The following is a 57,671-nucleotide window of genomic DNA, read 5'->3' as shown; positions in this document are numbered from 1 at the left end:
GACGCCTTATACACAAACGCAGCCACCAGCCACAAATCAAGCTAATTACCTTTACGACAAATTTTATTGTTCAGACTCTACAAGCACGACAAGTTGAGCTCTACAGGCGTTCCTAACCAATAAGCGAAGTCGGTGTGATCTTTGAGGTCATCATCCGTCAATGCGTGAACTAAAACAGAAAATGACTGACGATGTTTTTCTAGCCAAACAATGAACGACTCGAAATCTGATGAGATAAACGTAATAGAAAAGCTCCACATTAAGTGCGGGCCGACCAATTTCTCGTTAAAGTTACCGACAGGCAGAGAGAATTGCTCGATCACTTGCTGGCGTAACTGTTTCGCTACCCCACTTGTCGCTTGGTCGAAATAGATGTGAGCGTGATAGTTTTCATGAATATTTTTTGGAAACGTCATAATATCAGTTTGATTATTATCGATATTTCTATATTATCAATTTTGGCTCTTCTCTACCGCTTTACTTACAATCATTACACTTCGGCTACACGACGATACCTTGCTCAACCGCGTATTTAGCTAACTCGGCAGTACTATGCAGATCTAGCTTGTGCTTAATGTTCTGACGATGGGTTTCAACGGTGCGGTAGCTGATATCTAGCAGTGACGCAATCTTCTTACTGCTATTGCCCTCAGCAACCAGTTTTAACACGGCTTCTTCTCGACGGCTCAATGGATTGGGCTTTTGAATATTTGGAATCACTTCCTGAGAAAACAGTGTTTGTGTCGCGGACTCACAAAAGTAGGTCGAGCCAAGATAAACCGTTTTGATTGCCTGTACCATTCGTTGGGCACAGATCTCTTTCAGCATATAGCCTACCGCCCCTGCTTGCATGACCTTCATAATGTACTCACGATTATCGTGCATGGTAAGCATCAGCACTTTTGCATCAGGTATTGAGTCTCTGATGATACGCGTCGCATCGATACCATTCATCAGTGGCATACTGACGTCCATCAACACAACATCCGGAAGTAGTTCTTTGACGACCTCCACCGCTTCCACACCATTACTCGCAGAGCCAATGACTTCGATATCAGGTTCAGTTTGCAGGCGCGCGATAAATCCATCGAGTACAACTTGGTGATCATCAACGATCACCACTTTAATTGGCTTATCCATAAACTAATCCATCCAATTCCAGTAATACGGTTATCTCAGTGCCAAATCCGGGCTCGCTTTCAATTTCGAAATCGCCGCCGATAAACTCGACCCTTTCACGCATGTTCCTAAGACCAATGCCTTGTTTTCTCAATGTTGCGTTCACATCGAAACCGACGCCATCATCACGAATAATGAGCTGTAGCATGTTACCCATCTGCTGCAAGATCACACTAACCTTATTTGCGCTGGCGTGCTTTTCGATATTGGTTAGTGATTCTTGTGCCACTCGATAGAGCGTTGTCGCAACCTCTGATTTCAACTTACCGGGCTGAGTTGATAAGGACGCCTCAATCGCCATACCTGAGTGTGCTTTAAAGTCTAGCAACAAACTGTTCATTGCTGCTTCAAGACCAATGTCATCAAGCGCACTTGGTCTCAAGTTATGGGAAATGTGTCTAACTTCATTAATCGCGGTCATCAGTGAATTTTGCGATTGCACGATATGCTGCTGCAGCGGCGCATCATCAATCTTACTGGCCAGTAGCTCTAAATGACACTTACTCGAAACCAAGAGCTGATTAATACCATCATGAAGCTCTCGCGCTAGGTGTTTTTTCTCGTCCTCTTGGAACATTACTGTTTTGTGGGCCAACTCTTTTAAACTGCGATCGGCCAAGCGATGTTCATGTAAGTTCACCGCTAGGGTTATAACCACAATAACGCCGACGGTCACGAGCATAATCACGATTACCGAAAAGAAAGTCGTCTCGATGTTTTTATTCACTTCAGACTTAAGGTTAGCAACCTCGTAGGCGATATCTTCGATGTACAAACCCGTACCAATCATCCAGTCCCATTTGTCTAACCATGCCGCGTAGCTGAGCTTAGTGACGTTCTCTCCTGTCGAGGGTTTTTGCCATAAGTATTGATGAAAGCCCCCCCCATTCTGTGCTTGAGCGAGTAAGGCTTCAATAAGATGGTCGCCATTTTCATCTTGAATGTGCAGTAAGTTCTGCCCGATGAGATCTGGCATGATTGGGTGAACCAAGTTGGTCCCTTGTTCATCATAAGCAAAGAAGTAACCATCTTTGTCCTTGCCATAGCGAAGCTTAGATAAGATTTCTCTCACCTGCTGCTTGGCGATATTTTCCGGCATATCAGGATCATTATAGATATGAGAAATAGCGTCAAAAGCAAGGTCGACGTGATCTTTAAGCGCGGTTTCTTTCGAGCGGATTAAGCCATCTTCAAAAATTTGAATCTCTTTCTCACCAAGCGTTTTAGTCTGGTGAATCGAGATCCAACTAGTTAAAGCGGTAACGAGTAATAATGGCAATAAACTGAGTAGGATCAGTTTGGCTTGTAGAGGCATTCCTTTTCCTCAGATAACAACAAGGCTGCTTCCCTTTATGGCAAGCAGCCTCACTTTATCAGTTGTTACCTAATTAACGTAACTTTTCGATCACATTCCATAAAATTCTGGGAAGACCAACAAGCTGGCCAAGACAAGAATCTGGATTGCAATAAATGGCATTACCCCACGATAGATATCTCGAGTGGTTACGCCCTTTGGAGCGACGCCCTTTAAGTAGAACAAGCTAAAACCAAACGGTGGAGTGAGGAACGAAGTCTGCAGGTTCATCGCAATCAGGATAGCGAACCAGGTCATATTGATTCCCATCAGCTCAGCGACTGGCGCTAAGATAGGCACAATAATGAAACAGATTTCAACAAAGTCGATAAAGAAGCCAAGGATTAAGATGACCAGCATGGTGATGATGAGGAAGCCCCATTTCTCACCCGGAATTTGCAGCATCCACTCTTCAACAAGGTAGTCACCACCTGTATAGGTAAAGGCCATCGAAAAGGCGGTTGCACCTAATAGGATTGCAAATACCATTGCGGTCACTTTTACCGTCTCTTTAGACGCAGCATAAACCATTGACCAGCTAAACTGACGGTACAATACCGCAAGGACGATCGCGCCGGCACCACCAAGCGCCGCAGATTCTGTAGGTGTCGCAACACCTGCGAAAATAGAACCTAATACGACAACAATCAGTGCTAGTGGTGGAACAACCGCTTTCAGCGCCTTAATCACCTCATCTTTACGGCTAATATCACCTTCACTTGGGATAGGCTGAGCCGCTTCTGGGTTAAGCTTGGCATAAATCAGAATATAGATAACGTAAGCGCCAACAAGGACAAGGCCCGGCCAAACTGCAGCTTGGAATAAGTCACCAACTGGCACACCAAGTACATCACCCAGCAGGATAAGTACAATCGAAGGTGGGATGATTTGCCCTAGCGTGCCCGACGCACAGATAGTGCCGCAGGCGAGACCTTTATCGTAGTTGTACTTGAGCATTACCGGTAGCGAGATAAGACCCATAGCAACGACAGAAGCACCAACAACACCAGTCGACGCCGCCAGTAAGGCACCAACCAGTACGGTAGAAATCGCTATACCACCACGTACTCCACCAAACAGTTTACCCATAGATTCAAGTAACTGCTCCGCAAGGCGCGTTTTCTGCAGGACAAGTCCCATGAAGACAAATAACGGAACAGCCATTAAAACTGTATTTTCCATGATGGATTGGATTCGGTATGGCATGAAAGCAAACATTTCCATACCTTCTGCCCACACACCAAAGATGAGCGCAATACCACCAAAGGTAAACGCAACAGGGAAGCCGAGTAGCAAAGCAAACAAGGCAACAAAAAACATTACAATACCGACCATTGTTGTCTCCTTACTTTTGTTCTTGAGCGTGAATGAGATGCGGGTTAAAAATCTTGTTTAATGAATGCAGCAGCAAACCAACACCACTGATGGCCATAAACAAGAATGAAAGCGGGATCATCGCTTTAATGACCCAACGATAAGGTAAGCCACCTGGATCTCCTGATGTCTCTCCTAGTGCATAACTCTCTTTCGCAAAGTCGATACCGTAGTACGCCACCAGCAAACAGAATGGAAGCAAGAAGAATAGCGTGCCGAGTAGATCAATAATGGATTGCGCCTTATGAGATAAGCGCTCATAGAAAAGATCGACCCTTACATGTCCCCCCGCTTTAATCGCATAAGGAACACCGAGTAGGAATACCGCTGAGAATAAGTGCCATTCCATCTCTTGGAACGCAATTGAAACATCGTTAAAGACATATCTCATCACCACGTCATATACGACATTCGCGAGCAATAAGATAAACAGTATGCTTGAAAGCCATCCTAAGAAATCACCAAAGCGATTAAATAGGCGCTCTACATAAATTAGGCTTCTCATTCCCTACTCCATGGAATTTAGAAATAGCGTCACTTTCAATTGTGACGACAAGTTATATAAATAGGTTTCTTGGGCTTTGATAGGGTAAGTGACCATGTCACCTACCCTAGTAGATTGTTATATTTATTGAGCTTGGCTATTTAGGTACGCGCGGTGTGAGATATCAGTCCATGAGCGCACTTGCTTCAGGTAATCAGCTTGGGATTTTTGGATCTCTTTCGCTAAATCATCTTTTTCAGCGTGCTTAGCAAGTAGGCGGTCATTCGCTTCACGTAGAGCGCCCATAACTTCTGGTGGGAAATCTTTAACTTGTACATCTGGGTATTCAGACTTGATAGAAACCCAGTTTTTACCACTTTCGTGAGTCGCTTGAGTATACATATCGTAAGCAGCCGTGCGCATTGCTACACGTAAGATCTCACGTAGATCTTCAGGTAGACGCTCGTAAGTGCGCTTGTTCACAAGGAATTGAAGCTCTGAACCTGGCTCATGCCAACCTGTGTAGTAGTAAGGTGCGATTTTGTGGAAGCCCATACGCAGGTCAAGTGAAGGTCCAACCCACTCTAGCGCATCGATCGTACGACGCTCTAGTGACGTGTAAAGTTCACCCGGTGCAATGTTTGTTGGCTTAGCACCCAGTTCCGCTAGGATTTCACCCGCGAAGCCAGGAATACGCATTTTCAGGCCTTGTAGATCTTCTACTGAGTTGATCTCTTTTTGGAACCAACCACCCATCTGAATATCTGTATTACCACCTGGGAATGACAGTAGGTTATGTGGAGAGTAAACCTGCTCCATTAGCTCCATACCGCCGCCATGGTAGAACCATGCATACTGCTCAGCAGGTGTCATACCGAAAGGCATAGAAGTAAAGTAAAGTGTGTTTGGTACTTTGCCTTTCCAGTAGTATGAGCCAGAGTGACCAAGATCGTACTGACCAGATTTCACCATATCGAAAATACCTAGAGGTGCTTTATGTTTGTTCGCAGAGTCGATACGGATTTGTAGACGGCCATTCGACATTTTTTCAGCCATTGCCGCCATATTCTTAGTCGCGTCACCGAATACTGGGAAATTCGGTCCCCAAGTTTCAGCCAATTTCAAGCGATAAACTTTTTCAGCAGCACTTGCTGATGTGGCCATAACAGCAAGTGCTGCTGCCATAGCGGTGCCTTTTAATACTCGTTTTAGAGATTGTTTAATAAGACTCATGTTCACGTCCTTTGTTTAACGATCATACCTTTCTAGGTACCTTTTATTTCACTTATAGAGTGAGTTAACTATCAGCAACATAAAATCAGCGTGAACACGGACAATATTTAACAGCTTTCCTTTAAGTTAAACCAAAGCATTACGTATATATACGTACTATATTGACCAACTAGATGTTAATAATTTAATAAAACAGATAGTTACACCAAAGCCAATAATCATTGTTATGCGTTAAATACGTAGTGGAAGTTATTTGAAATTAATTGAGCAAATAATAAGATGTGTGACAGAGATAGAATTATTAAATATCAGAAATGAAAAAGCCCCGACAATGTCGAGGCTCTCAAGCATGTATTCTCTGCAATGATTACTAGAGATAGGCTATTGGCTATTAAACGGCTTTGTAAATAACTTTGTTGCCAGCTAGCTGCTCTTTCACTACTAGGTTTTCTTCTAGAAGTTTTTTAAGAGCGCCTGTTGCCCAAGATGCTGCTTTTGCATCTTCTTGACCAGCCGCTAGGCCGATACCTTTAGGGTTGATACCTTCAGCGTTGCCAACAACGATGTCTAGTACTTGTTGCTGCTTTGGAGTAAGCGCAACGTCAGTTGTTTTAGCCGCAGCTACCACTTTCTCCGTAACTGGTTTTACAGCTACTTTTTTCTCAACTTCTGGCTTAGCATTCTTTGTTGCTTCTACTGTTGCAACTGTCGCCTTAATGCGCTTTTGCAGTTTCAGCTGCACTTTACGCTTATGAGCAAGTCTCATCGAGTATTTCTCCATTTCACTGCATACGGAGCAGTGGTGAAAATTTGAAGCGCGATTTATACCAAAATTTTGTTCACATTTACAGGGTATGAGCGGCTTTATGGCACAAAAATACGCGATATGACGACTTAAGACTACAATTTAATCAATAGTATTGGCAATAATACGTAAACCACTGATTATATAAACAGATGTATTTTGTTGTTTAGAGTAGAACCAAAATGGAAACCGTACACCTCACCAATCAACCGTTTATTTTCTCTGCAATTACTCTTAAGTGGTTGGGGGGATTGATGGCTATCGGCTGTCTGATTTTGCTACTCTATGCGCCTGGATATGAACAAGCCGTATTGAGCATTGTCACGATCATCACCCTGGGAGGCTTTGGTTATCTGCTGATACTCAAGAGCACCGTTCGTTTCACTCTTACTGCCAGCCATTTTCAGCAGCACCTATTTAAAGGCGGCTGGGTAGTGAAATGGAACAACATCAGTAAAGTGGGCATCTGCACTTATGAAAACGAGGGTTGGCACCAACCATTACCTTGGATAGGAATTAAGCTTAAACACTATTCCCCGTATCTAAATAGCATCTGCCCTAGAATTGCGACCGAGATTTTATTGAGCCAGCGCGCCCTACTCTATCTTGGGGCAAAGCAAAACAAGCAAGGGGATACCTTTGAGGACATTGTCTTAGATTCAACGATATATAGAAACGCCGAAGGGGAAGAATTCAAAGGCTTACAGGCCATGCTTGCGAATCGCATGAAGTATCAGCGTAGCTATTATGATTATGACGTTTTCATTTCGGAGCAAGATCTCGATAGAACACCTGAAGAGTTTGTCGGATTGGTGCGTCGTTATCTTGCCGCCGCGGAACCAGATGAATAAAAACAAAAAGGCCGCTTTTGACGACCTTTAATTATTCTATTCTCAACGATTTAGTAAAGTGGCATTTCGTCAGCGACGAATGGGTTTGAAGCTCTTTCACGGCCAAATGTTGACTCAGGACCATGACCAGGTACAAAACGAACATCATTACCTAATGGCCACAGCTTAGTTTTGATTGAGCTAATCAGTGTATCGAAATCCCCTTTAGGAAAATCGGTACGACCTACTGAGCCATTGAACAATACATCACCAACAAAGGCGAGCTTCGCTTCATCGCTAAACAACACAACATGACCGGGAGTATGACCTGGTGTATGGATCACATCCACTGCCTGATTACCAAACGTGATCTTGTCGCCTTCATTTAGCCACTGATCCGGTTCAAATGCTTCAGTCAATGGAAAACCAAACATCTGACTTTGGCCTTCTAGGCCTTGAAGCCAAAAGTTGTCATCTTTATGAGGACCAACAATACGAGGGCCGTCTAACTCACGAGCTAATGGCTCTGTGCCACCAACGTGATCTAAGTGCCCGTGCGTCAGTACAAGGTTAACTACTTTCACGCCCAACTCTTTAATAAGAACCGCGAGTTGTTTTACATCACCACCCGGATCGACAACGATTCCTTCCATTGTTTCGTCACACCAAACAATAGAGCAGTTTTGAGAAAACGACGTCACAGGGACAACTTGATACTTAAGGGACATAAACTAACCTTGATAACAATCTAAACTGGCTGAACTATGACACTTGCTCGCCAGTTTGACAACTCTCATTACGGCTCTCAATTTAGCAATTATGCCCAATAGCGCACAGGTCCGGTATCAATATGAATAAAGTTGCTGCCCGGATAATAGCCAACGCCACCAAACTTTAGCTCGCGAGCGATATCACGCACTTGCTTTAGATTAACCCCATCGAGGCGAAAGTCGATCGCTTGGCCAAGCATATGGTAACTCTTTTTCGCCACACCGCTCGACTTACTGCGCAGCGCTTGGTTGGTCGCCGGTGAACGATAACCAGAGATGATTTGTACTTCCGCCTCAACACCCAGTTCTTTCTGGATCTTACTAATATGATCAAACAGGCGCTTGTCCATTGCATGTATTTCATTGCGGCGGAAATCGCGACAAATGTGGTTCAAACGACCCAGTTCTCTGCCTACGTAATTGCTACCATCGAAATAACATGTTTCTAATGCTTCTCGCGTATGGAGGTTAGTTAAAGCGAGGCGGCGCGGTTTATCTGGATAAGATGCAAATGCAATGCTTGGCGTACAAGCTGCAACGACCAAACCACTTCCGGCCAGCTTTATAAACTCTCGTCGGGATAATGCCACGATAAAATACCTTCACAAATAAGTTCTAGAAATGTGTCAAACGGCGACACTACATAACTCTTTCATGAAGTTCAAATGCATAAACTATGCACAAAATGACATCAAGCCAACAATAAGAAGCTTACTTATTGAACAGGCTGATAAAAAAGTGATTAAGGAAAAATTGTAAAAAAATGCCAATCAATGAAAAGCATCGATTGGCATCTATTTGAACATTAACCTTTTGGGTACAGAGGCTTGTCTAGGCGGTAAATATCTTCCCTATAGTGGACACTTCCTTCCTCATACCATGCCGTTTGGTAAATGATATGCACAGGTACGCGACTTTTAAGTGGAATGGATTGATTGGAGCTCGGCGGTTCATCAAGCTTCGCGCTGCGGGACACACCTTGTGCTTTAATTAATCGTTCGGCGAAGATATCTGCATTTTCGACTCGAATACAACCCGAACTGAAGGCTCGTTGCTGGTGGCTAAATAAGCTTTTACTCGGTGTATCATGAAGAAAGATTGCTCTTCGGTTTGGAGTATTAAACTTGTATAGACCTAGAGCATTACTATTCCCTGACTCTTGGGTCATTCGATATGGAAATGAACTAGGGTTAAGGTTATCCCAATCAATGGAGTCAGGATCGATGATCTCACTTGAACCCCACTTAGGAATAATTTTGATATCCTGCTTGGTCAGGTAAGCTCTGTCCTTCTGCACTTTAGGAATGATATCTTCCACCATGATTTTCCATGGGACATTCCAGGTTGGATTTAGGATCAATGAATCCAATCGAATCTGCATTAACGGCGTTGGACGCTCAATTTTTCCGACCACCACTTTTGATTCAAACACCTCTTCCCCTGACGACCAATAAGTCATTTCAAAACTTGGCACGTTGACAACAATGATGGTATCTCGCTGAGACGGCCAATAACGCACTCTTTCAGCATTAATCGCCAGTGTGCTGAGTCGTTTCTCAATAGGCAGGTTAATCCACTTGATAGTGTCAGGCCCAATAACGCCGTCAGGTTTCAGACCATGTAAATTTTGGAATTGCTTAACCGCCACTTCTAATGCTTGGTCAAACCAACGAATGTCTTTTCTAACATCAATAAGGTCGACATCAACAATAGATAAGCGCTGAATCAACACATCTCTATTTTCTAACTGGTCACCAACGCGTTTGATCCCAACTTGGCGATAAGGTGGTGTGTTTAACTTGTCAAATTTGATGATATGTAAGTAGGTATCAACTAGGTATTGGTATGCTTTGGAATCTGGCGTGTAACGTTCCATTAATTCCGTGAGTTGCTGTTGTGATATACCTCGTTTAAGCGCAATCTGAGCACTTTTCGGAGGGAGAGGCAAAGGATCTGATAGATTTTGTTCAAAGAACCAATATTTGCCATCCGTTTTTGCCGACTCGGCGTAGCTGAGATAAAGCAAAAGTGTATCTGTGGCTAACACATCATACTCGTGCCAACGATTACTTTTACGATAAAACTTCAGGTAACTTAGTTGACGAGAAAACAGCGGACTAAAACCAGCATGATCGATAACTTCTAATTGAAACTCAAGCTTGCTGCCCTGTTGTAAATCAAACCAAACCATTTGGTTGTCATTTTCACGGTACACTTTCTCCACCGCTTGCGGGTATTGCAATAGGCCGTACAGCGGGCTGTCAGATGGTAGCCAACCAATCTGATTAAAATACTGCGCGCCAAAAACTGCTGGGGTGAACAGGCTCAACACCAGCAGTCTGCAAATCCATCTTGCCATTCGAGATCCCTCTAACTCTATGAACTATTAGTATGGCAGAGTTAGAGATAAACAGAACGGCTTGTTTGTGAGAATTGAATGAGTAAAGCGTATGAATTAATGGACTCAGCGAATTACAGACCAATGGTTATCCCATTGAATCCCTGTTCGAGCTATTGTTTTCTTGTCAGGCGCCGTTTGACTTATTACGCTCCCTGCACCAGAACTCACTCTAAATTCATCACCCTGAACAACAACACCTGATGCATCCGGTAACGGTGAGAGTTCCACTAATTGGCGGGTAAGCTTCGACCAAATACCGTAACAATTGCCTCGCGGTGACGTGGCTAATATCCATTCATCTGTCGCGGCGATGCTCGCTATATAATGATTAAACCTAGCCCACTGCTCTGGTTCCGCTTCTAATGGTGTTAATGATCCGCCTTGAGTGTGCATCGCCAACAATGCTGGGTACTCATCCGGCTCACCACGATATTGCTGGCCACACAACACCGTCTTCGAGCCATCATGAGCTAAATGCCTGATGCTAAGTTTGTTATCTACCAGTCCAACTTGCTCTATCAATTCACCGTTTGGATCTAAATAACTCAAACTCGGTTTCATGGTTGCGATGTTTAGAGGCTCTCGACCATTGGTATGCACGCCGCCAACACCAATCGCTAATGTATCATCAGGCATGACAATCACTTCATGAGGGCCTAAACCAAACTGAGAAAACTCCGCCACTTTTTGATAACCAGCCACCACATCATAGACGCCAATAATGCCGCGACTGCTGCCACGTTCACCTTCGGTTGCGTACAACCACTGTCCGTCATTAGAATAGACGCCGTGCCCATAATAGTGGCGGTTCTTATCCACCACTTTTAGCTTAATTGACTCGCCTGTTTGGTAGTCAAACACTTGAAAATAAGTGCCGGGTCTGCGCGCAAAAGCAACTGCATGATGTAATAGCGCATTTGAAGCCACCCCATGACCTCTTGCGGGTAAAGCAATCTGGCGTAGAGGCATTCCAGTGGAATCAGCAACAACCGCATTAAAACGGTCGCGCCCAGAAATAGAACAGCCAATTAGCACTGGCTTCGAACTTTGCTCAGAAGTCACCGAACACCCAACTAATGGATACGCAGCGCCATAAAGCGCCGCTTTAAGTAATGAGCGTCTTGTATTATCAGTCACCATCAGTTGCGTTAAATCCTATAATCACGCCAAGCTCTATCGCGACTTCTTCGTGAATCAAATACTTAAGCTGTTCCAGTTTATTGTATTGCGAATAGGCGGTTTGATAGCCGCGCTTGGTTTGCAGCAACTCAAACAGGCTCTTATCAGTTGGCCAAGTTTCTATCGCCACCGAGAACTGATTGGCAATGCTATCCGCCAAAGTCTGCTTATCTTTTGCTCTTAGAATCGCGTCAAGCCCGTTGCCATTAGCAAAGTACAACGCTTGCAGTGCTTCAAGGTTGGCTTTGAGGTTGATCATTGATGTTTCTGAGCGCCAAGATTCTGCAAAGTACGGTCGAGGCTGTCCAAATTTAGCCAGAGGTCGACTCATTTTCTTCATGCTGTATTCCAGTTGATTCGACAGCAGCGCAATGTATTCAGAGTCCCACTGCTTTTCGTTTAGCTCTACCCAAGGGTTCGTTTCCCACGCCTGCGCGATGCTAGAAGTATTCTGTGCAATGTTAGCGGCAATTGACTCAGCGGTAGAACATGTCGCTCGATTCGTACCAAGATCAGAGGCTTTGTCATACAGCAGCCACTCGATCGAACCAAGTCCTTGTACGGTGACACTTTGCTGCGAAATCTCTTCAATGCTCCATAATTTCGGCTGTTTAATTAACGCACCCATCTTGCGCCCAGTGGTATTTTTCTTATCCGGCCAAAACTGAATGTTCCAGCTCTGTGCCAATGCTGATTCTGGCCCGCGCTCTTGGCCTTGCAGTGCCATCCACGCCACCATTGTTTGGTGCCACTGACTCTTAACGGCATCAACACTTTGATTGGTAGAGCAATAACCTTTCATCGCTTGAGACAACTTCTCTGTTTCGTTTTTCAATCGCTGCGCAAACGCAAACTCAACTTGATAAACACCTTGGCTGAAATGATTTGTCACCTTTGGTTTAAGCACACCACTATCAGAAGATTGGCAACCAGCCATCAATACCACTATCGCAGCACTAAAAGTAAATCGTTTTAGATTCATCATTCACCCTATAACGACTTCAAGAAAGCGATCAGCGCTTCTCGTTCTTTCTTGTTGAATTTTAAGACATTGTTTTTGGCTATTTCTGCTTCGCCACCGTGCCAAAGTACGGCTTCCATCAAGTTTCGAGCGCGACCATCATGTAAGAAATAGGTATGACCATTCACTTCTTGCGTATATCCAATGCCCCAAAGTGGCTGAGTGCGCCATTCTTGACCATTCGCTAAGTATTCAGGACGATTATCAGCTAGCCCAGGCCCCATATCATGAAGGAGCATATCTGTGTAAGGGTGAATGACTTGCTCCGATAGCGCGGGTAGGTTATCTCTCTTAGCTGTTTTTACACTGGTCTTGTGACAACTTTCACAGCCCGCTTTTGCGAACAGTTCTTGGCCGAGTTTCACTTGAGGATCGTTGACATTGCGACGAATTGGAACCGCCAGGTGCTGTGAATAAAACTCGACAAAATCAAGGATGTTATCGCTAACCTCTGGGTTGCCACCATTCGGCATATCATCACAAATCGACTGCTTAGAAGTGCAGTTTTCATTTGGGAACAGGTTACTGGTTAAACCCACATCGCCATTAAACGCCGCCGCATTCTGCTGCATCAGGTTCGGTTGGCCCGCTTTCCAGCCAAATCGGCCAATGGCAAAGTCTGCTTTTTTCACATCCCAAACAACATTGACCTTTCCTGAAATGCCATCACCGTTTGCATCGTTCTCATCAGCCCACGCTTTTAGCGTTTCATCAGGGATACTTTCTAATAAGCCCAATCCAATCATTGGCGGTGCAACACGCGCTGACATTTGTGTATCAGGGTGCATCTGGCCATAGCCTAAGTTAGTAATGGTTAAGCTTGGTTTACGTAGATTAACCACCGTACCATCGGCAAACGTCACTGGTACGCCTTGGTAGGTAATATTAATGGTGCCTTCGGGCTTTTGATCTTGCAAAGCGAAGTCTTGAAGTTGTCCACCATAGGTAGGCTCAGGAATCACACCGTCCCTAATGAACGCTTTTTTCTGCTCTGGGGTCATCGCAGGAATGCTTAATCGAACGAGCATTGAGACCGCGTGAAGATCGTTTTCCTCAGGCGGGTGTCCACGACCATCTTTAATATGGCAGTTTTGGCATCCATTGGTGTTAAACAGTGGACCAAGCCCATCACGTGCGTCAGTAGACGCCGGTGCTTGGACCCAAGGATTTCTGAAAAAACTGTTACCAACGCTAAAATCCAAACGTTTCGACATTGGCAGGTTACCTGCTGGCAAGGAAAAAGCATTTGCTCCATCCTTCTTCACAGAGGTATCACCACCTGACTTTACGTCGTAAGCAGCAACTGATGGAGAAACGCTAAGTAGCAAGAGACTGAGAATGACTGGTTTCGTGTACAACTTCATTACGATGACTCACTAAGCGGACATATCCGCACAAATTAAACGGGAATAATTCTCAAATAGATAACACATATAAAACGTCAAAAGGGCTCTAATGAGCCCTTGGTATTCGTTTGAGTGCTAATTAAAACTCGTGATCCGCCGTGTCTGGGTTCAGACTGTTGATACCAACGATTTTCGCCGCACGCTCGATTTGTGCTGTTTGAGCAACCAAAGACATGATTGTTTCATTCACTAGTGCATTACCTTGCGTGTTGCCTGAAGCAATTAGCTGGTCAAAGAACTGACCATTTTTCTCTGCGGAAGTCACTAACTGACCGACTTGTGAACGTGTCACATCAAACTGCTTTTGAATCTCTTGTGCTGCCTGTTTATCTTTTTGTGCCACTAGGTCGTGGATGCTTGGACCTGAAAGTAAAGTACCATCTTCACGCTTGTATAGACCTGTGTATACGTTATAGATACCTTGCTCGTTGTAGTAATGAGAGTTGTGCGTGTTATCTGAGAAACAGTCATGCTCATCTTCAGTTGAGTTTGCTTCTAGAGCCACTTTCATACGCTCACCTGCAAGCTCGCCTAGAGACAGTGAGCCCATGCCAAATAGCATTTTGCGAAGACCGTTTTCCGCAGAGTCGTTTAGTAGCTCTTCACGGTAGTTACCTTTCACGTCAGCAGACCACTGGTTTTCCATCCACTCTAGATCTTGAACAAGAAGCTCAGCGGCTGCTTTCAAGAAGTCACCACGGCGGTCACAGTTGCCATTAGTACACTCTGCACCAACAACGAAGTCAGTGTAAGCGCGCTGACCAGCCCCTGCGTTAGTACCGTTTAAGTCTTGGCCCCATAGTAGGAATTCGATTGCATGGTAACCTGATGCTACGTTTGCTTCAGAACCCCCCACTTCGTTTAGTTCAGCAATCAATTCAGGAGTGATCTTAGCTACATCTAATGTTGATGCACCGATAGTTAGCTCTGTGTTTGCAACGATATTTGCGTTAGCGCCTTCATTACCTAGTTCATATTGGTAGTCAGCTGAAACGTAATCGATCAAACCTTCATCTAGTGGCCAAGCGTTAAGTTGACCTTCCCAATCATCAACAACCGCGTTACCAAAACGGAATACTTCAGACTGTTGGTACGGTACGCGAGAAGCAAGCCATACTTGCTTTACTTGTTCAAATTTTGCAGCTGTTGGGTTAGCAAGAAAAGTGTCAATTGACGTGTCTAGCGCTTTAGCAGTCGTCACTGAGTCAGCAAATACTGCGTGAGCCACATCTGCATAATGTTCAACGACTTGATCTTTCGTTACGCTTGCTGCGAAAGCAGAACCACTAGCGATCAAGAGTGAAGCTGCGACAGATTGAGCTAATAGAGTTTTAACATTCATTGAAAAGCGTCCTTGTTGAGCTTAATAATTATTCTAAATTATTAGTGCTAATCGTTATCATTTGCACTACTAATGCGAATAATACAAACTTACATTTTTTTTGCAACCCAGAAACGAAAAAAGCCTCACAAAAGTGAGGCTTTATCAACATAGGCTTTTCAATACGTTAGATATCTAAATTGTGCTTACCGTGAGAGACTTTCGCTTGTAGGTAGCCTTCGTTGCCATCTTTAACATGCGCAGATGTATTGACGACTTCTTCTATCTGAATCCCGTATTCTTTCAGATCATTAACCTTTTTCGGGTTGTTGGTCACTAAGCGAATTCGCTCAGCACCGAGTGCTTTCAGCATCTGTGCTGCTTCGGTGAAGTCTCGAAGATCATCACCAAAACCTAGGTAGTTGTTCGCTTCGTAGGTATTCATACCTTCGCTTTGAAGTTTGTATGCGTCAATTTTGTTATATAGACCAATTCCGCGCCCTTCTTGTCGTAAGTACAAGATAATACCGCCGGATTCGCCCATACGATTGATCGTTTCGTCAAGTTGCTCACCACAGTCACAGCGTGATGAGTGGAATACGTCACCAGTAAGGCACTCTGAGTGCATTCGGACAAGCGGCGCTTCTTGGTTTTGATCGGCTTGTTTAAATATTACCGCGACGTGCTCTTTTTCTGTTTTCAATCCATGAAAAGAAAGTAGCTCCGCATCGATGTTACTGTTTACACCTACTTTGAAGTCGACTCTGGCTCTTACTTCCGCCATATTTTTACTCACTTGAATCTCTATATTTTTATCTAGTGTGGGATTTATCAAAGATCTCACTTTGAAACTAACTATGGGGACTCTTGTTGCAGAATTCAATGGTTAGTTAATCATTGTTATAATATAACATTTTAGATTTTGGGCAATAAAAAACCTCACAATCGTATTGCGAGGCTAGAATCTGATTCAGCGAATAGTGATTAGTCTTGTTGGTGTTTCCAAACTGAGTGCTCAATCCATAACGTTTCAAGCTCTCTTAACTCTTCTTCGCTCAAGAATGACAACGTCGGCCTTGTCTGAGGCAGCGCGTAGGCTTGAAACGCACTAATATGTGCGTAAAAGTCAGTACGTAGTTGAGATATATTTAAGTTCACTGCTCTTCCCTAAGACGATTGATTGCTTAAAACTGCTCATTGGATTGATAATTCTCATAAATGATAACAAATTACAGTATTTGCGCAAAAACACCGTCCATTTCTGAGCTGAAAATCACATTTTTATTGTGGTTATAGTCTTTACAATTCATGAAGTTACACGATCTATTTTGATCATTTAAAACAACGCAACATCATCAAAAAGATCATCCTCATTTAAGTTAATTATTGCCATATTTCCAAAGCACTCACTTTGGCCACGAAAAGAATTTGGACAAAAAAAGAGCCGCGTTAGCGACTCCTGTTTTAGTGATATTACTTACGAGAACCTAGCTTGACATTGCCGTTACCGTCAAACCATAGCGCCTCATTACGACGGCGACCAATTAGGATAGGACCATCATCGTAGAATAAGAAGTTTTTCCAACACATCTTGAATGTCGACCATTTGGTCTCAATTACGTTGTATTTTTCATAACAAAAGTAGACTGTTACGTCATCTTGCCAATCAATAAATTCGAGTATTGCCTCTGGCAAGCTTTCGTCATCAGACTCCCAAGCGGCCATCCAATCAATGGTTTCCTTCCAATTAGACTCGTTCATTGGCCAGTCTGAAGAGCTCAAACGATCCGCATCTGGACTCTGTGCACTAATATTTTCTTGCCATAGCTGAGATGACCTCGCCTGAGTCATCGGTTTAATCGCTTGTAGCTGTGCCTCTGGAACGGGCATTGATTGGTGCGTGAAAATCCATTTTCTTTGGTATTCATCCAAAGTTAAATACGACATTTAGTAACCTCTTAAAGCACTATGCTTTTAGCCAGCCAGTAGCGGTGGCATCTTCAATAATTTGTTTCGCTTTATCCCACAGCGCTTCTGAACCAAACTGAATCTTTTGGTTGACCGTCAACGCTTGCTCTCTTGTAACACCATGCTCCTGCCAGCTTTGGCCCTGATTATGGTAATTGAGCAACATAGGAATAATACGGTCGAGCGCTTTGGCAAACTTGGCATCAGCGCTGTTCGCAGATTCAAATTCTGCCCATAACTCGTACAGTTCTGCCCCCTGCTCTTGCGGCAACATGCCAAACAGGCGCTGGGCAGCTTTAAGTTCTTTTTCTTCTTGCTCAGCTGATGCGGCCATGTCATAAACGAAGGTATCACCAGCGTCAATTTCAACCACATCGTGAATAAGCAGCATTTTAACAACTCGCGCAATATCTACCGGCTCATTGGCATGTTCTTCCATCAGAATCGCCATCAACGCCACATGCCAGCTGTGCTCTGCACTGTTTTCTAACCGTTTCTCTGCGCTTTTTACACGAGTACGTCGCAGCACAGACTTGAGACGATCCAACTCCATCAATAGAGCCAGTTGCTTTTCTAGCCTCTCCATTTTAGACATCCTCCCAATACGGGTTTATCAATGACGTTAAGTTATGATCTTCCCACTTACCGTCAATCAATAAGTACTTTTCTGCAAAGCCTTCTTTTACGAACCCGACACGTTCTAACACCGATTCACTACGCTTATTTCTAGGCATATAGCTCGCCATAATGCGGTGCATATTTTGGATTTTGAACATGTAGTTAACAGCCATTTTCACTGCACGAGTCATGACACCACGCCCCTGAGCACTATCGGCTAATGAATAGCCCAAGTTGCAAGCATGAAACGGAAAGCGCGATACGTTGCTAAATGAGACGGTACCGAGCATTTCGTTGGTGTTTTTATCTAAGATGATCAAATAGTAACCAAGCCCCATTCGATGTAATTCATTGAGCTTAACCAAACGCTGAGTCCAACCCGACTCGCTATAAAACGCGTCTTCTCGCTTTGGTTCCCAAGGCTTCAAATGGGTGCGATTTGCAATAAAGTAATCGGAGATTAACTTGCCATCCGTCGGCTCTGCCGTGCGGATAACAATGTCTTCATCCACTTCATAAGCTTGGATTGGCGTACTGACTCTTTTCATATTAGTTTTTACGAATACCGTATTCACGAAGTTTATTCGCCACAGAAGTGTGCGAAACGTTCAAGCGTTTAGCCAGTTTACGACTTGAAGGGAAAGACTGATATAAGCGTCCAAGTACTTGAGACTCATACTCTTTCATTATCTCGTCTAGAGATCCGTCGAGGCTTAGTGCTGGGCCATTGGCACTCGGCGTATCCAACTGCGGCAAGTGGAACAAATCAGCGGTCAGCTCATCACTTTCTAGTTCAGTTAATGCACGGAGAACCATGTTCTCCAATTGGCGCATATTTCCTGGCCATTGATAAGTCACCAATTGATCGACGAGGCTATCTGCAATTCTCGGTTTAGATATACCAAGCTGAGATACATATTTGGCAATAAACAGATCGAGCAATGGAGTGATGTCATTTGAGCGCTCACGCAAAGGCGGGATCTGCAATGTCAGTACATTTAGGCGATAAAATAAGTCTTCACGGAAAGAGCCTGACTCAGCAAGATCTGCAAGATGATGACGCGTTGACGCGATAACACGTACATCAACATGTATCTCGTCTTCTTCACCTACACGACGGAAACGGCCATCTTGAAGCAAACGCAGCAACTTAATTTGTAGGTGAGGACTCATTTCACCGATCTCATCTAAAAAGACCGTACCACCATTAGCTTGCTCAAAAATACCTTTGTGGCCCTGCTCATGATTAAACGAACCTGGTGCATGACCAAATAGTTCTGTTTCTGCGACATCATCAGGCATAGATGCGCAGCTTAAAACTAAAAATGGATTGCCAGCACGATGAGAGCGACTGTGGCAGGCTCTCGCAAGCATCTCTTTGCCCGTCCCTGTCTCTCCTTGAATCAGCAAAGGTTGATCAAGCATAGAGAGCTTTTTCGCCTGACTAATTAACGCTTTGTGTCGATTCGAGACACCAACAAAGTGCTCAAAGCCTAAGTTGTTATGCAATGGAAGTGAATCATCAAACAGCGGCTTTTCTTGTGTTGAACGAATGATCATTACCGTACTAGCAAGCACCGACTCTTTAGCCTCATTGGTGATATAAACCGGCATGATTTCCATCATGTAGTCTAAACCACGAATAACAATCTCTTCACGCTGACGAGTAATATTGCCTTCTGCCCATTTCGCAAAGTTGAAGCTCGGCAGTAGCGTAGTAATTTGATGGCCAATCATCTCATTCTCTTCACTGGCAAACAACGAAAGCGCTGCATGGTTTGCCATATCAACGTGACCTTTTAGGTCAATCGCTAAGACTGGTTCTGGGAGATTATTTAGAAGTGATATAAGCTCATTGTTGTGACGCTCAATCGGCATAAATTGGATTTTTCGAACATCCTTAACACCGGCAATGCGGCGAATTTCAGCCATGAGCTCGCTAAAGGTATCAAAGTCGATATCCGGACAATTGAGGTAAATAATCCCGGTGACATCGATTTCGATACCACGGAGATCAAGGTTCTTGGAAGCAAGAATATCGAGTAGTTCACGAGTCAGACCAAGTCTGTCCTCACAGAAAACTTCTAAGCGCACAGATGAGTTCCTAACTAAGGTGTCACGAAAAGTTGACAGTAGTTTCTCTTAAGCCTAGATCCTCGTCAAGCAAACTGATATTACCTGCTTCACATTCGCACTATTTGATTGTTATTGCGGCGACTTTTTCAACAATTTGCTTTCTAATTGCCCCCAGTTTAACTTGGCGTTCTTGATGCCAAGGGATTGGGCGCAATAGAGCCATTGCTTTAATACCAAGCCTCGCGGTTAGAATACCGACCCCCAGTCCCTGCCCTGCACGCGCTGATACTTTGCCAGCAAGGTCCATCGACATCAGGTCCATACTCGCGTCGATAGCAAGTTCACTCACTCCCGCTGCAGCCATATTAACTAACGTTGCCTTGAATAGCTTTAAGCGTGACCAATAACCAAGCTCAACGCCATATATCTCGGCCAAACTGTCAATCATTTTGAAGTTGCGCCACGCGACAAGCAGCATATCTGCAATGGCCAGTGGACTAATGGCTACAAGTGCCGCTGACTCGGTTGCGTGCTGAGACACGATTTTGGTCGCCGCTTTATCTTGCTCCGAAACCACCATTGCATCGTACATATCCAGTACTTCAGCGTCACTATGAGAAGCATTAATGCTGTTTTTCCAGCGGTCGTAACTTGGTGACTCAGGTTTGATTCCTGACTCACACGCAATCGACTCACAGAACGTTTTGCCTTTGCCGACACTGTCGGATTGGATTAACGCTTCGCTTTGCTCTTGGACACTAAAGTGGTTGCGAAGCCTACGCAATTTAAACAGCTCTTTGCCTATTGCTCCTATCCCAAGTAAAGAGATTGTGGCGATAAAGCCTGCCCAGCCCAGTGCTAGCCAATCGGAGGTTTGCACAGCTGTCACGACACTATCGATTGCTTGCCAAGTGACTAATCCTGAAAATGCAGTCAGCAGACCCGTAGCCACCCATTTGGTACCAGTACGAGGACGAATCACCTGGCTTAATCTTGCTTCCTCTGCTGACTCTTTATCACTATTCACCTCTGCAGGGACGAACTTATCCTGCTGCTCAAACTGCATTTGCGCAGTAATTTCTACATTTTGATCATCATGCGGCTGTTCAAATGACTCTTCAAACACCCTTTTCTGCTTTAATGTCGTTTGTTTTGACTCGGTCATTTCAGCTTGTCTCCAATCAAAAACTCTAGGGCTTTATCCATGCGAATATGCGGTAGCGGCTCATCTGATGAGGCTTTTCTCGGTCTAAACGCCGTAAATTCGAATCCCTGTTGTTGCCAATACGATTGCTCAGGAAGCTTCTTCGGCACTTCTCCAGGAAATACAGTCAGCGCCTGCTCATCAATAGTCGTACCTTGCAATGCCGGATAAGCTTGCTCTCCTTTATTGATGAAGCCCGCTTGCGTAGCCTGAATCGACGCCATAGTCATGCAACTCATTTCAATATTTTCATACGAAGCACTTTGCCATGCTGGATGAACCATTTGTTGCAGCAGAGAGACCAAGTTTGGGTGCTGTTCTGGTGTAACATGATCAGACTTTGTCGCTGCAAAGAGTATTTTGTCTATTCGAGGTGCAAACAGTCGTTTGAGTAGATTACTGCGACCATAACGAAAACTATGCATGATTTGCTCTAGCGCATGGCGCATATCCTGAAACGACTCATACCCTGCATTCAGCGGCTGTAGGCAGTCCACCAGCACAATCTGACGATCAAACGTCGAAAAGTGGTGTTTATAGAAGGCTTTTACCACCTTCTGTTGATACTCATGATAGCGAGCTTTTAACATGGCCAAATTGGACCCTTTGCTGGCTTTCATGCTGTCATCTACCTGACAAGGGAAAAACTGCAAAACTGGCGCACCTTCCAATTCTCCCGGCAAGACAAATCGGCCCGGCTGAACCCAGTGCAAGCCTTCACACTTACACGCATAAAGAAATTCGGTATAGCTTTGCGCTACGTCGGCTACCACTTTCTCGTTCAGCGGCTGCGATACATCTAGGTTATCTAACTTTTCTAACCAAGGCTGAGCAAGTTCTTTGCGCTTCCCGGTTAACGCCTCAAACTGACTTTGAGACCATTGCTCAAAGTCCATATTCAACAGCGGCAGATCCAGCAACCATTCACCCGGATAATCGATAATATCGATATGCAATGTGGAGGTACTACCAAACAACTTCTTGGTCTTTTTCTTCGGCTTATATTTGAGTGCAAGACGTATTTCGCTCACATCCCGTGTTGGCTCTGGCCATTTCGGCGGATTGGAATACACATGCTCCATCGCTTCATCATAAGCGAAGCGAGGCACCATCATATTGGTCTGGGGTTCACGCTTTGCCCCAACTAGACGCTTATCTCGCGATGCGGCAAAAAGTGGCAAACTATCATGAGTAGAAGTATGAAGTAACTGATTCACTAACGAGCTGATAAACGCGGTCTTACCGGCTCTAGAAAGTCCAGTGACGGCAATCCGTACATGAGAGTCCATACTACGGCTGATTAAATCATTCACTTCTTGAGTAATTTGCTTCATTCACGATCTCTTATAATTCAGTTCGATACTAGCTTAATGAATCTAATATTAATCTTACATGAACAAAAAAGCCTCCGAACAATCAGAGGCTTCGTAAGAACTTATTAAGATTAGGCGTTAATCTTCTTCTATCAATTTATAAATCACAAACAGTGCGATTTCTAATAATCCAACTAGCACACACGTAATTGTTACGTACTTTTCATCAAAGATACTGATGCCATGAAGAATCAAGTCGTAACCGACGAAGACACCTATAACAACTGCAATAATCAGCTGTAGGATTTGAATAAAACGAGGCATTTGAGCTCCTGACGTATAGTTTTACAATTATTCGATTATATAGACAAAAGGTGCAGTTTTATCCGCACCTTTGTCAAATGTTTGCTAACTAAATCAGCACTTTCTCACAATCTTAGGCTTGAGATTCCATCTCTTGAATTTTCACTTTCCAAGTGTCTGGGCCGATCTGGTGCGCATTGGCACCTTCAGAGTCTACCGCGACTGTGACTGGCATATCTTCCACTTCAAATTCGTAGATCGCTTCCATACCTAGATCTTCAAATGCCACTACACGTGCTTTCTTGATTGCTTTAGCAACCAGATAAGCCGCACCGCCCACCGCCATTAAGTAAACCGCTTTGTGCTTCTTAATTGACTCAACGGTTGCAGGGCCACGCTCTGCTTTACCAATCATGCCCATGATGCCAGTTTCTTCTAGCATCATGTCAGTAAACTTATCCATACGGGTTGAGGTCGTTGGGCCAGCAGGACCTACTGCCTCATCACCTACTGCATCTACTGGACCAACGTAGTAGATAAACTTGCCTTTGAAATCGACACCTTTAGGAAGGCCTTCGCCATTTTGCAGCATGGTTTGAATACGTTTATGCGCAGCATCACGACCCGTTAAGATCTTGCCTGATAGCAGAACCGTTTCACCAGTTTTCCACTGTTCAACATCAGCTTGAGTCACTTCATCAAGATTAACACGACGTGTATTCGCGCCTGCTTCCCACGTGATATCTGGCCACTCTTCTAGTTTTGGTGGCGTTAAGTCCGCTGGACCTGTTCCATCAAGCGTGAAGTGTACGTGACGAGTAGCCGCACAGTTAGGGATCAAACACACTGGCTTAGAAGCCGCATGCGTTGGCGCTGTTTTGATCTTCACATCAACCACCGTCGTTAGGCCACCAAGACCTTGCGCACCGATACCCAGTTTGTTCACGCGATTGAAGATATCTAAACGAAGCTCTTCTTCAGCATTTTCAGGACCACGTTCGATAAGCTCTTGGATATCAATGTGTTCCATTAGAGATTCTTTTGCCAGCACTGCCGCTTTTTCAGCGGTACCACCGATACCTATACCCAACATGCCAGGTGGACACCAACCAGCACCCATCGTTGGCAAGGTTTTTTCTACCCACTCAGCAACATCATCAGATGGGTTTAGCATCACCATCTTAGTCTTGTTTTCACTACCGCCACCTTTCGCCGCGATTTGAATTTCAACCTTGTCGCCTGGCACCATATTAATGTGCACAACCGCTGGCGTGTTGTCTTTCGTGTTAATACGCTTACCAGCAGGGTCCATTAGAACTGATGCGCGTAAAGGGTTGTCTGGGTTGGTGTACGCTTGGCGAACACCTTCATCAACCATTTGCTGCACCGTTAAGTCCGTTGAGTCCCACTTAACGCCCATACCAACGTTAACAAAGCAGGTTACAATGCCCGTGTCTTGACAGATTGGACGGTGCCCTTCTGCGGACATACGCGAGTTAATTAGGATTTGAGCAATCGCATCTTTCGCGGCTTGGCTCTCTTCTCGGTGATAGGCTTTTTCTAGGGCTTGAACAAAGTCTAAAGGGTGGTAATACGAAATGTATTGAAGCGCATCAGCAACACTGCTGATCACATCCTGCTGGCGAATTACGGTCATTGCATGCCTCGTTATATTTATGCTTCCTTTTGCTGCCGTACACAAACGCTTGCTTATCGATTGTAATAATTGCAAAACACTGATGTAGCGGCCTTTGATACCGATATGATACTCTTGCTTTCCTCAACACGCCATGTAATCAACGATCTCTTTGTCACAAAAAAAACAAATGAATAACATCAAACCAAATTGCATAGAAATCAAACCGATCAGCTACCAATTGGACCTTGCCGTTCAACACTTCGCTAACATTGAATCTCTACCTTGGGCGATGTTGCTGCGCTCCCCTTCTCAGAGTCATATCGATAGTCGCTTTGATATCTTAGTTGCTAATCCGATCGCAACGATTACAACAGATGGCGAGCAAAGCCTGATTACGATTCAGGACCAAACGACCACCTCGCAAGAAAACCCGTTCGATGTCATTAAGCAAGTTCAAAGTGAGTGTTTACCTCATCTAGATTACGACGGAAAACTGCCATTTATTGGTGGTGCGTTAGGATGTTTTTCTTATGACTTGGGCCGACGCGTCGAGCGAATGCCACAACTGGCAGAGCAAGACTTATCTACGCCAGATATGATGGTGGGTATCTACAGCTGGGCGTTGGTTGTCGATCATCGAGAACGATCCGCCTTCATCGTTGGGGAAAACATAGAGAAGCACTGGGAATGGCTAATCAGTCAAAAATCAGAGCAAGTCAGCGGGTTCAAGCTCAACAGTGATTGGCAGTCAAACATGACTAAACAAAGTTACAGTGACAAGTTTGCTCAGGTTCAGGAATATCTGCGTAGCGGTGACTGTTATCAAATCAACCTCGCACAACGCTTTCAAGCAAAATATCAAGGCAGTGAGTGGCAAGCGTATCAGAGGCTTGAACAGGTCAACCAAGGTCCTTTTTCTGCTTTTATCCGTACTGATAACGGGGCAGTGCTCAGCGTCTCTCCTGAGCGCTTCCTAAAAGTTAGAGGTAAGCAAATTGAGACGAAACCAATCAAAGGAACACGTCCTCGTAGTAAAGACAAAGCAACTGACCTGCAAGCGGCTCACGATTTAGCGAACGCCGAGAAAGATCAGGCTGAAAACCTGATGATCGTCGATTTACTGCGTAACGATGTCGGACGAGTGGCCAAACCCGGAAGCGTACATGTACCAAAACTGTTTGATATTGAAAGCTTCCCTGCGGTTCATCACCTAGTGAGTACCATTAGAGCAGAGCTGGATGAAGGCTACTCATCTGCCGATTTACTTCGCGCTTCTTTCCCGGGTGGCTCGATTACTGGTGCACCCAAGATTAGAGCTATGGAGATCATCGAAGAGTTAGAACCCCATCGCCGCAACGCTTACTGTGGCAGTATCGGCTACATCAGCCGCCACGGCAGAATGGATACGAGCGTCACTATTCGTACCTTAGTAGCAGAACAAGGTAATATGTATGTTTGGGCTGGCGGAGGCTTGGTCGCAGACAGTCAGTGCGACGCCGAGTATCAAGAGACTCTCGATAAGCTAAGTCGAATTTTGCCCGTACTACGCGACTAGATAATGTGCTGAAGGGCTTGATAAGCGACTATCAGGCCCATTTTTCTAGCATTAACTGCAAGTCTTTTGCTGAATACGGCTTGGTGAGGATGTCATCCATACCACACTCAATACACTTTTCTCTTTCTTCCAACGTTGTCCCCGCAGTTAACGCGATAATAGGCAACACATAGTTCTGCTCTCTCAAATATGTTGTAGCCTCAAAGCCATCCATCTCTGGCATCCTACAATCCATAAACACCAAATCGTAGTGCTTTCCTCCAAGAGCCGTAATCGCCTCTATTCCATTGTTCGCAATATCCGGTGTGATCGACAACTTCTTCAGCATCTGGTTAATGATCACTTGATTCATGCGAATGTCATCGACCACCAAAACCGAAATTTCTTCTAAAGGTTTATCTCTTAGAATGGCATCACTATTGGCTTCATTAACTGGCACCTTGTCGGTGACTTTGAGTGGAATTATCACTTTAAAGCAGCTGCCCTTTCCCACTTCACTTTCAAGGGTTATCGAGCCCGACATGAGTTCGACAAGGTTTTTACAAATTGCTAATCCAAGCCCCGTTCCTTCAAAATGACGCTTGGCCGTTCTATCTGCTTGAACAAACGGGCTATACAGTTCTTTTATCGCTTCTTCGGCAATACCAACACCTGTGTCGCTAACTGATATGGTTAAACGACCTGATTTCCAGAAGGTACTGACCGTAACGCTACCTTCTGATGTGAATTTAACTGCATTGCCAACCAGGTTTACTAATATCTGCCCTATTCGTTCAAAATCTCCGATAAAGCTGATTGGCAGGTCACCACTTTCAGAGATGGTAAACACTATCCCCTTTTCTCGAGCTTTGGGCTCAAAGATTCCATGGGTCATATTGCGTAATTCAGACCATTGGAATGTAGAAGGAATGAGCTCCATCATACCCGCGTTCATTTTACTGAAATCGAGGATATCGTTGATAATATGACGAAGGAGGTCCCCTGAGTGAGCTAAGTTGGTTAACAGGGTTCGCTGTTCTTCGTCTAACTCAGTGCTATCTAATAGCTCTGCGCTACCGAGCAAGCCGTTTAACGGAGTGCGCAACTCGTGGTTAATCATGGCGACAAATTCTTTGGTCGAGCGTTCTGATTCTTCCGCTCTAGTTCGAGCTTCTTGGTGACTCGATAAGATAATTTGGCGACTTATCGCGCTGCATAATAGCTCCCCAACCAACAGCATTTGACTGACAACAAAATCTCGACTGATTCCCTCTTCATTCACAAGCGCAGACAATATTCCTACTGCCTTATGATCAACTTCGATGGGTAAACTGAGGATGTTCTCCTTCCAAATCGCGTAGGGCTTAATATTGGTAACGTCAGCTCCTAAGCTTTCACCAAACTCGGTGCTATTCAAACTCGCGATACAATCCGCTTCAATATAAAGGTGGACTTTTTCCAGTGCAGAAGAAGACTCAAGGCACTCAAGAAAGCTCAGGATTAAACCATCATCAAGGGTTCGACTTAGAAAAGCGCGGCCAAAATGAATCAAAGCCTCATTAATTTGCTGCTCAAATTCGAGTTTATTTAAATCTTGTAGATTTTGGCGCTTAAGCTGGTTGAGCACCAATTGCAATTGTTGGTTAGTTTCGTACAGCTCCAAACTTTTCTGTTCGAGTAAAGTTTCAGCTTCCTTTCTTGCCGCTATTTCACGCGCTAATTTACGCTCTAAAGGGGAATCATTTGCCATTAAAGCTACTCGACCAAATTAACTGTAAAACGAACGTGACTCCCGTCATCTTCGACGTTCTTCATTGACATCGATAGCTCCTCGTTAAAGAACTCAGCGCACCCTTCCATCAAGCCTAGACAAACATAAGACATGCAACGGGCACTGACGTAATCAAACACCATTTCAGTTTCTGATTCAGAGATAAAGCGGAACGAGGGCGGGTTAGCTTCTGGGTAAAGCTTCTTGACCTCGATGTGAATGTAGTCTTCAACCAATTTAATAAATTGGAACGACGTCTTACACGCTTGTAGGCTATTATTATTAGGTAAGGTGTTATAAAGGTTATGAAAAACGGATTGTCCAAAAACACGCTGTAGCTCTTCAGGAGAGATGCCGGTTTTCTTACTTAGCTGAACTATCAGTTTAACTAAGTTACGGTGATCATAACTCCCTACCGCTGTATAGATTCCAGCGTCATCGCAATCAGCAAGTAGGCTGTCGAGTGCCTCTAGACCAAATTTTTGCTCTACGAGATCCATAAATTCAGTAAAGATAATCCCTTTCATCAGTGGCGCTATCCTTGCTTTAACTAACGTAGTAGAAAGCATGAGCCATATTTAAGGCTTTTACAAATAAAAACAGGAGCTAACGTGTTGTCAGAGTTAAACAAAAATCATCTCATTCAACGATTTCAATTACATCAGACGGTCGACTACCATCAAGAAGCTCTTAAGCGTGTCTCGCACTTAAACCAAAGCCACCTCCGTAAGGCATCGGTTCTTATTGGTTTTGTCGAAAGACCACACGGCCTCAATATTATTTTCACCAAACGCGCTCTTCACCTAAAACATCATCCGGGTCAGGTAAGCTTTCCTGGCGGAAAATTCGAACCAAGCGATAAGGATCTTTCGCACACTGCTCTACGTGAAACATTTGAAGAAGTCGGCATCAACCAAGAGCAGATCACAATATTTGGTCAAATGCCTGAACTCATCACTGTAAGTAAATTTACCGTCACACCATTTCTGGCATTTGTTTCTCCAGATTACAAAACCGTTATTGACAGAAATGAAGTGGATGAGATTTTTGAAGTACCCGCAAATATCGTTCTAGATCGGCAAAATTTACATAGTCAGAAATTTCAGATTAATAATTTCTCACATCGTGTTTTTGGATTGTCCTATAAACAACATTTTATTTGGGGGATGACAGCCCAAATTATTCAAGCAATGCAGAATCATATTATGCATCAATGTTAACAAAGCAACACATTGAACAAGGTTTGTTCACATTAGTTTAATTCTCTATCAATAAAGCAAACGTTTACTCGCGACGAATAACTACCTTTGCAATAGTAACATTAGAAAAACTAATATATTGGATTAACATAAATCACTAGTAGCACATCATTTTCGTGACCAAAAACGCCTTTTTGACATATCATGTTATAACTCGCATCAATTCATGATTTAGATCTGGTTTTCGTGCAAGATTTTTTTGCAAAATTGCGCCTGACTTATTTCCTGTTCCCAAAAATGAGTATCACAAAATGAATACTACTACTTCTGCGGCTACAACCGCACAATCCCCTAGTAAGTTTACTTACAAGGACTTCACTTGGTGTCTGTCACTTTTCGGTACTGCCGTAGGCGCTGGTGTACTTTTCCTTCCAATTAAGGCAGGTGCTGGCGGTTTCTGGCCATTAGTTATCCTTGCTCTAATTGCTGCACCAATGACTTGGTTTGCACACAAATCTCTTGCACGTTTCGTACTTTCTGCGAAAAACCCTGAAGCTGATATCACTGACACTGTTGAAGAACATTTTGGTAAGACTGGCGCAAACCTTATTACTTTTGCCTACTTCTTCGCTATCTATCCAATCGTGCTTATCTACGGTGTTGGTATCACAAATACAGTTGACTCTTTCCTAGTTAACCAAATGGGTATGGAATCTATCCCACGCTGGCTACTTTCTGGTGCGTTAATCGCAGCTATGACCGCTGGTGTAGTATTTGGTAAAGAGCTAATGCTAAAAGCGACATCTGCACTGGTTTACCCACTCGTTGCAATCCTGCTCGCGCTTTCTTTCTACCTTATCCCTGACTGGAACAGTTCAATGATGTCAGTTGCACCTGATTGGTCTGCAATGCCATCTGTTGTTTGGCTAGCAATTCCAATCATCGTGTTCTCTTTCAACCACAGTCCTGTGATTTCTCAGTTCTCTAAAGAACAGCGTCGCGTACACGGTGATGATGCAGTTAAGAAAACTGACGCGATCACTGGTGGCGCTGCGATGATGCTAATGGGCTTCGTAATGTTCTTCGTATTCTCTGTAGTACTTTCATTGTCTCCAGATCAGCTAGCAATGGCTCAAGAACAAAACATCTCTGTTCTTTCTTACCTAGCGAACGTTCACGAATCTCCACTAATCTCTTACATGGGCCCTCTAGTGGCTTTCGCAGCAATCACTTCAAGCTACTTTGGTCACTTCCTAGGTGCTCACGAAGGTCTAGTTGGTCTAATCAAGTCTCGCTCTGAAACGTCAGTAAGCAAGATTGAAAAAGCGTCTCTAATCTTCATCGTTGTCACAACTTGGGTCGTGGCTATCGTTAACCCAAGTATCCTTGGCATGATTGAAACAATGGGTGCTCCAATGATTGCGGCTATCCTGTTCCTAATGCCTGTATTCGCAATGCAGAAAGTACCAGCAATGGCTAAGTACAAAACTTCAGCACCTGTACAGATTTTCACTGCTCTTTGTGGTATTGCAGCAATTACTTCTGTAATCTACGGCGCTCTTTAATCTAGACACTTTTATAAAGTCTGATTAATCCAAGAATATAACGATAATAATAAGCCTCCCTCTCCCCTTGGGAGGCTTTCTTTTGAGGTAATCGATATGATTAGTGTTTTTGACATCTATAAAATCGGTGTTGGTCCTTCAAGCTCACATACAGTGGGACCAATGAAAGCGGGTAAAGAATTTATTGATGATTTACGTTCAATGGGAAAATTGCGCGACATCACTAAAATCACCGTTGACGTATATGGATCACTATCACTGACAGGGAAAGGTCACCACACAGATATCGCTATCATCATGGGTCTTGCTGGCAACACCCCTGAGAAAGTAGATATCGACTCTATCCCGGGCTTCATTGCTCGTGTTGAAGAAACCGAACGCCTTCCTGTTGGTATGCACTGTCACACAGTATCATTCCCGAGAGATGGTGGTATGAACTTCCATACTACTAACCTTGAGCTACACGAAAACGGCATGCAGATCCACGCTTGGATCGGTGAAGAAAAAGTGTATTCAAAGACTTACTACTCTATCGGCGGTGGTTTCATCGTTGATGAAGAGAACTTCGGTAAAGAAGAAACGAACCCAGTGAAAGCACCTTACGAATTCACAACAGCAGAAGAGTTAGTGAACCAATGTAAGGAAAATGGGCTTTCTATCAGCACGATGGTTATGAAAAACCAAGCAGCTTTGCACTCTGATGAAGAGTCTCGCACATACTTCGCAAACATCTGGAAGACAATGCGTGACTGTATGGACCGCGGCATGAACACAGAAGGCATCTTACCTGGACCTCTACGCGTTCCCCGTCGTGCTGCAGCGCTTCGTCAGCAGCTTTTAACGTCTGAGAAAACAACTAACGATCCTATGTCTGTTGTAGACTGGGTGAACATGTTCGCTTTCGCAGTAAATGAAGAGAACGCAGCAGGTGGCCGCGTAGTTACTGCACCAACGAACGGTGCATGTGGCATCATCCCAGCGGTATTGGCTTACTACGATAAGTTCATTCAAACAGTAACAGAGAAAGATTACATCCGCTACTTTGCCGCTTCTGGCGCAATCGGTGGTCTTTACAAACGTAACGCGTCTATCTCTGGTGCTGAAGTGGGCTGTCAGGGTGAAGTTGGCGTTGCGTGTTCTATGGCAGCGGCGGGACTTGCTGAGCTTATGGGTGGTAGCCCAGAGCAAGTATGTATGGCGGCAGAAATCGCAATGGAGCACAACTTAGGTCTTACTTGTGACCCTGTTGCTGGCCAGGTACAGGTTCCATGTATCGAGCGTAACGGTATTGCTGCTGTAAAAGCGATTAACTCGACTCGTATGGCTCTACGTCGTTCTTCTGCACCTACCGTTTCTCTAGATAAGGTTATTGAAACCATGCTAGAGACAGGTAAAGACATGAACGCGAAATACCGCGAGACTTCTCAAGGAGGTCTAGCGATCAAAGTAATATGTTAAGTTAACTTAGCATCGCGCCATAGATGGCCAACACTCATACACATCCCTTCCCACATACAATTCCTGCCGAAACTAAACTCGTAAGTATTTAGTTTCGGCACAACCCATACATCGCCGATAAAGCCCTAACTTCATTATTACTAACACGATTCTGACGTTATTCTAACGTTCGGAATATTTGCAATTCAATTAAGTTACCTACAATGCCATCAATAATAGCTGCAATAGAATTTAGTTGAGATGAGATAGGTAATATGAGCCATAGCAATAATGTTTTAGAACGCACTGTGGTTTCTAAACATAAGGAGTTAAGGAGAGAGACAAACAGTTCATTGGTACGAATGAGCATTGGCTTATGCGATCATGAGGAGTATATGAGAACCCATGTATCCAGTAATATTAATATTGATTTCTCATTTCGTTTTCATGGTAAGAAACTATCCGAAATGCAAACTCTTCATAACATTGCTTATGAAGAAGGAGTCCACATTGTCGATGACTACCATAAAATCAATTCTCCCATTTGTAACCTATTTGCCGCCAAGGGCATCATGTCATCACTTACCTTACCCATTACATTAGGTAGTAAAGTTCTTGGTTTTCTTTTCTTTAACTCTACAGAGCCTAACTTCTTTAGAGAAAGTGGTACATTTGACGCTTGTAAACGAGCTTTTTCTTCTCTAAAAATGGAGATAGTCTCATATTATACTTCTGTTACCAGTGCGTGCTTGGTTGCCTCTTCTTTAACGTCAGCTATTGCATTGAAGTATGTTGATATCGACACTCAAGAAAGCAGAATTAAAAGCATAGTCAAACACCTCTGCTTAAATAATCAAAGCTACCTAAATATCAGTGACAAATTTGCCTTTGATTTAATTGAGTTTGCGGCGCTACATGACGTAGGTAAGATTGCGATCCCTGATGCAATTCTTTTAAAACCAGGTAGATTAATCCACGATGAATTTGAAATCATCAAAACGCACCCCATTGAAGGACATGAGTTATTAGAGCGTATTTTTTCCCAATCTGATATCGATGACGACTGTAAGTCAATTATGAAAAACATCACGCTCTACCATCATGAAAAACTCAATGGCACGGGCTACCCATTTGGTCTAATGGGCGAAGAAATCCCGATAGAGTCTCGAATCCTTGCTGTTGCAGATATTTACGAAGCCTTAACTTCTGAGCGCATATACAAATCAGCTTGGTCACATGAGCAAGCTTTGGCGATATTAGAACAAATGGCGGATAGAAATGAAATTGACGCTGTACTTGTCAAATCTATGCACAGTTACGGGAATTAACCAAAACTTATTGCTCGGAAATTAGCCGCCCTTACAAAAAAGCGAAGATTCCTTCGCTTTTTCTAATAGAGACAATGAGTTACTCTTCGCCCTTGTAAATACAACCCGCTGTGCAAGTTTCCTTAATTTCAACCTTACTTAACAATGGTAAGCTTGGTTTGAGCTGTTGCCAGATCCACTTTGCCAGAACTTCACTGGTTGGATTCTCAAGCCCTTCGATATCATTAAGGTAGTAATGGTCAAGACGATCATAAATCGGCTTGAATGCCGCTTTTATCTCTGAAAAGTCGACGACCCACCCTGTATGCGGGTCAACTTCACCTTCTACATAAAGGCGAACTAAGAAAGAATGTCCATGTAAACGACCACACTTATGACCTTCCGGTACATTTGGTAAGTGGTGTGCCGCTTCAAACATGAATTCTTTGTATAGTTCCGTTCTCATATTGGTTCTCAGGCTTTTAGAAAGACAGGCAATACTATGTAATTCCTCTCGCCGTGACAAGGTTAGACCGTAGTGAGAGTGTTTCACACTATTAAGTTTAGCCACAATACCCTCTTTCCGCCGAAAAACCGTCACAACGCCAAATTTTTGCTTACACACACTTTACATCACATTTACAATATCCATACATAGAGTGCGGTCACATTATAAATTTCAAGCGATTCCCCAAAGGGGATATTTAAGCGATCATTTTTGATGTCTATTCCAATAATTAAACCATCTATCTAAAAATGCGCTCAACAATTACAACAAAACTCTTAGTTACGTTAGTGGCCGTTTTTGGCATCGTCTTACTCGCGTCAACAAGCTATCAATACTTTCAGCAAAGGGAGCTTATCAACTCTGTTCTAAGCGAACAGCTACACGATAAGGCAAGCAACTATTTCGATAGTCTCAATATGATGATGCTGACTGGCACAATGGTTCAAAAAGAGACCCTACGTCAGAAAGCATTGACCCAAGAAGGCATTGAAGATGTTCGGGTATTACGTGCCGACGCAGTAAACAAACTGTATGGGCCCGGCAATGAAAACCAAACCCCCGTTGACGATATTGATAAACGAGCGTTGGCTGGCGAAACCGTCATCGAACCCTTTTCTGCAGATTGGGGGAAAGGTTTAGTTATCGCTTTGCCAATGAAATCGAGCGAAAATTACCGCGGAACCAATTGCGTCGCATGTCATATGGCTCCTGAAGGCGAGGTACTTGGTGCGATTCGACTGGAGTACAATTTGAGCCATGTCAATTCGCTGATCAATACTCAAACAATGACAGCGATTGGTATTATGGCAGTCATCTCTTTTGCGGGGTTCCTATTAACGATGGGGCTCATTCGTAAGATAATAGTACGACCACTTCAGCAAACGTCACGCTTTATGACCCAGGTCAGTGAAAACAAAAACTTATCAACTCGACTACCAGAGAAAAGTAAGGATGAAATCGGCACCTTAGCGAACTCAATCAACTCGTTTATGGGGACGGTCTCAGATAGTTTAGAAAAGGTACAAGACACTTCGCACAAGCTGAATGCTTCTGCTAACCAACTGACTAGCGTCGCACAAATCACAGAGCAAGCAGCTGCCGATCAACAAAGCGAAACGGCTGAAGTACAGAATAATGTGGAAGGGATACAAGACCAACAGGTCAATGTAGAGCAAGCCACCTTAACGGCATCAGCTCTCATCAATCATACCGCCGACGTAGCATGTAAAAGTGCTAACCAAGCCCACAATGCAAGCAGCGAGATAAAGAACCTAGTTACCAGCATTGAAGAAGTGAAATGCAAGATAATGACCCTCAATGAACAGACTGGAGAGGTTTCTTCTATATTGAGTGTTATTAGTGGCATCGCCGATCAAACCAATCTTCTGGCCTTGAATGCCGCCATCGAAGCCGCTCGTGCAGGTGAGCAAGGCCGAGGTTTTGCTGTGGTTGCTGATGAAGTCCGCCACCTAGCATCGCGTACCGCTGAAGCAACGGGCAGTATTGAATCGATTATCCACCAATTCCAACAAGGCAGTGAAGAGTCTCTGGCATCTGCCGATCGCGTTTGCGAACAAGCGCATCAAAGCTCAACGGATATTGACGCGTTATCTATTGAAATGAATGGCGTAGTCAAAGAGATGAAGCAAGTGCTCGATCATGCACAGAACATCCAACAGCAGACGCAATCAACCACCCATGCAACCAAAGATGTTCAGCAAAAGGTTGAAACAATTACTTCTCACGCGAACAACACATCGAAATCTGCGGCTGAGACTCGTGGGATCAGCAATGACTTGGAAGAGCTGTCCAATCACCTTGAATCACTTATCAATCAGTTCACCTTTCCAAAATCAAATAACAAGCCTTAATGCCAACAGGTGTAAAACCTCATGATTAATAAGAAGCGCTCAGTGATGAGCGCTTCTTATCGGTCATCCAACTTGATTTAGCAGATAACTCGACGTTTCCAAAAGTGTTTAGTGTGTAATAGACACTGCAGATAAGTCTTCATGCTTGTGGTACATAGCATGTTTGTCGATGAGCTTCGCACTCATGGTATCCATTCCTATAACTTCAACATTCGCACCCTTTTTTCGAAATTTGAACACAACCTTATCCAGTGCTTCCACCGAGGTGTTATCTAAAAAGGACGCGTCAGAAATATCAATCGTTACTAAGGAGGTCGCTTTGTCATAATCGAACAAGTCGACAAACGCATCAGAAGAAGCAAAAAAGACGTGGCCTTTTACTCGGTGGGTAGTATTCTGCTTATTCGTCACCACTTCATCAGATATAAAAACCATGGATTTACTAGCATGGGCATAAAACAAGGCGGATAGAACCACGCCGACCAAAACACCTAGCGCTAAGTTGTGAGTAAACACAACCACCGCAACAGTTGCTAACATGGTGATATTGGTGGGTAATGTATGATCTTTAAGCTCTACAATAGAACGCCATGAGAACGTACCAATCGATACCATGATCATCACAGAGACCAACGCGGCCATAGGTATTAACTTTAACCAATCAGACACAAATACCACCATCAATAATAATCCGACACCAGCAACCATGCTTGATAGTCTGGTCAAGCCGCCAGATTTAATGTTGATAATCGATTGACCAATCATTGCACAACCAGCCATACCACCAAACAGTGATGCGATGATGTTAGCGATACCCTGTCCTTTACATTCGTTGTTCTTGTTGCTTTCTGTATTAGTAAGATCATCAACTATCGTCGCGGTCATCAATGATTCCAAAATGCCTACAACTGACAGAGCAATAGAATAAGGAAGAATGATTTCGAAGGTATTAAGCGTGAATGGAATATTTGGGATTAAAAAGACAGGAAGTGAATCTGGGAGTTTACCCATATCTCCTATTGTCCTGACATCTAAACCCAATAACAAACTAATGAGGGTAATTACGATGATTGCCACCAAAGGCGAAGGTATCACTCTGCCAAATTTGGGGAAGTAAGGCAGCAAATAAATAATCGACAATCCTAACCCAACCAACAGATAAACACTCGAAGGGACGTTGATCAACTCCGGTAGTTGAGCCATAAAAATGAGTATAGCGAGCGCGTTGACAAAACCGGTAATCACCGATTTGGAAACAAAATTCATCAAATTGCCTAGCTTTAAATAACCCGCTGCAATTTGAATCACGCCTGCCAGAAATGAAGCAGCGAGTAAGTATTCTAGTCCGTACTCTTTTACTAAGGTGACCATTAACAGAGCCATTGCCCCAGTAGCACCTGAAATCATGCCCGGACGGCTACCAACCAAAGCGGTCACAACACAAATACAAAAAGACGCGTAAAGCCCAACTTTGGGATCGACACCTGCGATAATGGAAAATGCGATAGCTTCCGGAATCAATGCAAGTGCAACTACAATCCCAGACAATAAATCTCCTTTAACATGTGATAACCAGTGTTTTTTTAAATAATTAAGCATGTAATTCTCTTTTACTGATACAGCCAGTCCTGCCTTGTTCAAGCATAATTTGATCGACTGTTTTTCATGAATGAGCGAGCGCTCGAAAAGTGCGGGTGTATAGAGAATACAGGGGCTAAGGCGGCGTAATTAACACGTTAATATTAAACTCCTCTAGTTGTTCATTGACTTGGTACTTAAGATTGTGAGTAAGCTCCAAGGTAACTGAAGCCGCGTTAATATAGAGTGACTTCTTACCAAATCACACTTGCATTTTCTAAAACAAAGACTCCAATTATGCAACACAAGATCAAGCAAAAAACCACCCCAAAATGATTTTTATCGCTTACATACTCAATATTTCTTTCAACAAGTAACAATAATGGTTGAAGCTCGCTGAATGACAGGTAATATGTTCCATTGATTTAAATAAAGTTTATACAACTCAATGTTTCGACTGTTTTTTGTTCAAATTTAGCGAACCCTAAACAAATGGTTGCAAACCTTGCGTTGAATTTGTCCCTCAATGGAGAATGAAACCAACATGACTTACGCGCCTGTAAAAGACGTACTTGGCGGCAAGCTAGCTGTAGACAGTGAAGTAACTGTTCGCGGTTGGATCCGTTCACGTCGTGATTCCAAAGCTGGAATCTCTTTCCTTGCCATTTATGACGGCTCTTGTTTCGACCCGATTCAGGCCGTGGTCCCTAATAATCTTAATAATTACGAAGACGAAGTACTTAAGCTAACTACTGGCTGTTCTGTCGAAGTAACAGGTAAGATTGTTGAGTCTCCTGCAAAAGGTCAAGACTTCGAACTAGCCGCAACTGACGTAAAGGTTGTTGGCTGGGTTGAAGATGCAGACACTTACCCAATGGCTAAAACTCGCCACTCAATCGAATACCTACGTGAAGTTGCTCACCTACGCCCACGTACAAACGTAATTGGTGCAGTAGCGCGTGTTCGTAACTGTCTATCTCAAGCAATCCATCGCTTTTACCACGAACAAGGCTTCTTCTGGGTATCGGCTCCGCTAATTACAGCTTCTGATGCAGAAGGCGCTGGTGAAATGTTCCGCGTATCAACGCTAGACATGGAAAACCTACCTCGCACAGACAAAGGCGACGTTGACTACAACGAAGATTTCTTCGGTAAAGAGACATTCCTAACGGTATCTGGCCAGCTAAACGCAGAAGCTTATGCTTGTGCCCTAAGCAAAGTGTACACGTTCGGCCCAACTTTCCGCGCTGAAAACTCAAATACGAGTCGCCACCTAGCTGAGTTCTGGATGGTTGAGCCTGAAGTCGCATTCGCTGACCTAGACGACGTTGCTAAGCTATCTGAAGATATGCTCAAGTTCGTATTCAAGGCTGTGCTAGCTGAATGTCGTGATGACCTTGAGTTTTTTGCTCAACGCATCGACAAAGAAGCGATTACTCGTCTAGAGCAGTTCGTATCTTCTGATTTCGCCCAAGTTGACTACACAGACGCAATCCAAATCCTGCTAGATTCTGGTCGTGAGTTCGAATTCCCTGTTGAATGGGGCATCGATATGTCTTCTGAGCACGAGCGCTACCTTGCTGAAGAACACTTCAAAGCACCAGTTATCGTTAAGAACTACCCGAAAGACATCAAAGCATTCTACATGCGTGCTAACGATGACGGTAAGACAGTAGCGGCTATGGATGTTCTAGCACCTGGTATCGGTGAGATCATTGGCGGTTCTCAACGTGAAGAGCGTCTAGATATTCTAGACGAGCGTATGCGTGAAGTAGGTATCGACCCAGAGCACATGAACTGGTACCGCGACCTACGTAAATACGGCACTGTGCCACACGCTGGTTTCGGTCTAGGCTTTGAGCGTCTAGTGTCTTACGTTACTGGTATGGGCAACGTTCGTGACGTTATCCCGTTCCCACGTACACCACGCTCAGCGAACTTCTAATAAGCTAGTAAGCTTTATCTATAAAAACGGTCCTGTTCAGGACCGTTTTTTCATTCGACAATTTAAAACCGCCGAACCAATAGCATACTAGGTATCAGCAACCGTAAGTTTGTTTAATATAACTCTCGAATTGCTCACACATTTGCTCATCAGAACCTTGGTTATTAGCCAACTCTTGGCTGCCATCGACCACTTTAATTGTCGCATTAAGTGAAGCCACTTGAGCTCTTTGACGTCTTGCTAACCCTGCAATCTTCTGTTGCTGCTCAGCCCATGCTTGTTGTGGTGATTGATTACACGAATCCGCAAGATACTTCGCGTTAAAGCCTTCCCCAGTCAAACTAATAATCGTCTCGTTATGAGATCTTTGATTCCCGGCATGCCAATAGTGTTTCGCTAACAGAGGCCCAATTTCCGGGTTATCGGTCAAGTAGCCAAACTTATCTAAGAAGTACGCACGCGTTTGGTAAACAGCCATGTGCGCTAACAAGTAGCCGTGATATGCACAAGCCGCTTCATCAGAAATTAGGTGCGGAATAGCCATCAAAGGACGAGGACTACATTCGATCCCCAAAATCTGCTTTTCACACTCACGAGCCAATGCTGTAATGCGCTCTGGAGTCAGCTCCTCATCATTCAATTGATAAAGAGCACGTTCAAAATATGGCACCACAAGTATGCTGCGCTCTTGGTAAGCCGCAAAAGGTTGGCTGCTGTTAATCATCGCTTGAATGATCTCATCAGGGACCGGATTACCATCTGCATCTAAAGCGTACTGTTTTAGCCAATCTGCATCATTTAGCAAGCTATCACAGAACATCGATTGTGTTTCAGCGTACGCCATCGAGGTTGGAGCAAATTCTTGGGAAAAACACGGCGCATTCATTTTAACGTTAGCAAAATGTGCAGCGTGGCCACCTTCATGGAACAAAGTGTTAATACCAGAGTAACCACTGCCAATTTGGTCTGGCTTAGCGTTACTGGTAAAGTTAACTTGAGCAGGAATCCACTCATTCTGGTCATAGAAAGATGGAACGGGGCCATGACAGAAGCCGTTTTGGTATTTTCCTTTTCTATCAAGTAAATCCAACGTGAGCTCTGCTTGCGAATATTCAATATTGAGACGGCCAAATGACTCAACCCAACGACGTAAAGATTTCGAAAACGGAACATATGGGTCTAGGTCACGCATTGCGTCACCGGAATATGAATAGACAAAGTTGTGGCCCGTTAACGCATTTTGACCTTTCTCTTCAGCAAGACTCGCTAAACTGGAAAGATTCGCGTCGCGAGTACGCACTTCAAAATCATCTAGAATCGCAAACAACTCTTGTGACGACATCATCTCTTTTTTCGCGACAGAATAATCAAAGAAACTATCGTAGCCGAGAGATTGAGCAAATTGGTTACGCAGTTTTATTAACTCAATGAAACCATTTTCAAGAAGCCATTGCTCTAAATTAAGGAGTGCCTGATGCGCTGACTGACGAGCGTCTTCATTATCATTGGTGCGAATAGCCGCAGCCAATACAGGTAGTGAACCTTCGACTTGATTGCCATTTTCATCTTGATAATAGAGCGTATGTTTTTGCTTTTTCTCAAACAAAGTGGCTTCAAATGCGATCAGTTCATTTTTCAGTGCTTGCGCTTCGTTACCTTCAATTGCGTGGGATTGAAACATCGCTAACCAACCTTGCAGACCAATGCGTGTTTGCTGTCTTTCGCTCGCATCGGCAATAGAATCGACCTTTTCTAGCTGCTGTTTGATGGTTGTAATCTGCTCAGCATCACTCAAGAAACTCGTCCATGCGGTTTGCGCTTTGGTAGAGCCATCATGATCATCACTGATCCCCATGTACGTTTCCCAAAAGAAGTCCTCTTTGCAACGGTGGATGGCAAGATAACGTCGGTTTAGGTCGTTGAGATATTCGGTTGCAGTCATTTGGGTCCTTCAAATATTAACTTAGTGTAGAGAAGAGATTATGACACGCTTTGATCGTATTTAGGAAACGCGGGGCATATCGAACTCTTGGGTCAGCATAAATTCTAACACTGCTCATAGGGCTATTAACCCTTCGATTAATCTGAGCGATTAGAACGCGCCGCAGAATGTATTCCAAATAGGCATAAACCAAACATGACAAAAGGTATCGCTGCCGCCGTGTATTCTACCCAAGCGATTCCTTCAAATGATTTGGTTAAAATCAAATGCCCCACAACTAAGAGCAAGGCGAGCACAATGGCGACGCCAATCAGACGAACTTCATTGTTAATGTTCTGCTTTTCCATACTGTCACCACATTTAAATAACTCTCGCTATTTCAGCATAAACAGTGAGTTAAGAAGCAGTACAGTTATGGCAAAAATTAACCAAGCAGTTACCCCGCTATCTTTGATGCGATAAGTTTCAACGCCTGATCAAGTTCCGGGCTAGGTTTAAACGATGTGTTCAATCGCATAAAATTACCGTGCAACTTATTGTCACCAAATAGTCCGCCGAAACCAAAGGTAACGCCTTGTTTGAGAGCGAAATTAAATAAACTATGAGTATCGATGTGCTTTGGTAACTCTATCCAGATAAAATAGCCACCGTTGGGCACATGGACTGTCACTTGCTCCCCTAATAATCGATTAAGCAAAGAGACAACGTACTCTTGCCTCGTTTCCAACTCTTTACGTAACTTCCTTAAGTGATTATCAAAGCTTTCGTGAGTCAGAAAATGCGCAACGCCTTGTTGAATTGGCGCGCTGCCCGATAGCGTGGAAATTAATTGCAGCTTTTGAATTGGTTCGTTAAACCGTCGATTGACCACCCAGCCAATTCGATAACCCGGACAGAGCACTTTAGATAATGAGCCGCAGAGCAACACGTCTTCTTTATTATCCCAAGCCTTAAGCGGTTTAGGCTTATCATTGCCAAAGTGCAACTCGGAATAAACATCATCTTCAATCAACTTTACCTTGTATTGACTAGCCAGTTGCACAACGGCTTGTTTCTTCTCATCACTTAACGTGGACCCGGTAGGATTATGAAAATTAGCCATCAGCCACAATGCTTTAATATCGTGTTTCTTGAAAGCTTCTTCCAAAATTTGGATATTCAGGCCCTGTTTGGGGTCAACTGGGATTTCAATGGGCTTTAAACCAAGACGCTCCACCGCTTGCAATGCACCATAGAAGGTCGGCGTTTCGATTGCGACATAATTTCCCGGCTTCGTCACCACTTGTAAACTGAGGTTCAGCGCTTCAAGTGCACCAGAAGTGATAACAATATCTTGGTGAGAAACATCGACCCCTTGCCTGAGATAACGCTGAGCAATCAGTCGCCTTAAATCTTCATTACCCGGTGGCATATTCGATACAACGCTTTGCGCTGACATCTTACGCCCGGCGCTCGCTAAATGGCGATTTAATGTCGCAATCGGAAATAAGCTAGGGTCAGGGAATGCTGATCCAAATGCCACCGAAGCCCGACCATTCGATTGAAGGAAATCAAATAATGTGTCATTGAACTCAGGCAATATTGGGGGATCTTCTAGCTCAGCTTCAGCTCCCCTCTCAAGAATTGCGGTAACAAAGTAACCTGACTGTGGGCGCGCATTGAGCCACCCTTCAGATTCCAATAATTGATAAGCTTGTAGGACAGTAGCTGGGCTGACAGAGAAGCTTTGACTTGCCGCCCGGATCGACGGAATCTTCTCTCCTGCTCTCCAAGTTTGCGATTTAATCTGTTCTTTAAGTTGTTGTGCGAGCTGTTGATATCGGTTCATTGTTCCCTCTTTCTTACCCGAACCATATCATAGTTCACAAAATCAAAGAGTTACTTATCTCTCGCCACTAACATAAGTTTATAACGAACTCTGTTTGTTGCGATACGTCACATTAAATATTAATAACTCTGTTACATTTATCAGGTTAAAGTGATCCAATTAACCTTAATAACAGGGATAAGAATAATGAAAAAGTACGATTCATCACATATCGAGTACAAAGGCGAAAGTAACGGCGTTCATAGTTGGACAACGCCAAGTGGCCAGCCTTATTACTGGCACCCTGATTGGCTACATATTGCAGAAGATGCAACAGGCTCTCACCCTAAACAAGAGCTTGAGGTAACTGAAGGTGAAGTGGCTACAGAAAAACACGCAGTGAAAGCGATTCTTTCTCATATTAATGATTGGGCCAAAAATAAGCTAAGTTCTACTCCTGACATCGAAACTCAAGCTCGCGAGTCAGAAATTAATCTCAAGAAGTAACCTCTCTTCAACCAGTAATATCAGTTCCATGTCAGTCTTGGCATGGAACTATCTTGCCATGACCCCTACCCCACAACCGTACTAATCTTTAGAACGAATTCAAATCTACAACTATTGTTGTAAAAAAGTGTTCACAAGTGAAATTTGGCGATATGATGCCGGATCTTTATCACTAGTGGTTATGAATACTATTCTTATTCATAGCGGAAACGAAAGGCGCAGGGGCTAGATAATGGTAAATTCAAACTATAATGCACCTCTTACACTCAAACTTTACGTAGTAGCTGCACTAATTTTTGGTATCTATGGCGGGCGCGTTTGCCCTATGCTCGAAACATTAACGGCTAGTCAGATACTCTTCCATATATCAGTCACCTATGGAATCGTTTTTTTATTACGTCACTATTTGCTGAAAAGCCACTCCCTCGTCGCTGAAAACAGGCTTGCCCAGCTTGATGCAACTTTGTTTTTCTTAGCCAGCATTCCTCTTGCACAATTTTACAATTCTCACTATGACTTTCCGCTTGATAGTAATTTGAAGGTGCTGGTGGGCATGACGCTGTTTGGTTTCTTCACTGGGTTAATCTTACAGTTAACTGCGAAGCTCGATCAATTCGACAGCCTTTCCAATCAACAGCGTCGTAATATTGAGCTAAGTGGCGAACGCCAATCTATGGTCAAGCAGATGATCATCATGGTAAGTTTACTGATAATCACCTTGTCGACAATGCTCGCAATGGTCGCTATTAAAGATATATTTTGGCTAGAGCATAATCCAGAGCGTGTGCTTGATGGCACCGGTAGGATCAGTGTAATCAAAGAATTTATCTATATTGTATTTGTATTGGGTGGGTATACCATCACCATTATGGTGTTGTGGTCAAAACTTATGCAAAAAATCCTCTTGGCTCAAGAATACTCATTGATAGAAGTTACCAAAGGCAATATTAATACTCGATTGCCCATTTTCGAGCATGACGAATTGGGAAGTATGGCGTCACTAACCAATGAAATGTTGGACAGCTTACAGTCTAGCCAAGAAGAAGTTAAAACAACCCGTGACGTGGCCATCATTAGCCTATCCGCCCTCGCTGAGTCACGTGATAATGAAACGGGTGCACATATATTAAGGACCCAAGAGTATGTCAGGGCTCTCGCGCAATATCTGAGCCAGTTCGAACAACATCAAGCCTTACTCACTGACAGCTATATCGAGCTACTCTACAAATCTGCGCCGCTACACGATGTGGGCAAAGTCGGCATCCCTGACCAGATATTGCTAAAGCCTGGGAAGTTAACTGATGAAGAGTTTGAAGTAATGAAGGGGCATCCTGAAATTGGTGCCAAAGCCCTATCGATGGCCGAGCAACAACTTGGTAGTAACTCCTTCTTGCAGCTCGCTAAGGAAATATCCCTGACTCACCATGAAAAGTGGGATGGTAAAGGCTATCCTAACGGTCTAAAAGGCGAAGAAATTCCCCTTTCAGGTCGATTAATGGCATTAGCCGATGTTTATGATGCACTTATTTCCGAACGTGTATACAAAAAAGCGTTCAGCCATGACAAGGCGAAATCGATTATCCTTGAAGGAAATGGACAACACTTTGACCCGCAAATCGTAGACGCTTTCCTAGCCATAGAGCATGAGTTTGTTGCGATTGCTGACAAATATCGTGGGCTTGAAAAACAAGAAAATGAACTTGAGCGCGAACAGCTCCAACTGTTTACTTCGAGCCCTGCTTAATTTCCTCATCAATTTCATGTGTTCAACTATCCCTTTCAGTATAAAAGTGCAAGGGATAGTTGTTTTAAATCCCTCAAATTGACCTGAGTAAACGCTAAACGTTTATATTTCACTATTTTCTTCCTTTCGCTGTTGTCACTCATCGTTTAGACAGGTATAAATGAACGAGTTATTTATATTTTCCCTTCGATTAACACGGATGACGATTATGTTTGAAAAAGTAGTTGCGGCTCCTGCGGACCCGATTCTAGGCCTAACTGAAGAGTTTAAAAAAGACACTCGCTCAGAAAAAATTAACCTAGGTGTTGGTATTTACAAAAATGAACAAGGTGAAACCCCTGTTCTTGCGACGGTAAAGAAAGCCGAAGCTGCACTTATTGAAACGGAAAAAACCAAATCATACTTAACAATCGAAGGGACAGCAGAATACGCATTAGCGGTTCAAAAACTTCTATTCGGTGCTGATGCAGAGATCGTTGCAGACAAACGTGCAAAAACCGCGCAAGCACCAGGTGGTACAGGTGCGCTTCGCGTTGCTGGTGAATTCATTAAGCGTCAGTTAGGTGATGCTAAAATCTGGATCAGCAACCCGACATGGGCAAACCACAACGGTGTATTCACTGCTGCGGGCATCCAAACGGCTCAGTACAGCTACTACAACGCTGAAACTAAAGATAAAGACTTTGCATCTATGATCGCTGACCTAGAGAAAGCGGCAGAAGGTGATATCGTTCTACTGCACGGCTGCTGTCACAACCCTACTGGTATTGATCCAACAGTTGAAGAGTGGGAAACACTAGCGAAGCTTGTAGCTGATAAGAAGCTATTACCTCTATTTGATTTCGCTTACCAAGGTTTCGCTAAAGGCGTAGAAGAAGACGCGCAAGGTCTTCGTATTTTTGCTAAGTACAACAAAGAAATCCTAGTCGCGAGTTCATTCTCTAAGAACTTCGGCCTATACAATGAGCGTGTTGGTGCCTTCACACTCGTAGCTGAGTCTGAAGAAGTAGCTACGACTGCGTTCTCTCAAGTGAAGGCGATTATTCGCTCTATTTACTCTAACCCACCAGCGCACGGTAGTTCCGTTGTCACTCATATTCTAAACAACGCTGAACTCCGTGCAGAATGGGAAGCGGAAGTCGCTGAAATGCGCGATCGCATCCAAGCTATGCGTGAGCTATTTGTGGTCACTTTGAAAGAGCAAGGTGTTGATGCGGACTTTAGCTTTATCGAACGTCAAAACGGCATGTTCTCGTTCTCTGGCCTGTCTAAAGAGCAAGTTAATCGCCTAAAAGAAGAGTTCGCTATCTACATCGTTGGTTCAGGCCGAATCAGTGTTGCTGGTATGACTCGCTCAAACATGCTGCCACTTTGCAAAGGCATCGCTGCTGTTCTTTAATCGCACTGTGACAAATTAAAAGAGCCAGCGATTTGCTGGCTCTTTTTGGTTCTCGATATTGAAAACTGAATTAGTAGAGGTATCGTAGCGAAATACCACCTTCGTTAGTGGTTGCATTTCCGCTAAGTTCAGCCGTCTGATAGTCGCCATCTCTGTGAGTATAAAAACCGCCGACACTTAAGTTGGTGCTAAATTGGTAATCAGCACGAATATGGAATACACCAACGTCAGCTAAGTCACTGCTACTCATCTCACCTCGCATTGAGAGTTCCCACGCTTTAGTTAACGCGTATTTAAACTCAAGGCTCGCGCCCCACATCATTTCGTTATCTTTAAACAATTCTTGATCAGTTGCATCGAGTGTTTGTGAGGCCCACAAATAACCCAACTTAGCACCTGCAATGACATCAAGCTTGTCAAGTAATGGGTAGCGATAAGCAACCCCGGGAAGTAGCGTGTAGAACTCTGTTGTCGTTGTACTTGGGTGAATAAACCTCGCGCTATAATCAAGCGTAAGTAGAACCTTGTCTGTCCATAGGTAATTGCCGCCTATGGACAATACGGTGACATTATTATTTACCCCTAGGTTTTCATTCAGTGACCCCGCACTTAAATCCGCATAGAGGTAGTCGTACTTAATCTCATTTGTTTCTGGACTCGCAAATGATGGAAACGATGCAGCGACTAGAAGAGGTGCCAATACCCAGCTTAGTTTTAATTCCATTATAACCCCTGTGACTCTCCAACTACCTTCACGCTAACCCCATACCTTTGGGAGTTTGACCGTTAAAGTGTGTATAGATGAATTGGAACAACAGTTAGAAATATAGCGTAAGTATTCGGCAAGTTACTGAAGTAATAGTAAGATTTATGATCGAGCGCTATCTTATTAACAATGAAAACTAAAAAAGATCTCACAGGGAGATCTTTTTGGTTAGAACTTAATCATGAGCTCATCTTGAGACAATGAAGAGATTTCGACGTTAATCTTAGAGCGGACTTTTTCTAGTTGTTCTACCTCTAATTCATAAGGCATAACGAGTTTCAACTCTTCAACACCTTCAGCTTGCGCAAGTTGAAGTAAAGTTACGATGTTTGACTCATCGCTACGATTGGCAGACAACGATTTCATTGCCTGATCCCACAAGCGGTCTTCAACCGAGATAGTTTCTTTTATCGTATTCTTCCAAGCTAAACTAAAGATCGGAGCAAACGTACTCATTGCCTCTAAGAATGTCCATTTCTTACTACAAGAAGCACCGAGAAAAGAAGTATAGTCGAATACAACACTTGTCTTGCCTAGATGTTCCATATCATCCCCCGTAATGTCGGCAACACAATATATTCAATATCCTTCATAAGCTTTGTTATAGCAATAGGATATAAAACAATCATCTTTTATACCCAAAAAAGGGCTAGAAAAGCTATATAAAAACACAGTTTGTAACAAAACCCACACAACAAAACGCCATGCAGTTTCCGAAGTTTAATATTTTTATTACCGAATAATACACATCAAAATCCGCTACTTTATGTCGACGACCTTACTGGCCTTTTTATATTGCACTCGCCAGCCATTCCACCTTGGGAGTTCCCAGCGTTTTGGATAGGTTTTACGCAACCCATCGCGATACATAACACTAACCAGTTTCTTGTTAACGTGATACTCAACATTGAGGTTCAAATCACCGAGCATTAACTCAAACGGGTAAGTTTGTGCAAAGTCTTCATATTCCCAGTAAGGAATCCCATCAAAAACAAAATCATCAGCATTAAACAATTGCAGCTCTTCAATATCAGTTAGCTCTAACGTCGCTAGCTGTTGGTGAAACCATGAGTCAAACGTTAACTGATTCAACTCTGCATTCTCACCGCTTAATCCAAGTGCATTATAGATCTTCCAATGTTCAATCTGCTCAGTTCTTAACTTGGCAAAGCCGGGCATGATTGTGTTCGCTTTAACCGCTTCAATCATGGGTTTAATTGCTAACTCACCTTTTGCCATCTCAGTTTTAGTCGCGATAACTTTACCCGCATAGATCAACTGCATCACAATATGAGGCATATCATCAATAAGTTTCGTCTCCGCTTGCTCCCACTCACCTATGCCCAATTCAGCGAGTTTGGCTTGAGCTATTGGCATGATAAACGTGGCAAGATTGAGTGTTTGTTTCACTCCTCGTCCTGGCAAGCTATGGGTATCAAGTATCAATGCTGCTTCCGCTTTATCAAGCAAGCGGCTATCTCGCCCAAGCGTCACTTCCATCAAACCATTGGCGAAGGCTTCACGACGCTTGACTCGTCTAACAAAAATCAACTCAGGATGCAGAGCTGCGATTGCGTCGACCAATTCGGAGTGGCTGTAGCGTGAAGCAACACAAAGCTCTGGTAATTCAAACGCCTCTCTCATCTGTTTGGCCAATGCCTGTGCCTCTTTTAACACATCACTATCTACATTGACGCCGGAGAAGGACTCCCCACGAATCAAAGCAATCGCCAATTGGGCGTCACAACCGGTAGGCTCTTCTTGAGCAAGCTTCTCTTGTTGCTCTTCGCTGTTCGAGTAGCGATAGAGGCTTGCCGGGGTTGCAAGAACGGCAGTCATATCGACCATCGCTTCCTTGAGTGCTTTTTTATCCATGCGGGTGACGAGATCCGCATATAGCGCATCAATAGGTAAAGGGTAGAGACGCTTGCCATGCTCAGTCGCAAGACCATTTTGATCAATCGCCTCCATCTTACGCAGCACTTCAATCGCCTGTATGACGGATTTCTCAGGTAACGGCTCTAAGAAAGTTAACTGGGTCATCGCTTTGCCACAGCTTGAAGACGCAAGTATCGCTTCGGTGAGTGTTTCTCGATGTAATTCAGGAGGCGTAGTCGCAGCCAAAGCCGCATGTTCACCATACAAACGGATGCAGACACCATCCATAACACGACCCGCGCGCCCTGCTCTCTGCTTCGCGCTCGCTTTGGAAATGTGCTTTAAACTTAAAGCCGTACGACCATTTCTCTGTTCAGTTCTGCGCTCTAAACCTGAATCAATCACCGCGACGATATTTGGGATCGTCAAAGACGTTTCAGCGACATTGGTTGCTAAAACCACTTTTTTGTAGGATTGAGTATTCAATGCGAGCTGTCGCTGCTCGTCAGTCACCGACGCATGCAAAGGAACGGGAACAATGCCTTCAAGGTTAGATAGCTTACTCATACATTGAGCGATTTCTTTACGCCCAGGAAGGAAGACGAGAATATCTCCCTGCATATCAGACAGAGCAAGCACTTCTTGTTTTACTTTTTCGTCTAGGTTTCTCGCGTCCGGCAATTGCCTAGAGTCACCACTGCGATAGCCGATTGCGACATCATAGTTTCGTCCGCTCGCCTGCAGTCGTTTCGCACCAACATAGCCAGCCAACTTATCGCCTTCAATAGTTGCAGATGTAACCACCAACCGGTGCTGTTGCCAATCGTTGAGTAAGGCCACCAGTAGATCGGTATCCCAGCGCCGTTCATGAAACTCATCGACAATAATGGTATCGAAAGTGGCAAGCTTATCTTCAGAAAACCAACGCAATGCGACACCGGGGGTAACGAAAACCACTTGAGTATCTTCGTTGTAACGTGTCTCAAGCTTAATCGCATAACCAATTTGCTGACCTAGTGGTTGCTGACTTTCTTCGGCTAAAAACTGCGCCAGCGATGTACAGGCAATTCGCCGCGGCTCAATCACCAACACGCGCCCTTTCTCTGATGCCCACAGTGGTAAACGCGTCGATTTTCCCGAGCCTGTTTCTGCTTCAACGATCAGGTGGTGCGAAGAGATTTGCGCGAGAAATTGAGATTTGAGGGTATCGATTGGCAAGCAAGACATGGACTAAGCTATCTGTTGGGATAAAGCACGAAATTATATACGTAAACTGTGCCAGAATGCAGGAATATTCAGTTTACAATACGACAACGAATCCCTATCATTTTTATGTTCCTGTTCCCGAAGGTCTGTCGACCCTAAACCTTACTATAGGCATGTAATGAATAACGATAAACGCCCTCTATATATCCAATATGCAGGCCCTGCGCTTCTCAGCACTCCGCTCCTTAATAAAGGCAGTGCTTTTTCAGCTGAAGAGAGAAGCTCATTTAACCTAGAAGGTCTGCTTCCAGAAAACACTGAAACAATTCAGGAACAAGTGGAACGCGCTTACCAACAATATCGTAATTTCGAAAGCGATATGGATAAGCACATCTACCTACGCAACATTCAAGACACTAACGAAACTCTATTCTACCGTCTGGTACAAAACCACATCTCTGAGATGATGCCAATCATCTATACTCCAACCGTTGGAGCAGCATGTGAAAACTTCTCAAACATCTACCGACGTGGCCGTGGTCTGTTTGTCTCTTACGCTAACAGAGACCGCATTGATGACATTCTTAACAATGCTTCAAACCACAACGTAAAAGTAATCGTTGTCACTGATGGTGAACGTATCTTAGGTCTAGGCGATCAAGGTATCGGTGGTATGGGTATTCCTATTGGTAAGCTGGCTCTTTACACCGCTTGTGGTGGTATCAGCCCTGCTTACACACTACCAATCGTATTGGATGTTGGTACCAATAACCCACAACGTCTAGCTGACCCTATGTACATGGGCTGGCGTCACCCGCGTATCACCGGTGCAGAATATGACGCATTCGTTGAAGAGTTTATGCAAGCTGTTCAGCGTCGCTGGCCTGATGCACTTATTCAGTTCGAAGATTTTGCTCAGAAAAACGCGATGCCACTACTTGAACGTTATAAAGATCGCGTTTGTTGCTTTAACGATGATATTCAAGGTACAGCTGCAGTGACTGTTGGTTCTTTACTTGCAGCCTGTCAAGCAGCGGGCAGCAAACTGTCTGAACAACGCGTTACCTTCTTAGGTGCGGGTTCTGCTGGCTGTGGTATTGCAGAGGCTATCATCGCGCAAATGGTATCGGAAGGTATCAGTGACAAACAAGCACGTTCTCAGGTATTCATGGTTGACCGCTGGGGCTTACTACAAGAAGGCATGCCTAACTTGCTCGATTTCCAACAGCGTCTTGTTCAAAAACATAAGAACACCGCAAAATGGAAATCAGAAGGTAACGGTTTCTCACTGTTGGATGTCATGTGTAATGCTAAGCCAACAGTACTGGTTGGCGTATCTGGCGCACCGGGTCTATTTAGCGAAGAAGTCATCAAAGAGATGCACAAACATTGTGCTCGTCCGATTGTCTTCCCACTATCAAACCCGACTAGCCGTGTTGAAGCGACACCTAATGACATCATTCGTTGGACCAATGGCGAAGCACTTGTTGCGACAGGCAGCCCATTTGATCCAGTGGTACATGAAGGTAAGACTTACCCTATCGCTCAATGTAACAACAGCTACATCTTTCCTGGTATCGGCCTAGGTGTACTTGCTGTACAAGCGAAACGTGTTACTGACGAAATGCTAATGGAATCAAGCCGCGCGCTTGCGACTTGCTCTCCTCTAGCAATCAATGGCCAAGGAGCTCTACTTCCACCTCTAGAAGCGATTCATTCTGTTTCTAAGAAGATTGCATTTGCCGTTGCTAAAAAGGCGATTGAGCAAGGTGTGGCACTAGAGATCACCGATGAAGCGTTGGAAGAAGCCATTGATGCTTCATTCTGGCAACCGGTTTACCGCAAGTACAAGCGTACTGCTTTCTAATTGCCGTAAGTATCAAAGAGCCCAGCAGAGATGCTGGGCTTTTTATTGAAATTCTGAGATAAGAACCCAATTGAAGGCATAAATCCTATTCCCTTATCACTGCATTATCGCAAGGCTCGATCCGTTCATGGTATCCTATCGCTACGAGGAATCACTTCACGAAATTCATGGAATATTTGAACTTATTAGGGAACTACCTTGTCCCATACCTGAATGAAATTTCGACCGCACTAATTGCGTGCGCGCTCGTTGTCGCAGGTGGCGAAATTAATGTGCTATTAAGAAAAGTGTTAAGGCCATATAACTTTGTGATTCGGACATTCGCTTTCATATTGATTAACGCATTTGGATACGGCTTAATCATCGTAAAAGCAACACCTTACCTCTCTCGGACACTCCGCTCTTTTGAGTCGGGTATTATGTTTAGCGGCGTTGTAATCACTTTTGTAGTAATCGGCCTATGGGCTCAAAGGAATCGGCAAATCTAGTGCGAAGACTATTCCACCGAAAACAATCAACATGGTTCAGTTGGACGCAAGTTATCAAGCTTGTGAGTTGGCTGCCGGTATTTGCACTCGTGCTTGCGGCATCACTGTTTGCCATCGACCGCTGGGTGTCTTACCAAGCCCGAGAGCAGCTATTTACCAATGTTGAACAAATAGATAAGTTTGATGTCGCTGTCGTACTAGGAACAAGTAAATACCTAGGTAAAATCCTTAATGAATACTATACGCATCGTATAGATGCAGCGATAGAGCTGTACAATGAAGGAAAGGTCGCTCACTTCTTATTAAGTGGCGACAATGCCCATCGCTCATACAACGAGCCTTGGACAATGAAACGGGACCTATTGAAAGCAGAGGTCCCAGAAGAGAAGATTTTTCTCGATTATGCAGGTTTCCGAACCCTAGATTCCGTTGTACGCGCAAAGAAAATTTTCGACACCGATAACTTTCTTATCATTTCACAGAAATTTCACTGTGAACGTGCCCTATTCATTGCCAAATCACACAACATTAATGCAAGTTGCTTTGCCGTTCCAGGACCTTCTCGCCACTCAGGCTGGAAAGTACGAGTACGAGAAATATTCGCAAGGGCCAAAGCGGTGTTGGATATCTACGTAATAAACGCTAAACCAAAATTTTTAGGTCCAAAAGAGCCCATTCTAAGTGCTGACAATGATAATCCAGATACTGAATTGGAGCTCTCTTTAGAAGAAACTGAGGCAGTACCTGAGGTTGTTACTCACTAACTGTAACTTGGTTTCGGCCTTTGCGCTTCGCCAAATACAAGGCCTCATCCGCACGAGTAAGCATCTCATTGGTTCTTTCATTACCTAGACTCGCCACACCGATACTTGTGGTTAATGTGTCTCCATGTACCCAAATGTGCGCTTCTATTTTATGGCGGATTCGCTCTGCTAATTCAGTAGCCTCAGATAACGGGACTCCTGGGCAGAATACGACGAATTCTTCCCCCCCCCATCGAACAAGACGTTCGCTCTGACTCAGAGCTGAAAGCACGACCATGGTGAACTCTCGTAAGATGTCATCACCCATACCATGCCCGTACTCATCGTTAACATGTTTAAAGTGGTCTATATCAAGATAGAGCACTGACAAAAGCTTGGCCGTATTGGCCTCTTTCTCAAAGTTCACATCTAACCACTCACGAATTGAGTGACGGTTCATCGCCCCTGTTAAAGCATCACGGTTAGCCAGCTCTGCAAAGTGTACATTTTGCTCCTTTAAACTGCGATTAAGCTTCTTTAGATGGTCTTGTCTGAAATGAGCCTGCAAAATCATTTGATGGCTACGGCGAATCTCTACAATGCTGTATATGAGTGCTAAAGAGACCCAGAATATCAACAAGCCGAGCATTAGTTTTTCACCCGAAATGTAGTGGCCAACAAATTCAATGCTGTTAATCACCATCCGGTAGCGTCCATTATAGTGACCTGAGCCAGTCGCTAATTCGAACTTAGTCGTGTTGGTGTATTCTGGTGCCGAAAGCTCGATTGGAATGTTATTGTCTGCCAACCACCAAGTCATAACCTGTAAATTGGCAATCGGTATATCAATGACACCTTGACCAGTTCCAGGCTTGAACTCTACCCCGTTGTATTTCTGTGTATATTCGTTATCTTTCGTCGAGTAGGCGTCATTGTAATTTCGTAGGTAAAAGCGCAAGCCTGGGTCTGCGTCGCTATCGAGTTGCTCAAAATCGATATTCATTCGAATGGTGTGAAACTTTTCTAAGTTAACACCTTGATAATCGGATTTTCCTAAGTTGATTGAAATACCACAATAAGGCCAACTGTAACTTGGCGATTTGGTCAGTTCGCACTCTAATATCGCTTGCTCGCCATTGAGCGTGAGCTTGGATGTAGAGATGCCGCCTTGGGACTGATCGTTGGTCGCCAAATAGGTCAAATTACTTGGTGATATTTTATAGATCAGACTGCTGCCATGCATCCAATACAGTTGCACAAGCAAGATGGTCACTAGGCCCATACCAAAGATAATTTTGTGTATTAACTTCACTCAACACCTACAAGAAACCAATATCTAAACAGAATTCAAACAATACGAATTATGAAACATTGGTTCCAATTTTACCTTTTTTTTACTATTGTGAAATCAATAAAAACATGAAATCACTCATAAACACGCAAGTTACCTTCAATACTAGTCAAATTATCAACCGTTTTTCTGTGTGCATGAGGGTTTTATTGATTACCTGAGGGATATGCTACACTGCTAGGCTAAAACACAATAGGGTTAAGCCCACCCAGTAAGAGCAATGTCATGTCTTTATTAGCAAAAGGTACGCTAAGTAAAATGCGCGCCTCTCTCGAAAATACCGTCCACTATAGATTGCCGGTTGGCGATGAACTCGTCGACCTCACCCCATTTATTGGAAAGAGTTTAACACTCATTCACACTGGCAATATATTTTGTAGCGCATGTGGCAAAAAAACGAAGAAAAGTTACTCGCAAGGTCACTGCTTTGTTTGTATGAAGAAGCTAGCCAGCTGTGATATGTGCATCATGAAACCAGAAACTTGCCACTACGATCAAGGTACATGCCGTGAGCCGCAATGGGGCGAGGAAAATTGTATGGTGGATCACTTTGTGTATCTCTCAAACACTTCCAGCCTTAAAGTCGGCATCACACGACACTCCCAAATTCCAACCCGTTGGATCGATCAAGGTGCAACTCAAGGCCTACCGATTTTCAAGGTAAAAACGCGTTATATTTCAGGCCTAATCGAAGTGGAACTCGCTAAGCACATCGCTGATAAAACCAACTGGCGTACATTACTAAAAGGCGATGGTGAGCCGATGGAATTGGAAGCCCGCTTTGCAGAACTGCTTCCTCTAGTTGAAGACAAGATCGCTGAAATTAAGCAGCAATTTGGTGATGACGCTATTGAAATACTTAGCGAAGCAATTACACCAATCAGTTACCCGGTCAATCAACACCCAACTAAGATTACTTCGCACAACTTTGATAAGAACCCTGAAGTCACTGGCGTTCTACAAGGTATCAAAGGGCAATACATGATCTTTGACACTGGCGTGATTAACATCAGAAAATTTACCTCCTACGAGGTTGAAGTGTCTGCCTAACTTAGGGCGTGTTGACCTTTCGCGGTTAAATTTTGCTCGAGATAAAAGCATTTTAATCGCGGCGAGAGGTTTGTAGCCTAGTCATTCTAAGCAAAATCCTCTCAACAAAGAGTAAAATGCTTTTAGCCGAACCCTACGGGCAGCATTTGTGGCTCCTTTCTACTTCGTTATCGGCTTATCAGGTAGAGCAACTACATATCAAAGCCTCTGCCTTGTATAAAGAACCCACAAATTGCTGCAAAAATCAGCGCGAAAGATTAACACGCCCTATAAAAAAGGCCTCCAACTTGGAGTAATGCCGATCAGTTAAGAAAAATTTTTGAGATCATTTGACCGATCCTCAAAAGGCTTCAAAATCCGATATTAGGAAACTAATATCGGATTTTTCATGTCTTTAGAAAGCCAACTTGCGAATACTTTTCGCTCATGCAATACCTTCCATCACTTTGACAAATACTCTGAGATCCTTAGTCCAGAGCTTATCCAGCAAGGTTTTGAAAAAGCTGGTGTAGCAACAGTGAGAAGAAGACGCTTACCCTTGGAAGCAGTACTTTGGTCCGTTGTAGGAATGAGTCTTTTTCGGCAACAATCTGTTTGGGATATCGCTAACCAACTTGATATTGTCCTACCAGACAAACAGCGCTTTGTTGCGCCAAGTGCTGTTGTCCAAGCGAGGCAGAGATTAGGCGAAGAAGGTGTTAAACAAGTCTTTAAGACGATGGCGGCTCAGAGTTATCAATCTTCTAAGTTTGAAACTTGGTGTGGACTCAATCTTCTATCTGTCGATGGTGTCGTTTGGAGAACGGCAGATACACCTGAAAATCATCAAGAGTTTAAAGCACAGCGTAATCAGTCATCTGAAAATATTTACCCTAAGATACGCATGGTTTGCTTGATGGAGCTTACAAGTCATCAGCTCATCGATAGTGCATTCTCTGACTATCGAACCAACGAAATGCGGCTTGCAGAAGAACTCATAGAACAAACGCCAGACCATTCTCTGACTATTTTTGACAAAGGATATTACTCTCTGGGACTGCTTAACCGATGGAACAAAGTCGGCCAAGAGAGGCATTGGATGCTCCCTGTGAGAAAAGACTTCCAGTATGAAGTCGTTCATAGGTACAGCAAGAGTGATGCAATCGTTGCGATTAAAACAACACCTCAGGCAAGAAAGAAGTTTAGTGAACTTCCTGATGTAGTTGAAGCAAGGTTAGTCTCAAAAATCATTAAAGGTAAGGAGTATCAGGTGCTTACATCAATGCGTGATGGGTTACGTTTTCCTGGCGAAGAAATCGTAGAGCTCTATCGTTATCGCTGGGAAATCGAATTAGGCTATCGGGAAATGAAGCAGACCTTACTTGACAGTGAGTATACATTGCGAAGCAAGCGTCCAGATATGGTTAAGCAGGAGCTCTGGGGTATTTTACTCGCCTATAACCTTATCAGGCAGGTTATGACAAAAGCGGCAAGTAGGTTAGATAGCGTCTGGCCAAATCAACTGAGCTTTACGAGTAGCGCTATGGCTGTGACGCAATACTTTGCAGCGTTGCCTTTAACAAGCCCAGGAAAGCTCCCTAAACACTATGAGGTATTACTAGAGCATGTATCCATGTTTATCTTACCGCCTCGAAGAGAAGATAGAAGTTATCCTCGATGGGTGAAGTTGAAACCCAAGAAGTACGCAACAAATAGAAAAAATGCCAGTCAGCTTAACTGACTGGCATTAC

The 57,671-nt window shown here is 43.9% G+C and carries 51 protein-coding genes; 16 read left to right on the top strand and 35 right to left on the bottom strand.

Annotated features, from left to right (window positions below):
* Window positions 1-77 precede the first annotated feature (77 nt).
* From ACU01J_RS15545 to ACU01J_RS15515, 7 genes are all read right to left on the bottom strand, one after another.
* Complete coding sequence (locus ACU01J_RS15545; protein ID WP_481086534.1) at window positions 78-416, bottom strand: DOPA 4,5-dioxygenase family protein; 339 nt, start codon at window positions 414-416, stop codon at window positions 78-80.
* A gap of 85 nt (window positions 417-501) precedes the next feature.
* On the bottom strand, window positions 502-1,140 hold the full coding sequence (locus tag ACU01J_RS15540) for a response regulator (protein ID WP_481086533.1): 639 nt from the start codon (window positions 1,138-1,140) through the stop codon (window positions 502-504).
* On the bottom strand, window positions 1,133-2,494 hold the full coding sequence (locus ACU01J_RS15535) for a cache domain-containing protein (RefSeq protein WP_481086532.1): 1,362 nt from the start codon (window positions 2,492-2,494) through the stop codon (window positions 1,133-1,135). Before ACU01J_RS15535 ends, ACU01J_RS15540 begins: the two co-directional genes overlap by 8 nt.
* 90 nt (window positions 2,495-2,584) lie before the next feature.
* Window positions 2,585-3,868, bottom strand: coding sequence for a TRAP transporter large permease (locus tag ACU01J_RS15530; protein WP_481086531.1), 1,284 nt, complete (start codon window positions 3,866-3,868; stop codon window positions 2,585-2,587).
* A 10-nt stretch (window positions 3,869-3,878) separates the two neighbouring features.
* Window positions 3,879-4,412: a TRAP transporter small permease subunit gene (locus ACU01J_RS15525; protein WP_481086530.1), complete on the bottom strand. Its 534-nt coding sequence runs from the start codon at window positions 4,410-4,412 to the stop codon at window positions 3,879-3,881.
* Window positions 4,413-4,535: 123 nt separating this feature from the next.
* The gene (locus ACU01J_RS15520) at window positions 4,536-5,624 is read right to left on the bottom strand and encodes a TRAP transporter substrate-binding protein (RefSeq protein WP_004414308.1); all 1,089 of its coding nucleotides are present in this window, start codon (window positions 5,622-5,624) and stop codon (window positions 4,536-4,538) included.
* 391 nt (window positions 5,625-6,015) lie between these two features.
* On the bottom strand, window positions 6,016-6,390 hold the full coding sequence (locus tag ACU01J_RS15515; protein ID WP_481086529.1) for a MarR family transcriptional regulator: 375 nt from the start codon (window positions 6,388-6,390) through the stop codon (window positions 6,016-6,018).
* A 221-nt stretch (window positions 6,391-6,611) separates the two neighbouring features.
* On the opposite strand from ACU01J_RS15515, the gene ACU01J_RS15510 reads away from it, so the two are divergent.
* Window positions 6,612-7,280 (top strand): DUF2982 domain-containing protein, encoded by a 669-nt coding sequence (locus ACU01J_RS15510; protein ID WP_481086528.1) that lies wholly within the window; start codon window positions 6,612-6,614, stop codon window positions 7,278-7,280.
* 50 nt (window positions 7,281-7,330) lie between these two features.
* Here the strand turns inward: ACU01J_RS15510 and ACU01J_RS15505 are convergent, their stop codons facing one another.
* The 17 genes from ACU01J_RS15505 to ACU01J_RS15425 all read right to left on the bottom strand — a co-directional run bounded on the left by ACU01J_RS15505 (window position 7,331) and on the right by ACU01J_RS15425 (window position 24,496).
* Window positions 7,331-7,987 carry an MBL fold metallo-hydrolase gene (locus ACU01J_RS15505; RefSeq protein ID WP_481086527.1) on the bottom strand — a complete coding sequence of 219 codons (657 nt, stop codon included), beginning with the start codon at window positions 7,985-7,987 and terminating at the stop codon, window positions 7,331-7,333.
* An 89-nt stretch (window positions 7,988-8,076) separates the two neighbouring features.
* Entirely contained in the window at window positions 8,077-8,619 is a 543-nt protein-coding gene (gene mepK / locus ACU01J_RS15500) for a peptidoglycan L,D-endopeptidase MepK (protein ID WP_481086526.1), read from the bottom strand.
* Window positions 8,620-8,834: 215 nt separating this feature from the next.
* Window positions 8,835-10,388 carry a L,D-transpeptidase family protein gene (locus tag ACU01J_RS15495; protein WP_481086525.1) on the bottom strand — a complete coding sequence of 518 codons (1,554 nt, stop codon included), beginning with the start codon at window positions 10,386-10,388 and terminating at the stop codon, window positions 8,835-8,837.
* Window positions 10,389-10,493: 105 nt separating this feature from the next.
* The gene (locus tag ACU01J_RS15490) at window positions 10,494-11,570 is read right to left on the bottom strand and encodes a DUF1513 domain-containing protein (protein WP_481086524.1); all 1,077 of its coding nucleotides are present in this window, start codon (window positions 11,568-11,570) and stop codon (window positions 10,494-10,496) included.
* Complete coding sequence (locus ACU01J_RS15485; protein ID WP_481086523.1) at window positions 11,560-12,591, bottom strand: imelysin family protein; 1,032 nt, start codon at window positions 12,589-12,591, stop codon at window positions 11,560-11,562. Before ACU01J_RS15485 ends, ACU01J_RS15490 begins: the two co-directional genes overlap by 11 nt.
* Before the next feature lie 8 nt (window positions 12,592-12,599).
* Window positions 12,600-13,994, bottom strand: coding sequence for a di-heme oxidoreductase family protein (locus ACU01J_RS15480; protein WP_481086522.1), 1,395 nt, complete (start codon window positions 13,992-13,994; stop codon window positions 12,600-12,602).
* Between the two features lie 121 nt (window positions 13,995-14,115).
* Complete coding sequence (locus ACU01J_RS15475) at window positions 14,116-15,378, bottom strand: imelysin family protein (RefSeq protein WP_481086521.1); 1,263 nt, start codon at window positions 15,376-15,378, stop codon at window positions 14,116-14,118.
* 166 nt (window positions 15,379-15,544) lie between these two features.
* Entirely contained in the window at window positions 15,545-16,141 is a 597-nt protein-coding gene (locus ACU01J_RS15470) for a GTP cyclohydrolase II (protein WP_481086569.1), read from the bottom strand.
* A 200-nt stretch (window positions 16,142-16,341) separates the two neighbouring features.
* The gene (locus ACU01J_RS15465; RefSeq protein WP_481086520.1) at window positions 16,342-16,515 is read right to left on the bottom strand and encodes a hypothetical protein; all 174 of its coding nucleotides are present in this window, start codon (window positions 16,513-16,515) and stop codon (window positions 16,342-16,344) included.
* A 315-nt stretch (window positions 16,516-16,830) separates the two neighbouring features.
* Complete coding sequence (locus ACU01J_RS15460; RefSeq protein WP_481086519.1) at window positions 16,831-17,304, bottom strand: DUF2947 domain-containing protein; 474 nt, start codon at window positions 17,302-17,304, stop codon at window positions 16,831-16,833.
* Window positions 17,305-17,323: 19 nt separating this feature from the next.
* Entirely contained in the window at window positions 17,324-17,911 is a 588-nt protein-coding gene (locus ACU01J_RS15455; RefSeq protein ID WP_481086518.1) for an HD domain-containing protein, read from the bottom strand.
* A gap of 1 nt (window position 17,912) precedes the next feature.
* Window positions 17,913-18,491, bottom strand: a complete 579-nt coding sequence (gene rimJ / locus ACU01J_RS15450; protein WP_481086517.1) for a ribosomal protein S5-alanine N-acetyltransferase — start codon at window positions 18,489-18,491, stop codon at window positions 17,913-17,915.
* A gap of 1 nt (window position 18,492) precedes the next feature.
* The gene (tyrR, locus tag ACU01J_RS15445) at window positions 18,493-20,037 is read right to left on the bottom strand and encodes a transcriptional regulator TyrR (protein ID WP_481086516.1); all 1,545 of its coding nucleotides are present in this window, start codon (window positions 20,035-20,037) and stop codon (window positions 18,493-18,495) included.
* A gap of 100 nt (window positions 20,038-20,137) precedes the next feature.
* Complete coding sequence (locus ACU01J_RS15440; RefSeq protein WP_481086515.1) at window positions 20,138-21,184, bottom strand: YcjF family protein; 1,047 nt, start codon at window positions 21,182-21,184, stop codon at window positions 20,138-20,140.
* The gene (locus tag ACU01J_RS15435) at window positions 21,181-22,557 is read right to left on the bottom strand and encodes a YcjX family GTP-binding protein (RefSeq protein WP_481086514.1); all 1,377 of its coding nucleotides are present in this window, start codon (window positions 22,555-22,557) and stop codon (window positions 21,181-21,183) included. Before ACU01J_RS15435 ends, ACU01J_RS15440 begins: the two co-directional genes overlap by 4 nt.
* A 117-nt stretch (window positions 22,558-22,674) precedes the next feature.
* Window positions 22,675-22,860, bottom strand: a complete 186-nt coding sequence (locus ACU01J_RS15430; RefSeq protein WP_481086513.1) for a hypothetical protein — start codon at window positions 22,858-22,860, stop codon at window positions 22,675-22,677.
* Window positions 22,861-22,972: 112 nt separating this feature from the next.
* Complete coding sequence (locus ACU01J_RS15425) at window positions 22,973-24,496, bottom strand: fumarate hydratase (RefSeq protein ID WP_481086512.1); 1,524 nt, start codon at window positions 24,494-24,496, stop codon at window positions 22,973-22,975.
* A gap of 169 nt (window positions 24,497-24,665) precedes the next feature.
* Between ACU01J_RS15425 and pabB the strand changes: the two genes are divergently transcribed.
* Window positions 24,666-26,033: an aminodeoxychorismate synthase component 1 gene (pabB, locus tag ACU01J_RS15420; protein WP_481086511.1), complete on the top strand. Its 1,368-nt coding sequence runs from the start codon at window positions 24,666-24,668 to the stop codon at window positions 26,031-26,033.
* A gap of 31 nt (window positions 26,034-26,064) precedes the next feature.
* On the opposite strand, the gene ACU01J_RS15415 is transcribed toward pabB, so the two are convergent.
* Together ACU01J_RS15415 and ACU01J_RS15410 are read right to left on the bottom strand one after the other, a co-directional pair.
* The gene (locus tag ACU01J_RS15415; protein WP_481086510.1) at window positions 26,065-27,762 is read right to left on the bottom strand and encodes an ATP-binding protein; all 1,698 of its coding nucleotides are present in this window, start codon (window positions 27,760-27,762) and stop codon (window positions 26,065-26,067) included.
* Between the two features lie 5 nt (window positions 27,763-27,767).
* Window positions 27,768-28,310, bottom strand: coding sequence for a heme NO-binding domain-containing protein (locus tag ACU01J_RS15410; RefSeq protein ID WP_481086509.1), 543 nt, complete (start codon window positions 28,308-28,310; stop codon window positions 27,768-27,770).
* Window positions 28,311-28,394: 84 nt separating this feature from the next.
* Between ACU01J_RS15410 and ACU01J_RS15405 the strand changes: the two genes are divergently transcribed.
* The 4 genes from ACU01J_RS15405 to ACU01J_RS15390 all read left to right on the top strand — a co-directional run bounded on the left by ACU01J_RS15405 (window position 28,395) and on the right by ACU01J_RS15390 (window position 33,312).
* A complete protein-coding gene (locus ACU01J_RS15405) occupies window positions 28,395-29,003 on the top strand; it encodes a CoA pyrophosphatase (RefSeq protein ID WP_481086508.1) in 609 nt (202 codons plus the stop codon).
* Window positions 29,004-29,293: 290 nt separating this feature from the next.
* On the top strand, window positions 29,294-30,547 hold the full coding sequence (locus tag ACU01J_RS15400; protein WP_481086507.1) for an aromatic amino acid transport family protein: 1,254 nt from the start codon (window positions 29,294-29,296) through the stop codon (window positions 30,545-30,547).
* Window positions 30,548-30,643: 96 nt separating this feature from the next.
* A complete protein-coding gene (locus ACU01J_RS15395; RefSeq protein ID WP_481086506.1) occupies window positions 30,644-32,005 on the top strand; it encodes an L-serine ammonia-lyase in 1,362 nt (453 codons plus the stop codon).
* Between the two features lie 254 nt (window positions 32,006-32,259).
* Window positions 32,260-33,312: an HD-GYP domain-containing protein gene (locus tag ACU01J_RS15390; protein WP_481086505.1), complete on the top strand. Its 1,053-nt coding sequence runs from the start codon at window positions 32,260-32,262 to the stop codon at window positions 33,310-33,312.
* Between the two features lie 79 nt (window positions 33,313-33,391).
* On the opposite strand, the gene queD is transcribed toward ACU01J_RS15390, so the two are convergent.
* Window positions 33,392-33,757, bottom strand: coding sequence for a 6-carboxytetrahydropterin synthase QueD (gene queD / locus ACU01J_RS15385; protein ID WP_053438104.1), 366 nt, complete (start codon window positions 33,755-33,757; stop codon window positions 33,392-33,394).
* 290 nt (window positions 33,758-34,047) lie between these two features.
* Between queD and ACU01J_RS15380 the strand changes: the two genes are divergently transcribed.
* Complete coding sequence (locus ACU01J_RS15380) at window positions 34,048-35,670, top strand: methyl-accepting chemotaxis protein (RefSeq protein WP_481086504.1); 1,623 nt, start codon at window positions 34,048-34,050, stop codon at window positions 35,668-35,670.
* A 108-nt stretch (window positions 35,671-35,778) separates the two neighbouring features.
* Here ACU01J_RS15380 and ACU01J_RS15375 read toward each other — a convergent pair whose 3' ends face one another.
* Window positions 35,779-37,269 carry a SulP family inorganic anion transporter gene (locus ACU01J_RS15375; RefSeq protein WP_481086503.1) on the bottom strand — a complete coding sequence of 497 codons (1,491 nt, stop codon included), beginning with the start codon at window positions 37,267-37,269 and terminating at the stop codon, window positions 35,779-35,781.
* 523 nt (window positions 37,270-37,792) lie between these two features.
* Here ACU01J_RS15375 and asnS point away from each other — a divergent pair.
* On the top strand, window positions 37,793-39,193 hold the full coding sequence (gene asnS, locus ACU01J_RS15370) for an asparagine--tRNA ligase (protein WP_481086502.1): 1,401 nt from the start codon (window positions 37,793-37,795) through the stop codon (window positions 39,191-39,193).
* Window positions 39,194-39,287: 94 nt separating this feature from the next.
* Here asnS and ACU01J_RS15365 read toward each other — a convergent pair whose 3' ends face one another.
* The 3 genes from ACU01J_RS15365 to ACU01J_RS15355 form a co-directional block, all read right to left on the bottom strand.
* Window positions 39,288-41,135 carry a M3 family metallopeptidase gene (locus tag ACU01J_RS15365; RefSeq protein WP_481086501.1) on the bottom strand — a complete coding sequence of 616 codons (1,848 nt, stop codon included), beginning with the start codon at window positions 41,133-41,135 and terminating at the stop codon, window positions 39,288-39,290.
* Window positions 41,136-41,272: 137 nt separating this feature from the next.
* Window positions 41,273-41,482, bottom strand: coding sequence for a hypothetical protein (locus ACU01J_RS15360; protein ID WP_481086500.1), 210 nt, complete (start codon window positions 41,480-41,482; stop codon window positions 41,273-41,275).
* Between the two features lie 89 nt (window positions 41,483-41,571).
* Complete coding sequence (locus ACU01J_RS15355) at window positions 41,572-42,963, bottom strand: aminotransferase-like domain-containing protein (protein WP_481086499.1); 1,392 nt, start codon at window positions 42,961-42,963, stop codon at window positions 41,572-41,574.
* A 186-nt stretch (window positions 42,964-43,149) separates the two neighbouring features.
* Here ACU01J_RS15355 and ACU01J_RS15350 point away from each other — a divergent pair, with 186 nt between their 5' ends.
* The 3 genes from ACU01J_RS15350 (at window position 43,150) to ACU01J_RS15340 (ending at window position 46,592) form a co-directional block, all read left to right on the top strand.
* On the top strand, window positions 43,150-43,449 hold the full coding sequence (locus ACU01J_RS15350) for a hypothetical protein (RefSeq protein ID WP_481086498.1): 300 nt from the start codon (window positions 43,150-43,152) through the stop codon (window positions 43,447-43,449).
* 232 nt (window positions 43,450-43,681) lie between these two features.
* Window positions 43,682-45,193: an HD-GYP domain-containing protein gene (locus ACU01J_RS15345; RefSeq protein ID WP_481086497.1), complete on the top strand. Its 1,512-nt coding sequence runs from the start codon at window positions 43,682-43,684 to the stop codon at window positions 45,191-45,193.
* A 208-nt stretch (window positions 45,194-45,401) separates the two neighbouring features.
* Window positions 45,402-46,592, top strand: a complete 1,191-nt coding sequence (locus ACU01J_RS15340; protein WP_481086496.1) for an amino acid aminotransferase — start codon at window positions 45,402-45,404, stop codon at window positions 46,590-46,592.
* Window positions 46,593-46,662: 70 nt separating this feature from the next.
* On the opposite strand, the gene ACU01J_RS15335 is transcribed toward ACU01J_RS15340, so the two are convergent.
* The 3 genes from ACU01J_RS15335 to ACU01J_RS15325 form a co-directional block, all read right to left on the bottom strand.
* Entirely contained in the window at window positions 46,663-47,316 is a 654-nt protein-coding gene (locus ACU01J_RS15335; RefSeq protein WP_481086495.1) for an outer membrane beta-barrel protein, read from the bottom strand.
* Window positions 47,317-47,526: 210 nt separating this feature from the next.
* Window positions 47,527-47,904, bottom strand: coding sequence for a transporter (locus tag ACU01J_RS15330; RefSeq protein ID WP_481086494.1), 378 nt, complete (start codon window positions 47,902-47,904; stop codon window positions 47,527-47,529).
* A gap of 213 nt (window positions 47,905-48,117) precedes the next feature.
* Window positions 48,118-50,463, bottom strand: a complete 2,346-nt coding sequence (locus tag ACU01J_RS15325) for a helicase-related protein (RefSeq protein ID WP_481086493.1) — start codon at window positions 50,461-50,463, stop codon at window positions 48,118-48,120.
* Between the two features lie 157 nt (window positions 50,464-50,620).
* Here ACU01J_RS15325 and ACU01J_RS15320 point away from each other — a divergent pair, with 157 nt between their 5' ends.
* From ACU01J_RS15320 to ACU01J_RS15310, 3 genes are all read left to right on the top strand, one after another.
* Window positions 50,621-52,309: an NAD-dependent malic enzyme gene (locus ACU01J_RS15320; protein WP_481086492.1), complete on the top strand. Its 1,689-nt coding sequence runs from the start codon at window positions 50,621-50,623 to the stop codon at window positions 52,307-52,309.
* Window positions 52,310-52,476: 167 nt separating this feature from the next.
* Window positions 52,477-52,797, top strand: a complete 321-nt coding sequence (locus ACU01J_RS15315) for a DUF3392 domain-containing protein (RefSeq protein ID WP_481086491.1) — start codon at window positions 52,477-52,479, stop codon at window positions 52,795-52,797.
* On the top strand, window positions 52,770-53,561 hold the full coding sequence (locus tag ACU01J_RS15310) for a SanA/YdcF family protein (RefSeq protein ID WP_481086490.1): 792 nt from the start codon (window positions 52,770-52,772) through the stop codon (window positions 53,559-53,561). Before ACU01J_RS15315 ends, ACU01J_RS15310 begins: the two co-directional genes overlap by 28 nt.
* On the opposite strand, the gene ACU01J_RS15305 is transcribed toward ACU01J_RS15310, so the two are convergent.
* Window positions 53,551-54,822: a GGDEF domain-containing protein gene (locus ACU01J_RS15305; protein WP_481086568.1), complete on the bottom strand. Its 1,272-nt coding sequence runs from the start codon at window positions 54,820-54,822 to the stop codon at window positions 53,551-53,553. The two genes, ACU01J_RS15310 and ACU01J_RS15305, sit on opposite strands and share 11 nt — an antisense overlap.
* Before the next feature lie 294 nt (window positions 54,823-55,116).
* Between ACU01J_RS15305 and ACU01J_RS15300 the strand changes: the two genes are divergently transcribed.
* A complete protein-coding gene (locus ACU01J_RS15300) occupies window positions 55,117-55,941 on the top strand; it encodes a DUF2797 domain-containing protein (protein WP_481086489.1) in 825 nt (274 codons plus the stop codon).
* 388 nt (window positions 55,942-56,329) lie between these two features.
* Window positions 56,330-57,661, top strand: a complete 1,332-nt coding sequence (locus tag ACU01J_RS15295; protein WP_481084253.1) for an IS4 family transposase — start codon at window positions 56,330-56,332, stop codon at window positions 57,659-57,661.
* Window positions 57,662-57,671 lie beyond the last annotated feature (10 nt).

It is taken from the genome of Vibrio sp. 2433-A1, assembly GCF_056726085.1.
Note: the sequence above shows the minus strand (reverse complement) of the source record. Positions and strands in the feature narration are given on the sequence as shown.

What these genes read in the sequence shown, in the direction of transcription:
- ACU01J_RS15475 (WP_481086521.1), bottom strand. Translation starts at nt 15,378, where the DNA reads ATGAATGTTAAAACTCTATTAGCTCAATCTGTCGCAGCTTCACTCTTG.
- ACU01J_RS15330 (WP_481086494.1), bottom strand. Translation starts at nt 47,904, where the DNA reads ATGGAACATCTAGGCAAGACAAGTGTTGTATTCGACTATACTTCTTTT.
- ACU01J_RS15485 (WP_481086523.1), bottom strand. Translation starts at nt 12,591, where the DNA reads ATGAATCTAAAACGATTTACTTTTAGTGCTGCGATAGTGGTATTGATG.
- rimJ (WP_481086517.1), bottom strand. Translation starts at nt 18,491, where the DNA reads ATGAAAAGAGTCAGTACGCCAATCCAAGCTTATGAAGTGGATGAAGAC.
- ACU01J_RS15495 (WP_481086525.1), bottom strand. Translation starts at nt 10,388, where the DNA reads ATGGCAAGATGGATTTGCAGACTGCTGGTGTTGAGCCTGTTCACCCCA.
- ACU01J_RS15310 (WP_481086490.1), top strand. Translation starts at nt 52,770, where the DNA reads ATGGGCTCAAAGGAATCGGCAAATCTAGTGCGAAGACTATTCCACCGA.
- ACU01J_RS15305 (WP_481086568.1), bottom strand. Translation starts at nt 54,822, where the DNA reads ATGGGCCTAGTGACCATCTTGCTTGTGCAACTGTATTGGATGCATGGC.
- asnS (WP_481086502.1), top strand. Translation starts at nt 37,793, where the DNA reads ATGACTTACGCGCCTGTAAAAGACGTACTTGGCGGCAAGCTAGCTGTA.
- ACU01J_RS15525 (WP_481086530.1), bottom strand. Translation starts at nt 4,412, where the DNA reads ATGAGAAGCCTAATTTATGTAGAGCGCCTATTTAATCGCTTTGGTGAT.
- ACU01J_RS15365 (WP_481086501.1), bottom strand. Translation starts at nt 41,135, where the DNA reads ATGACTGCAACCGAATATCTCAACGACCTAAACCGACGTTATCTTGCC.
- ACU01J_RS15390 (WP_481086505.1), top strand. Translation starts at nt 32,260, where the DNA reads ATGAGCCATAGCAATAATGTTTTAGAACGCACTGTGGTTTCTAAACAT.
- queD (WP_053438104.1), bottom strand. Translation starts at nt 33,757, where the DNA reads ATGAGAACGGAACTATACAAAGAATTCATGTTTGAAGCGGCACACCAC.
- pabB (WP_481086511.1), top strand. Translation starts at nt 24,666, where the DNA reads ATGAATAACATCAAACCAAATTGCATAGAAATCAAACCGATCAGCTAC.
- ACU01J_RS15350 (WP_481086498.1), top strand. Translation starts at nt 43,150, where the DNA reads ATGAAAAAGTACGATTCATCACATATCGAGTACAAAGGCGAAAGTAAC.
- ACU01J_RS15295 (WP_481084253.1), top strand. Translation starts at nt 56,330, where the DNA reads ATGTCTTTAGAAAGCCAACTTGCGAATACTTTTCGCTCATGCAATACC.
- ACU01J_RS15400 (WP_481086507.1), top strand. Translation starts at nt 29,294, where the DNA reads ATGAATACTACTACTTCTGCGGCTACAACCGCACAATCCCCTAGTAAG.
- ACU01J_RS15490 (WP_481086524.1), bottom strand. Translation starts at nt 11,570, where the DNA reads ATGGTGACTGATAATACAAGACGCTCATTACTTAAAGCGGCGCTTTAT.
- ACU01J_RS15360 (WP_481086500.1), bottom strand. Translation starts at nt 41,482, where the DNA reads ATGGAAAAGCAGAACATTAACAATGAAGTTCGTCTGATTGGCGTCGCC.
- ACU01J_RS15380 (WP_481086504.1), top strand. Translation starts at nt 34,048, where the DNA reads ATGCGCTCAACAATTACAACAAAACTCTTAGTTACGTTAGTGGCCGTT.
- ACU01J_RS15545 (WP_481086534.1), bottom strand. Translation starts at nt 416, where the DNA reads ATGACGTTTCCAAAAAATATTCATGAAAACTATCACGCTCACATCTAT.
- ACU01J_RS15430 (WP_481086513.1), bottom strand. Translation starts at nt 22,860, where the DNA reads ATGCCTCGTTTTATTCAAATCCTACAGCTGATTATTGCAGTTGTTATA.
- ACU01J_RS15340 (WP_481086496.1), top strand. Translation starts at nt 45,402, where the DNA reads ATGTTTGAAAAAGTAGTTGCGGCTCCTGCGGACCCGATTCTAGGCCTA.
- ACU01J_RS15435 (WP_481086514.1), bottom strand. Translation starts at nt 22,557, where the DNA reads ATGAAGCAAATTACTCAAGAAGTGAATGATTTAATCAGCCGTAGTATG.
- ACU01J_RS15425 (WP_481086512.1), bottom strand. Translation starts at nt 24,496, where the DNA reads ATGACCGTAATTCGCCAGCAGGATGTGATCAGCAGTGTTGCTGATGCG.
- ACU01J_RS15325 (WP_481086493.1), bottom strand. Translation starts at nt 50,463, where the DNA reads ATGTCTTGCTTGCCAATCGATACCCTCAAATCTCAATTTCTCGCGCAA.
- ACU01J_RS15515 (WP_481086529.1), bottom strand. Translation starts at nt 6,390, where the DNA reads ATGAGACTTGCTCATAAGCGTAAAGTGCAGCTGAAACTGCAAAAGCGC.
- ACU01J_RS15540 (WP_481086533.1), bottom strand. Translation starts at nt 1,140, where the DNA reads ATGGATAAGCCAATTAAAGTGGTGATCGTTGATGATCACCAAGTTGTA.
- ACU01J_RS15335 (WP_481086495.1), bottom strand. Translation starts at nt 47,316, where the DNA reads ATGGAATTAAAACTAAGCTGGGTATTGGCACCTCTTCTAGTCGCTGCA.
- ACU01J_RS15505 (WP_481086527.1), bottom strand. Translation starts at nt 7,987, where the DNA reads ATGTCCCTTAAGTATCAAGTTGTCCCTGTGACGTCGTTTTCTCAAAAC.
- ACU01J_RS15535 (WP_481086532.1), bottom strand. Translation starts at nt 2,494, where the DNA reads ATGCCTCTACAAGCCAAACTGATCCTACTCAGTTTATTGCCATTATTA.
- ACU01J_RS15510 (WP_481086528.1), top strand. Translation starts at nt 6,612, where the DNA reads ATGGAAACCGTACACCTCACCAATCAACCGTTTATTTTCTCTGCAATT.
- ACU01J_RS15530 (WP_481086531.1), bottom strand. Translation starts at nt 3,868, where the DNA reads ATGGTCGGTATTGTAATGTTTTTTGTTGCCTTGTTTGCTTTGCTACTC.
- ACU01J_RS15520 (WP_004414308.1), bottom strand. Translation starts at nt 5,624, where the DNA reads ATGAGTCTTATTAAACAATCTCTAAAACGAGTATTAAAAGGCACCGCT.
- ACU01J_RS15345 (WP_481086497.1), top strand. Translation starts at nt 43,682, where the DNA reads ATGGTAAATTCAAACTATAATGCACCTCTTACACTCAAACTTTACGTA.
- ACU01J_RS15375 (WP_481086503.1), bottom strand. Translation starts at nt 37,269, where the DNA reads ATGCTTAATTATTTAAAAAAACACTGGTTATCACATGTTAAAGGAGAT.
- ACU01J_RS15410 (WP_481086509.1), bottom strand. Translation starts at nt 28,310, where the DNA reads ATGAAAGGGATTATCTTTACTGAATTTATGGATCTCGTAGAGCAAAAA.
- ACU01J_RS15395 (WP_481086506.1), top strand. Translation starts at nt 30,644, where the DNA reads ATGATTAGTGTTTTTGACATCTATAAAATCGGTGTTGGTCCTTCAAGC.
- ACU01J_RS15300 (WP_481086489.1), top strand. Translation starts at nt 55,117, where the DNA reads ATGTCTTTATTAGCAAAAGGTACGCTAAGTAAAATGCGCGCCTCTCTC.
- ACU01J_RS15470 (WP_481086569.1), bottom strand. Translation starts at nt 16,141, where the DNA reads ATGGCGGAAGTAAGAGCCAGAGTCGACTTCAAAGTAGGTGTAAACAGT.
- ACU01J_RS15415 (WP_481086510.1), bottom strand. Translation starts at nt 27,762, where the DNA reads ATGGCAAATGATTCCCCTTTAGAGCGTAAATTAGCGCGTGAAATAGCG.
- ACU01J_RS15460 (WP_481086519.1), bottom strand. Translation starts at nt 17,304, where the DNA reads ATGTCGTATTTAACTTTGGATGAATACCAAAGAAAATGGATTTTCACG.
- ACU01J_RS15315 (WP_481086491.1), top strand. Translation starts at nt 52,477, where the DNA reads ATGGAATATTTGAACTTATTAGGGAACTACCTTGTCCCATACCTGAAT.
- ACU01J_RS15320 (WP_481086492.1), top strand. Translation starts at nt 50,621, where the DNA reads ATGAATAACGATAAACGCCCTCTATATATCCAATATGCAGGCCCTGCG.
- ACU01J_RS15455 (WP_481086518.1), bottom strand. Translation starts at nt 17,911, where the DNA reads ATGGAGAGGCTAGAAAAGCAACTGGCTCTATTGATGGAGTTGGATCGT.
- ACU01J_RS15480 (WP_481086522.1), bottom strand. Translation starts at nt 13,994, where the DNA reads ATGAAGTTGTACACGAAACCAGTCATTCTCAGTCTCTTGCTACTTAGC.
- ACU01J_RS15355 (WP_481086499.1), bottom strand. Translation starts at nt 42,963, where the DNA reads ATGAACCGATATCAACAGCTCGCACAACAACTTAAAGAACAGATTAAA.
- ACU01J_RS15440 (WP_481086515.1), bottom strand. Translation starts at nt 21,184, where the DNA reads ATGACCGAGTCAAAACAAACGACATTAAAGCAGAAAAGGGTGTTTGAA.